The organism is Micromonospora parva (assembly GCF_000718515.1).
GTDB lineage: Bacteria > Actinomycetota > Actinomycetes > Mycobacteriales > Micromonosporaceae > Micromonospora > Micromonospora parva.
In genome coordinates, this window is sequence record NZ_JNZS01000003.1 from 1 (window position 1) to 57,301 (window position 57,301).

Here is a 57,301-nt window from a genome sequence, read left to right on the forward strand (position 1 = left end):
TCCGACGACGTCCGGTACGAGAACGCCGGCCCACCCCACTGATACGCCAACACCCAGATGTTGCGCGGCGCGAAGTAGAACAACGACGGCGCCACCGTCGCCGAATTCATCGCGTTCTGACTCGCCGAACCCATCTGCGAGTAATTCGAGAAAAGGCCGAAGTTCATCGAACCCCACCGGGTCCCGGTGTCGTGGGTGGTGGCGTACACGAGCTGCTGGCCGTTGTAGGGGGCGACGGTGAAGTCCTTCAACGACACCCAACCCGACCTCGGCTGCGCCAACGCACCCGTGGACGACCACCGGTACGTCGAGGGCAGGTCACACGTCTGGGTCGGCGGTGGAGTCGTCGGCGGCGGGTCGGTGGGTGGCGGGGTGGTCGGCGGCGGGGTGGTCGGCGGGGTCGTCGTGCCACCGGTGCAGGTGACGCCGTTGAGAGCGAAGCTCGTCGGGTTGGGGTTGCTGCTCGTCCAGGACCCGTTGAACCCGAACGACACAGTGCCGTTGGTCGGGACCGACCCGTTGTAGCTCACGTTCCTCGCCGTCACCGCTGACCCGCTCTGCGTCAGCGATGTGTTCCAGGCCTGCGTCACCGTCTGCCCGGCACCGTAGGACCAGGTCAACGTCCAGCTGCTCAACGGATCACCCAGGTTGGTGATCGCCACGTTGGCGCCGAAGCCGCCCTGCCACTGCGACGACACGGCGTAGCTCACCGAACAACCCTCGGCCGCAGCGCCGGCCGGCAGCGCGGCGACGACTGTCGACGACACCAGTAAACCGACGCCGGCCACAACCAGACCGGCATTGGTGGCTCTGGATCTGGTCATATTGCACCCTCCTCGCGGGACGGCGGCCTACCCGGTGGTGATGGTCGCTGCTCAGTAACTGAATGTGAGCGTTAACAGGCCGCGTCGGGTATGTTACGGGAGCGCTCCCATACCATCAACAACATCTATGCCTGCTTCTCGTTCACCGCCGACTTTCCCGTTGCGCGGACCCGGAGCGGCGCTCCTCAGCCGACAGTGAGGGTGAGCACCCCGAACTGACCGCTGCGCTGCACGTAGTGCGGCAGATAGAACTTCCACGTCACCGTCAGCTCGCGCCCGGCCCGCATCGAGGCCGGCACCTCGGCGACCATCTCGAACACCGCCGTGCCGCCGGCCGGGATCTGCGTGAGCGGGCGGCAGTTCAGCCGGTACAGCTGGGCCGAGTTCACCGCGTCGTTCGTCGCGTCGCCGAGCGAGAACCGTTCCATCAGGTAGGCCGGGCAGGGGTCCAACGCGAGGGGACCGTCGGTCGGGTTGCCGAGGGTCACCCGGAAGGAGACCCGCGAACCGGCGGCGGCGGTTGGCGGCCCCTGAACAGCGACGGTGAGCTGGTCGAGCGGCGAGGACGGAGGCTTCGACATCGCCACCGGCTCGGTGAACCCACTGGCGGACAACGTCGCCCGGGCGCGAGGGTTGACCCCCTCCCCCTGCGGACAGCCCGGGCGCTCATCGGCCGTGACCGGCGCGCGCAGGGTGCCCCCGTCGTGCGGCAGCTCGATCGCGAGCTCGAACAGCCCGAGGGGCTGGCAGAACGGCCCGGACCAGTCCAGGCGCAGGCTGGCGTGGCCACCGGCCGGCACGGCAACGACCCGGGAGCGGCCCTCCTCGTTGATGCCGTGGGTGTAGAGCATCGGGACCTCGCGGCCGCCGACGAGCATCCTGGTGGGCACCTCGCCCTGCAGCGTGCACTCCTTCTTCGACGCGTTCCGCACGTCCACTTCGCCGATGAGCTTGCCGATGGCGGCGTCGAAGCCGCGAGGCTTCTCACCGCCGGTGCCCGGCCGGGTCCAGCTGGTGAGCCGGCCGGTCAGCTGCTCCGCACGGCACGGCTCGCTGCCGCGGGCCGGCCTCCTCGGCTCGGCGGGGCGGCCGTTGAGGTCCTCGTCGGTGATCTTCAGGTCGGCCCAGGGGACGCTGCCGTCGGCGAGCAGTTCGGTGGGCACCGGCTCCGCCTCCGTCGGGTCCGGCTGCCCCGGCCGGGCGTTCGGCTCGGCGCAGGCCACCGCCGCGGCGAGGACGATCAGCAGTGGCACAAGTAGTCGACGCATCCCGTCACCCTCACACGAACGACCGCACCGGACCTGAGTAGCCGGGCTCAGTGACGATCACTCCGCGGTGGGCGCGGACGACTCGACGATGGACACGGCAGTGCCGAGCTCGACGGTACGGGAGACGGTGCACAACCGGTCGTGCGACTGCTGCAGCGACCGGGGCAGCGCCGCACGGGCCTGGTCGCCGTCCGCGCCCTCCGGAAACGTCACGGTGAACTCGACCCGCAGGTTCTGCATCCGGTTGCCGCCCGCCTCGTCGCGGATCTTGTCACCGGTGACGGCGACGGTGAAACCGGTCGGCTCCGCACGGCGGCTGGTGATGTGGTCCACGTCCACAGCGGTGCAGCCGCCGATGGCGGCCAACAGCAGCTCCACCGGCGTGAAACTGCCGTCCTTACCCGTGCCCAGCGACACCGACCCGCCACGGACGTTCCGCACGACGTAGTTGCCCAGGCTGGAGCGCTCGATCGCCACCGAGCGGAAGGTGTCCTCAGTCATGGCTGAAACCTACCGGCATCCGTGATCAGGAGTACATGAGATGCAGCGTCATCCCGGCATCGGCGTGCGCCAGGTTGTGGCAGTGGTTGGCCCACATCCCGGGGTTGTCGGCCCGGAACGCCACCTTCCACACCTCGCCCGGACGGACGTCGAACGAGTCCAGCCACAGCGGGCTGCCGACCGCCGGCTCGCCGTCGCGGGCCAGCACCAGGACGTGGTGGCCGTGCAGGTGCCACGGGTGCACCACCTGCGACCGGTTGACGATGGTGAACAGCACGACGTCGCCCCGGCGTACGACCTGCGGTGGGATGTCCGGGTCGGCCGCGCCGTTGACGGTGTGGGCGTAGCGCGGCAGCAATCCGCGCAGGTCGAGGCCGCGGTCGAGAACGAGGGTGAACGTCCGGTCGAACCGGGGCCAGGGCACCGCCGCGGTAGCGCCGTAGCCGAGCGGATCGAGCACCGGCCAGGCGCCGGTCGCCGTCGACACCGGGCCGGTCGAGTAGACCGCCCGTCCGTCGACGAACAGCGACACCGGGGTCGCCGGCGCGGTGAAGACCAGGTCGTAGCGGCCCCCGGCGGGGATCAGCACGGCGGTGTCCACCAGCGGTGTCGGGCCCCGCAGGTCGACGCCGTCGATCGCGGCCACCAGGAACGCGGTCCCCGCCAGGGCGTACCGGTGCGTGGTGCTGTCGGTGTTGATCAGCCGCAACCGCACCGGCACGCCGGCCTCCACCCGCTGCACTGTCGGCGCGGGCAGCGGACGCCCCGCCAGGGTGTGCACCGGCACCGTGACGTCGAGGCCGCTGACCGACCCCGGTCGCACCACCAGCACACCGTAGAGACCCATCCGGACGCCGACATCGGAGGCCGAGTGCGTGTGGTACCAGTACGTTCCGGCCTGGTCGGCGCGGAACCGGTAGACGAACTCCTGCCCGGGTCGCACCGCCGCCTGGGTCACCCCGGGCACCCCGTCCTGGTCGTTCGGCACGTCGTACCCGTGCCAGTGCAGCGTGACGCCGCGCCCGATGTCCCGGTTGCGCAGCGTCACCTCCAGGATGTCGCCGACGGTGGCGGTCAACTCCGGTCCGGGTACCTGCGCGTTGAACGCCCACGCCGCCACGTCCCGGCCGCCCGCGTTCACAGTGGCGGTCCCGGCCGTCAGGGTGAACCGTCTGGTGGGTTCGGCGGAGATCCGGGTCGCCGCCGGAAAGCCATGATCGTGCGGTACGGCGGGGGCGGTCTCCGGGGCGACGGTCAGCCCGGTTCCGGTGACCAGCGCCGCGACCGCCACCGCGACCGCCACCCGGGACACCGGCCGCGACGGGCGCGCGCCGAGGGCACGCCCCGAGATCACCGTCGCCGCGACGACCCCGGCGACCGCGAGCAGCCCCGCCCCCGCCGACGCCGGATAACCGTGCAGGACCGTCACGAGCAGGGCGCTGCCCGTGGCGTACCCGGCGAAGAGCAGCGCAAGCGCGACGGCCCGGACGTCACCCCGGGCCCGCAACAGCCGCGGACCGGCGACGGCCACCGCCGCGAGCGACAGGGGGGCGGCGATGAGAACCTTCTCCGCGGCGAACCACCAGCCGGCGCGGGCCAGGGCGGTGATCGTGATCGCGCGGGCGAGCGTCGCGACCAGCGCGACCGCCGCCAGTCCCAGTGCGAGCGGGCGGCGTCGCGCGACGGACGCGGCACCACCACCCAACCAGGCGCCGGCCGCGAGGACCGCGATCACGAGGTCGACCGCGAGCAGCGACCCGGTGCTCACGCCGGCTCCACTTCCCGGGCGGGAACCCCGGCCTCGGCCGGCACCAGGCCGGCCAGCTTCCGGGCCGCCCGGTGGACGCCGACCACGACGTGCACCGCGATGATTCCGTTGAGCGCGTGCAGCCCGCCGATGGTGAGGCCGAGCGGAGTGCTGACGCCCGACGCGTCGGCGAACCCGTTGGCGAGCATGGCGATGAGCGGTTGGAGGACGACGAGGCCGACCGGCAGCACCGCCAGCCCGATGAGCCGGCCCGGCGCCTTCGCCAGCGCGGCGAACAGGACGGTGAGCAGTGTGAGAACCGGGATGACCGCCATGCCGTTGACGCTGTGCAACGCGTACGCGCCGTCGCCGGCCGGCTTCGTGAACCCGCCCACCGCGGCGAAGATGAACTGGAGGGCGAACGCGACGAGCGTCAGCGCGCTGATGACGACGAGAGCCTTGCGCATGGAATACCTCCTAGAGGTGCGCCGAGGCGAGAGCCCGGGCGACATGATCGGTGGCCGTGATCGCCCCGTACGCGACCAGCCGCACGAGGTCGGCGTCGGCCGGGTGGGAGAGCCGCCACAGCGCGACGTCGCCCGGGCTGATCGCGCTGGGAGCGAACGCCGCCAGCAACGCGATCCGCGTCCCGATGCGGTCCGTGCCCGGCACGTCCCGCACCAGGTCGACGGCCCAGTCCGCAGGCCGGGCCGGGAACCGCCCGTCCTCCCAGCGCACGGTCGCCGTGACGGTCTCGCGCGCCACCTCGCCCAGCAGCTCCCCACCGCGGTTGGCGGCATCGCGCAACGACGCGTAGGCGACACCCACCGGGCTGTCCCCCGCCCAGGCCGGCGCCGCCGTCGCGTCGGCGTCGAGCAGCGGGAGGCTCCGGCCGGGTTCCTTCGGCTCCCGGGCCGCCCTGGCGTAGAGCCGGCCTCCGACCGAGCGCACCAGTGGGGAGCGTTGCAGGCCGCCGGGGAGCAGATCGGGGTCGAGCAACGCCGAGACGACCCGGTTGATGAAGTGGAACACCAGCAGGGTGCCGGTGATCTCCACCCGGTACGGGCTGGTCCAGTCGGCGGCTCTGGGACTGCGGCTGGCCTGTGCCCACTCGACGAGCCGGGCGTGTTCCGGCTCGGGTGGCGTCTCACCCCGGGCAACGGCCTCGGCGAGCTTCGACGCGCCCAGCGCGTGCAGCAGCAGCACGTGGGCGTCGACGCAGAACTGACAGCGGTTGGCCCGGGACACGACGGTCGCGACGAGTTCCCGCTCGACCCGGGAAGCGTCGCCGGCGAGCAGCGCCTCCCGCATCAACGCCCAGGTCGCGGCCAGCACCTCCGGCACCGCCGACAGCGCCTGGAAGGTCGGCAACGGCCCGAGGAAGTCGTCGCGCAGCTGTTGGTAGACCGCCGCGGTGAGGCCGGTGGCCGCCCTCGTCGGTGTGGGGGTGAAGAAGCGGTATGTCATGGGCTCGATGCTTGTTGCGGCGGGCCGGGAAAGCGTCGTTCCGGTGCAGACACTTGCCGGGTCGCCGATACCGCGCCCGTGGTACGCGGCAGGTACCACGCGCGCGGGATGCTGCACCGGCGGCGGCCGTTCTACAGTGCGACAATGCGCCGCGACCTCCCGTACGCCCTCGGCGGTCTCGCCCTCGGCGTCCTCCTGCTCGGCAACGCCGCGCTCACCCCGGACGCCGCGACGGTCGAGGTGCTCGACGTCGCCCTGGTCCTGGCCATGGTGGTGGCCCTGGCGGTGTGCCGGCGCTACCCGGTGGTGGCGCTGGGCGTGGTCACCGTCGCCATGCTGGCCGTTCACCTCCGGGTGCACCCCGGGGTGTCCGCCGCGTTCCCCGTTCTCGGCGCGGTGTACCTCGCCGCCTGGCAGGGGCACCGATCGGCGGCCGTCGTGGCCAGTGTCGCCTTCCTCGGCGGCTTCCTGGCCCGCGACGTCTCGGTGGCGCCGCCCGGCCAGCCGGGGCAGGTGATCCTCGAGCGGACGGCCCTGCTGTTCGGCTGGTTCGTGGCCGCCAACGTCGCCGGGCTCGTCGGACGGCAGCGTCGGGCGTACCTGGAGCAGGTCGAGCAGCGGGCGGTCGAAGCCGAACGCACCCGCGAGGAGATGGCGTTGCGGCGTGCCGGGGAGGAGCGGCTGCGCATCGCCCGCGACCTGCACGACTCGCTGACCCACAGCATCTCGGTGATCAAGGTGCAGGCCGGGATCGCCGTGCACCTGGCCCGCAAACACGGCGAGGCGCCGTCGGCCGCCCTGCTGGCGATCCAGGAGGCCAGCGGCGCTGCCATGCGGGAACTCCGGACCACCCTCGACGTCCTGCGCGCGCCCACCGACGCCGATCGCGTCGGGCTGGCCCGGGTGGACGAGCTGGCCCAGCGGACCCGGGCGGTCGGCGTACCGGTGCAGGTGACCGTCACCGGTCAGCGCGGGGACCTGCCCGACGAGGTCGACCAGGCCGGATACCGGGTCATCCAGGAGGCACTGACCAACGTGGCCCGCCACGCCGGCCCCGCGACCGCGCACATCCAGGTGGAGTACGCCCCGGCGGGGCTCACCGTCGCGGTCACCGACGACGGTCGGGCGTCACCGGGCCAGCCGCTGACCCCGGGCGTGGGTCTGCGGGGCATGCGGGAGCGGGTCAGCGCACTGGGCGGCACCCTGCGGGCCGCCGCGCACGACGACCACGGGTTCACCGTGCGGGCCACCTTCCCGTTGGACGGCCCGCGGTGACCGGCCGATCGAGCCAGGCCCGAGCGAGCCGGGCCGGAGCGCGCGGCACCCGCCGGCCGCCGGGGCCGCGATGATCAGGGTGCTGCTCGCCGACGACCAGGCGCTGATGCGAGCCGGCTTCCGGGCACTGCTCGACGCCGAGGACCACCTGGAGGTCGTCGGCGAGGCGACCGACGGCAGCTCGGCCGTCCACCTGTCGCGACGCCTGCGCCCGGACGTCGTCCTGATGGACGTGCAGATGCCCGGTCTCGACGGCATCGAGGCCACCCGGCGCATCGCCGCCGATCCCGACCTCGCCGGCATCCGGGTTCTCATCCTGACCAACTACGGGCTCGACTCCTACGTCTTCGCCGCCCTACGGGCGGGCGCCAGCGGCTTCCTCCTCAAGGACGCCGACCCCGCCGACCTGCTGCACGCCGTCGCCGTCGTCGCGCGCGGGGACGCGCTGCTCGCGCCGACCGTCACCCGCACGCTGATCAGTGAGTTCGTGGCCGGCCCACCGCCGGCCGAGCCGACGGCCGGCCGCGACGTGCTGACCGCCCGGGAGCAGGAGATCGTCGAGCTGGTCGCCCGTGGGTTGACCAACGACGAGATCGCCGCGCGCATGGTGATCAGTCCGCTGACCGCCAAGACACACGTCAACCGGGCGATGACGAAGCTGCACTGCCGCGACCGGGCCCAACTGGTCGTGTGGGCGTACGAGTCAGGGCTGATCACGCCCCGTCGCCGGTGAGCGCCGCCCCGGACAGCGGAGTCGATCAACCCCCTTGGCGACACCGGGAAGAGGCGACGCACTAGCATTGCCGCCGTCCGCGACGGCTCTGCTGAATCGAGGCGACATGCGTTGGCTCCGTCGGTTGCTGGGCGGTAGGCGGGTCCAGCTCGACCCGGGACGCCAGCAGGCGCTGCTGCACGACGTCCAGTCCCGGTACGGCTCCCACGCGCGGATCCGGTTCAACGACCAGGTCGAGGCGCTCACCGGTTCGCTGGACAGCGACGACGGCCTGGTGGTGGCGACCCGGATCGTGAGTCAGGTAGCCGACGAGGCCCATGTGGACCTGCAGGCCCAGGCCCAGGAGATCCACCGGCGGACGGGCCGGCGGCTGCTGGTGCACCGCCGCAACTACCGGCCGCTGTGGAAGGAGGCCGGCCCGGCCCTGCGCTGGCCGCTGTTCGCGCTGCCGTGCGGCTTCCACCCGTACGCGCAGGTGGCGGCCGCCGTCACGGTGGTCGGCAGCCGGGCGCCCCGGCTCGACCGGGTGACCGACCCGAACCCGTTGCTGACCCGCGTGTTCGAGGTGCTCGACCTCACCACCTCCGGCTGGGAGTACGGCCGGGTGCGGGTGGACACCGACGCCGCCGCCCTGGCCGATCGACTGATCTCCAGCGCCGGGCGGGTCCTGGTGGCCATGGACGACCCGCCGCGACTGCCACCTGCCGTCCGTGAGCTGATGCGTCGCAACAACACCGTCGCCGTGCACGATCCGGCCGGTCCACGGACGGTCGGCGGGATCAACCTGGGTGCGCGGATGCGCGAGGAGTTCCTGGTCTGACCGCCCGGTGGTGCTACCGCTCGGTGCGTCGACGCGCGAGGTGCACGACGATGTCGGCGCTGAGCTCGACAGTCTCGGGCAGGATCTGCTCGATCTGGCGGAAGAGCCGCCCCTGCGCCTCGCTCGGCAGTTCGAGGTACGCCGAGACCGTCGACAGGTAGCCGACGTAGTCGCGCGCGCTCATCGTCAGACGCCGCTCGATCACGCTCTGCTGGACATCGGTGAACCATTCGGAGCGGCGCAGTTCGGTGCCCGGCCACTGCATGGCCTCTTCCGGGGGCGTGCCGTCGGGAGACGGGATCTCGTCGCTGTCCCGGAACGGTGCCCGGACGGCGCGGACGGCGTCCGCCACGGCCGGGTCGGTCAGCTGGACCGGTCCGCCGAACGAGGCGAACACGCCGCCCGGTTCCAGCAGCGCCGCCATCCGCGACCAGCGACCCGCCGGTCTCGTCCAGTGCAGTGCCGCCGCCACGTAGACCAGGTCGTACCTCGCCGCGCCCGGCCGTAGGTCCTCGAACGCGGCGGGTACGGTCCGAACGTCGGCGGGCACGTGCTGGCGCAGCTCGGCGAGCATGGCCCCGTCCGGCTCGGTCGCGGTGACAGTGACCTCCCGGGCGGTGAACAGCCGGGTCGCCTTGCCGGTGCCGGCACCGATCTCCAGGGCCGTTCGGATCGGCCGACCCGCGTACGTCGACACCAGGTCGACAAGCTCGACGGGGTACCCCGGTCGGTACCGCTCGTACCGTTTCGCCACCATCCCGAAGCTCAGCGCCCGAGCAGACATGCCGACGATCCTGTCACGACCCGTGTCGGCGGTGCCCGGTCTTTCCGAGCCCGACCCTTCCGAGCCCGACCCTTCCGAGCCCGACCGGCGGCTGCCACCGCCGTGACGACAACTGCGCGCAACCGCTTGCCGGCCCGCGCAGCGCCGCTCGACCATGTGCGGATGCAGCCGGAGCGTCGGGTGATCGTCGGAGTCGACGTGGGCACCACCGCCGCGCGGGCGGTCGCGTTCACGTTGGACGGCACCGCCCGACACGTCGCTACCCGGGCGTACCCGGTGGTGGAGCCGGTGCCCGGCTGGCGGGTACAGGAGCCGGACGTGCTCGTGGCGGCCACCCTGGCGGCCACCTCCGCGTGCGTGGCCGGCACCGCCGGGGCGGAGGTGGTCGCCCTCGCGCTGAGTTCCGCCAGGTACGGCCTCATCGGGTTGGACGCGGCGATGACGCCGGTGACACCGCTGCTGACCGGGCGTGACACGCGGTCGGCGGAGGCGGCCCGCGAACTGCTGTCGTCCGGTCAGAGCCGGGAGCTGCACCGGTCGACAGGTACGCCGGTGCACCCGAGAAACCCGCTCTGCAAGCTCCTGTGGTTCGCCCGGCACGAGCCGTACCTCTGCACGGCGACCCGGTGGTGGGTCGGCCTCAAGGACTATGTGGTCCATCGGCTCACCGGGATGTTGGTGACCGAGTTGTCCTCGGCATCCGGCACCGGGATGTTCGACGTGCACCGTCGGGCGTGGAGTTCCGCGGTCCTCGACCTCGCCGGAGTGTCCGAGAGCCAACTGCCTCCGGTGCTGCCCACCACGGCGGTGCTGCGGCTGTCGCCGGCGGCCGGGCGCGCGGTCGGTCTGCCGCCGGGCACACCCGTCGTGGTGGGTGCGGGTGACGGTCCGTTGCGGAGCCTGGGCGCGGCGGCGACCGAGCACACCGTCGGCGGCCTGACGCTCGGGGCCACCGGGGCGCTGCGGACCGTCGTCAGGGCACCCCGCACCGACGCGGCCGAGACCTTCTCCTGTGCGGCGCTGACCGAGGACGCGTGGGTCGTCCGCGGGTCGGTCGGCAACGGCGGCAACGTGGTGCGGTGGGCGGCACGGGTTCTCGGCGACGACAACGCCACCCCCGCGCTGCTGGATCTCGCCGCGCGGATCGCACCGGGCAGCGACGGAGTCGTGATGCTGCCGTACCTGTGGGCCGACCCGGCCGCGCCGGAGGGCTGCGCGCCGCCCGGCGCGTTCCTGGGGCTGCGCGGCGAGCACTCACGCGCTCACCTGGTCCGGGCCGCCGTGGAGGGCGTCTGCCTGCAACTCGGCGGTGTCCGTGACCGGCTGGCCGAGCTGACGCCGATCGGCAGCGTACGGCTGACCGGGGGCGCCTTCCGGTCTCCGCTGTGGCGCGAGGTGATGGCGGCGGTCCTGGACTGCCCCGTCCAGGTGGCGGGCGCGGCCGACCAGGTCACCCTCGGCGCGGCGGCGCTCGGGCTCTTCGCGATCGGCCACACCGCCGACCTCCAGGCGGCGGTCACCCAGCTCGACCCGGGGGCCGGCGGCGACCGCGTCACTGTCGACCCGGCGCTCGCCACGGCCTACCGCGGTCTGCGGACCAGGCTGCCCACGCTCGTCACGGTGGCGGGTCGTCTGGGTGAGATCCTCGACGCCGGCACCGGGCTCAGTGCTCCGGCTCGTCCTTGACCTGCGCCACGAGCTGGGTCGGGTTCACGTAGCGCAGTGCGACGACGAGCAGGACCAGCATCATCGAGGTGTAGATGACCGCCATGGCGTCGACCGACTGCTGGGCCCGGATCCCGGACGCGGACATCGAGTAGTACAGCGCCACCACCAGGGTCTGCGAGTCGGGCCCGGCGGTCAGGAAGGTCAGCTCGAACATCCCCACGGTCCGGACCAGCACGAGGATCGCGGAGGCGAGGATGCCCGGCACCAGCAGCGGAGTGAGGACCCGGAGGAACACCGTGCGCAGGCCGGCGCCGCACATGCGCGCGGCGCTCTCGATCCGCGGGTCGATCTGCTCGATGAACGGGGTCATGGTCAGGATGACGAACGGCACCGACGGTACGAGGTTGGCCAACACCACCCCGGACAGGTGCCCGGCCAGGCCGAACTTGTAGAGGACTGTCGCCAGCGGGATGCCGTACGTGATCGGGGGCATCAGGATGGGCAGCAGGAACACCAGGAAGATCAGCCGCTTGCCCGGGAACGAGCGTCGCGCGAGGGCATAGGCGGCCGGCACGCCGATCAGCAGCGAGAGGCCCACGACGAGAACGGAGACCTCCAGGGTCACGACGATGACCTGGAGCAGCGCGAACTCGTCCCAGGCCCGGACGTACCAGTCGGTGGTGTAGCCGTCCGGGAGCCAGGTGTCGAACCATCGCCTGCCGAACGAGCTGACCAGCACGGACGCCACGACGCCCAGCAGGTTGAGGAAGAAGAAGATGACGACGCCCCACACGATCCAGGCGGCCGGCCGCGCGGCGATGCGCCGCCGCCGGTCGGTGCTGGTGGCGGGGGGCCGCGCCGGTGGGGCCTGGGTGGTCGTTGCCATCAGCCCTTGCCTCCGGTGGAGCCGGTGTAGAAGCGGCTGCGGGCGGCGAGCACCACAGCGATGACGACCAGCTCGACGAAGCCCATGATCATGGCGATCGCCGACGCGTACGGATAGTCGTACTGCTCGTACGCGGCCTGGTAGGCGGCGAGGGAGATGACCCGGGTCTCACCGGCCGGGTTGCCGACCAGAACCGCCGACGGGAACACGCTGAACGCCAGGACGAACGTCAGGCAGAAGGTCGTGGCCAGGCCGGGCATCAGCAGCGGCAGGGTGATCCGGGTGAACCGGTGACGCCAGTCCGCGCCCAGCGTCGCGGCGGCCCGTTCCAGGGTCGGGTCGATGCCGGACAGGTACGAGAGCACCAGCAGGAACGCGAACGGAAAGCCGGTGATCACCAGCGAGAGGAACACACCCCAGTAGTTGTGGGTCAGCCGCACCGGCTCGTCGACGAGGTTGGTGGCCAGCAGGACACGGTTGAACCAGCCGGTCGGGCCGAGGAAGTTCAACAACCCCTGGGCGGTGAGGACGGTGCCGAGCGTGATCGGCACGACCAGCAGGGTGGTGACCAACCGCTTGCCCCGGAACCGGCCGCGCATCCGGTAGGCGATCGGCACCGCGGCGAGCACGTTCAGGAGCGCGGCGGGCAACGCGATCCGCAGTGTGATGCCGATCGTTCCCCGCTCGTAGGAGTCGGAGAAGAACCGGGCGTAGTCGCTGAACGGCCCGCCGGTGGTCGGCTGGAACGAGAGCGTCAGCCCGTAGAAGAACGGGTAGAGGAACAGGGCGATGACGAAGACCAGCGCCGGGACCAGCAACCAGAGCTGACGGTCGACGCCCCGCTCGGCGAGGCGGTGCTGCCAGTGCGTCAGCGGCCGCCCGGACCGGCTCACCGCGTCGCCCCCGAGGCCTGCGGGACGCGGTTGGTCTGCGCCGCCGCCGCGTCGGCGGGATAGACGAGCAGCCGCTGCGGGTCGACCCCGAGCCTGACCTGGTCGCCCGGGGCGATCCGCCGCTCGGTGCGCAGGTGCAGCAGCAGCCCGGTGTCGGTGCGGGCCTCGGCCGCCAACTCGCGGCCCTGATACTCCACCACCTCGACGGTCGCCGACAGGGCGTTGTGGGCCTCGCCGGGCCCGTCGACGCGGATGTCCTCGGGGCGCACCGCGAGCACTGCCTCCGCCTCGGCCTGGACGTCGCCCACCACCTCGCCGAGCAGACGGTGCCCGGACGACTCGACGGTGGCCCGCGCGCCGTCCCGCCGCTCCACCCGCCCCCGCCACAGGTTGCGGTAGCCCATGAAGTCGGCGACGTGCCAGTTCGCCGGTCGGGTGTGCAGCTCGCGCGGCGAGCCGATCTGCTGCACCCGCCCCTCCCGCAGCACCACCAGCCGGTCGGCCAGGGAGAGCGCCTCCTCCTGGTCGTGGGTCACGTAGACGGTGGTGAGCCCCAGCGACTGGTGCAGCCGGCGGATCTCGGTCCGCATCTCCAGGCGCAGCTTCGCGTCGAGGTTGCTCAGCGGCTCGTCCATCAGCACCAGGGACGGCTCGAACACGACGGCGCGGGCGATGGCGACGCGCTGCTGCTGTCCACCCGAGAGCTGACCGGGCAGTTTGTCGACGTGGTCCTCCAGTCGCACCAGCCGCACCGCCTCGTCCGTACGCCGGCGCGTCTCCTCCTTGGGCAGCCGCCGCATACGCAGCCCGAAGGCGATGTTCGCCCGGACGGTCAGGTGCGGGAAGAGGGCGTAGCTCTGGAACACCATGCCGAAGCCGCGCCGCTCCGGCGGCAGTGTGTCGATGCGGCGCTCGTCCTGCCAGATGCTCCCCGCCGTCAACGGCAGCAGCCCGGCCAGGCAGTTCAACGCCGTCGACTTGCCACAGCCGGACGGGCCGAGCAGGGCGATGAACTCCCCCGCCCCGATCGTCAGGTCCAGCTCGGTGAGCGCGGCCTGGCCGCCGAACCGTCGGGACACCCCGTCCAGCCGCAGCTGGGAGAAGGCGCTCATCCCTGCTTGACCTTCCCGCCGCCGATCTCACGGTCCCAGCGGCTGAACGCCGCCACCAGGCTCTTCGCGTCGAGCGGAACCTCGGTCGGGTTTCCGGCGATCAGCGCGTCGTACTCCGGGCGACCGAACTCCCGGATCGCGTCCTGACTCTTCTGCGGGGCCGAGGAGAGCTGGACCTCCTTGATCGCCGGGCCCGGGTAGAAGTAACCCTCGTCGTACGCCTTCGCCTGCTGTTCGGGGGTGAGCATGAACGCCAACAGGGCCAGCACCGCGGCCTGGGTGTCGGTCGACACGCCCTTGGGCATGACGGCGTAGTGCGCGTCGGTGACCCAGTGGAAGCCGTCGATCGGGGTGATCCTGGCCTCCTTGGGCACGGTGCCGAGCACCCGCGGGTTGATGTCCCAACCGGTCGTGCTGACGATGAGGTGCGCGGTGCCGTTGGCGAGGTTCTTCATCGTCTCTGTGGTGCCGGACGGGTAGTAGTCGACGTACTGGCCCAGCTCCTTGAGGAAGGCCCACGTCTTGTCCCATCCCGCGGTGGGGTCCTTGGGGTTCGAGTCGCCCAGGATGTAGGGCAGCCCCATCAGGAAGGTCCGGCCTGGGCCCGAGTTGGCCGGGCGGGCGTACTGGAATTTCCTGGGGTTGGCCTTGGCCCAGGCGAGCAGCGCGTCCGCGCTGGTGGGTGGCGTCGGAAGGCGCGACGGCAGGTATTCGAGCAGCGGGCCGGACGGGTAGTAGGTGACGGTGACCCCCGCGTTGCCGGCGAGCTGCTGCATCGCGGCGGCCGGTGCCAGGTAGTCGCGCATGCCGCCGAGGCGGTCCTGGAAGGTCGGCAACACGTCGATCCAGAGCCCCTGCTCGATCCCGGCGGCCAGGCCGTCGACGCCGGTCAGCACGAGACCGATGTCCACCCGGTCCGCCCCCTGCTGGGCCTTGATCTTTCCGGCCAGCTCGGGTGCCGGTGCCTTCGAATACGTCACCCGGGAGATCACGTCGGGGTTCTTCGAGACGAACTCGTCGATCATCCCCTGGGTCAACTGGAGGTTGCCCGCCACGTCCAGGACGTTGAGGGTGACGGCCTTGCCGGGCCGCTGTGGCACCTCGCCAGTGGTGTCGCCGGTGGTGTCACCGGGAGCCTCGGGTGCTCCACACCCGACCGCGCCCACCAGCAGCGACGATGCCGTGACCAGGAGAGCGCCGCGCCGCGTCATACCCATGAGCCGTTCCCTCCGCCAGGTGTCATCGGTGCTGATTGATTCAGCCGGCGCGCCACGGCGGCAACGGGTTGCCATGTATTGCCTCGTGCGAATGCGATCGGGCGGCCGGATTGTTGCGGGGGCATTGCCGAGTATTCACGGCCGCCATACCATGATCACTGCGCGTAGCCGGGAGGAGCATGCAGATGCCCGACCACACCAGGCCGCCGGAAAAGAGAGTCACGATCTACGACGTCGCTGCCGAGGCGGACGTCTCACCCTCGACGGTGTCCCGCGCGTTCTCGCGACCGAGTCGCGTCAACTCCGAGACCGCCGATCGGATCCGACGGGTCGCCGAGCGGTTGGGCTACCGGACCAACCCCCTCGCCCGCGCCCTCACCACGTCCCGCACGCGGATGATCGCGCTGGTCATCGCCGACATCACCAACCCGGTGTACGCGGAGATCGTGCGCGGCGCGCAGGAGGCGGCGACCGACGGCGAGTACACCACAGTGCTGATCGACGCCCAGGAGTCCGACCGGTTGGAACGGGCGGCTGTCGAACGCACCATGTCGACTGTCGACGGCATCGTGCTGGCCAGCAGCCGGATGTCCGACTCGGCCATCCGGATGGTCGCCAAACAGCGGCCGGTGGTGGTCCTCAACCGCGCTCTCGCCGACGTGCCGTGCGTCGTCACCGACGACCCCCGTGGGGTGCGGCGGGCCGCCGAGCACCTCGGCGAGCTGGGGCACGATCACATCACCTACGTCGCGGGGCCGCAGGCGTCCTGGCCCAACGGCATCCGCTGGCGTTCGCTGCTCGAGGCGGGCATGGAGCTGGAGATCAAGGTCCGTCAGATCGGGCCGTTCAGCCCCACCATGGCCGGCGGTGAGCGGGCCGCGCGGGAGCTGTGCGCCCGCCCGGCGACGGCGGTCCTCGCCTTCAACGACCAGATGGCCATCGGGATCATCCGTGGCCTCAGCCGGATGGGCGTCAACGTTCCGGGTGACGTCAGCGTCGTGGGTTTCGACAACATCCTCGCCGCCGACATCGTCACGCCCGGGCTCACCACCGTCGCGGCGCCGCTCTACGCGGAGGGCTCGGCCGCGACCCGGCACCTGCTCACGATGATCGCGGGGGCACCCGGGCATACCGGCCGGCCGATGGTCCTGCCGGTACGCCTCGTGGTCCGCGACTCGACGGCCACGCGTAACCCGGGCCCGGGTCGCGCCCGCCGGCAGTGGGCGCGGAACCGGTCCGCACCGGACCCGGCGGCCCACCGGCCGTGAGGCCGCCCGGCCCACGACAAGAAACGACAACTCGTTGCCGAGGCGCGGCGGCGGCGACCAGGATCGACGCGCATCCATCCGTCAACGTCGGGCGCTCGCGGGACGGGCGCGACGGCGCCCCCAGCGGACGAACGAGGAGATGGCGATGATCCGAGGCTCGACGCCCAGGTTACGACGGACCTTCATCGTGCTGGGCACGGTGCTCGCCACCGTCGCGGCCACCCTCACTGTCACCTCGACACCGGTCGCCGCGACACCGGTCACCGCGGTCGCGTCGCCCGACGACTACAACGGCTCTGACCTGTGGCTGCGGTACGTGCCGGTCGACGACGCGAAGTTGCTGCGCGACTACCGCCGCGCGGCCACGGCGATCGTGGTCGAGAACGCCGACGCCACGAAGGTGCACCGGCACACCACGGACCTGGCCATGGCACCCGGTTCCGCCGAGAAGCTCGTCGAGACCACGCTGGGCGCCGCCCGGGACGAGCTGGTACGCGGCCTGAACGGGCTGCTCGTCCAGTCGACACCGACGCTGCCGGCCGACGGCGTCTCGGACGGCGCGGTGGTGGTGGGCACACCGGCGAGCTCACCGCTGGTGGGCCGCACCATCGCGACCCGCGACCTGGCCACTGTGGGCGACGAGGGCTACCTCGTCCGCACGGTGTCGAAGGGCGGGGCACGGTTCACCGTCATCGCCGGCAACACCGACCTCGGCGCGCTGTACGGCACCTTCGCCTTCCTCCGGCTCCTTCAGACCCGGAAACCGATCGACCATCTCCGGGTCGCGGAGTCACCGAAGATCAAGCACCGGTTGCTGAACAACTGGGAGACCGAGCGTCTCTACGCGGGCAACAACGCCTCCGGGCTGGGCGGGCTGAACGGGGAGAGCGGGGCGATCTTCAACTTCGCGGCGACCGGTGCCAGCGCCGGCCGGAACCTGCCCGTCATCCTCGACCGCTACCTCGTCATGGCGCGCGCGCTGGCGTCACTGGGCATCAACGGCATCACCATCAACAACGTCAACGCCGACAACGCGTACCTGACGAGCGCGCGCATCGCGCAGGAGGCGGCCCTCGCCGACGCGCTGCGGCCGTACGGCATCAGGCTGGGCCTGTCGATCCGGTACACAGCGCCCACCGACAGCAGGTTCGCGCCGGACACGCTGACCAACAGCCAGCTCGACCCGTACGGCGCGGATTTCCGGGGCTGGTGGCACCGCCGGGCCCAGCAGATCCAGGCCGCGATCCCGGACTTCATGGGACTCACCGTCAAGGCCAACTCCGAGGGCCAGCCGGGGCCACAGGACTTCGGGTACGACCACGGTGACGGCGCCAACGCCATCGCCGCCGCGGTGGCGCCGCTCGGGATGACTGTGCACTGGCGAACGTTCGTCTACAACGCCGACGTCGACAACGACCGGCTCAAGCGGGCCTACCTGGAGTTCGGGCCGATCGACGACGAGGTCCAGCCGGACGGCAGCCGGGGACGCTTCGCCGACAACGTGTTCCTGCAGACCAAGAACGGGCCACTGGACTTCCAGGCCCGCGAGCCCATCCACCCGATGTTCGGCCGGATGGAGAACACCAACCAGGCCCTGGAACTCCAGATCACGCAGGAGTACACCGGCCAGAACTGGATGCTGGCCTACCTCGGTCCGATGTACGAGGAGATCCTCAAGACCGACACGTACGCGACCGACGCGAACGGGAAGCTGCTCAAGGAGCGGCTGGTCGGCGACATCGTCGACGGGACCGCGCAGCACCACTCGGACACCGCCATCGTGGGTGTCGCGAACCTCGGCAACGCCGACAACCTGACCGGGCACCACTTCGCCCAGGCGAACCTCTTCGCCTTCGGACGTCAGGCGTGGGACTGGACCCTCGACTCGGCGGACATCGCGACCGACTGGACGCGGATGACCTGGAGCAACGACCGGCGTGTCGTCGACACCATCCGGAAGATGATGATGGGCTCGTGGGAGTCGCTGGTCAGCTACCAGACGCCGCTGGGCATCGGTCACCAGTTCGCCGAGGGCGCCCACTACCGTCCCGACCCCGCCGACTGGGCGGGCCGCGACGATTGGAGCCCGGTCTACTACAACAAGGCCGACAGCGTCGGTCTGGGCTTCGACCGCTCCCCCACCGGCAGCAACCTGGCCGCCCAGTACTTCCCCCGCTTGGAGCAGCGCTACGGCACCATCGACTCGATCCCGGAGAACCTGCTGATGTGGTTCCACCACGTGCCGTGGGGCCATCGGATGGACAGCGGGCGGACGTTCTGGGAAGAGCTGGTCTACCGCTACCAGATGGGCGTGCAGTACGTGACCTGGATGCGGGAGACCTGGGACGCGCTCCAGCCCGACATCGACGCGCGCCGGTTCGCCGAGGTGCGTGCCAAGCTGGCGGTCCACGAGGCGGACGCCGCCGACTGGCGGGACACCTCGGTGAACTACTGGAAGGAGTTCAGCGGGCGGGACATCCCGGTCGACGACGCGCCACTGTCGGCGACGATCGTCGTGAACGGGAAGACGTTCGGCGGCTTCAACCTCTCGGACGCCTCGTACACCATCCCGCTGCCGGCCGGGGCGTCGCCGACCATCACGAAGGTGCGGACCGCCGACCGCAAGGCCCGTTACGAGATCATCTCCCAGGCGGCCGGCGTACCCGGGCAGGCGGTCGTCAAGGTCACGACCGAGAGTTTCTTCGGGCCTCTCGTAAAGAACTACGTCTTCAACCTGGTGCCCGACACCACGCTGACGGCGCTGCGCGTCGACGGCAGGCGCCTGACGTCCTTCGCGCCGACGGTGCTGCGCTACAACGCCCTCACGCCGGCCGGCGCCACGACAGTGCCGACGGTCACCGCCAGCGCCGCCGACCCCGCCGCCTCGGTCGCGGTGGAGCAGGCGGCCAACGCCACCGGGCAGGCCCGGGTCACCGTCACGAACGGCGCGGCGTCGTCGGTCTACACGGTGGACCTGAACACCACCCTCACCGGCAGCGACGAGTTCGAGTCGACCCCGCTCGGCCCGCAGTGGCAGTGGGTCCGGCCGGACGAGAGCAGGCAACGACTGGCCGACGGGTCCCTGGTCGTCACCGCCCAGCAGGGCGACCTCCAGGGCAACGTCAACACCGCGAGGAACCTGGCCCTGCAGGACGTCGACGGCGACTGGACGGCCGAGTCCCGGGTGGTCTTCTCCCGTCCCCTCGCCGGCAACAACGAGCAGGGCGGTGTTCTCGGGTACGCGGACGACAACAACTACGTGAAGCTCGCCTGGGAGATGGGCAACGCGACTGCGGCCATCAACAAGACCCGGATCGTCTTCCTGCGTGAACAGAACGGCACGGCGTCGACGCTGGAGATCACCGGTGCGGACGCCCAGCGCATCGTCGGGGCCGACGGGGCCATCTGGCTGCGCCTGACCAAGGTCGGGGACCGCTACCGCGCCTACTACTCCAGCGACGGGAGCGTCTACCGCTACATCGGCTCGCAGACGCTGAACGTCGAGCCGACGAAGGCCGGGCTGCTGGCCTTCAACCGGGCCGGCACCTCCACCGACCTCGACGTCGCCTTCGACTACTTCCGCATCGAGAGCCACGGGGAACGCGTCCGCTGACCGTGCGCTCCGGCTGGCCCGGCATGTCGATGTGCTGATGAGCGGCATACCGCATCCACCCCGACAGCGCCCCCGAAATCCGTGACCGGGCCCGTCCCAGCTGGGACGGGCCCGGTCACGCTCCCCCGAGGCTGCGGCCCCTGCCGTCAGCCTCCGATCGCGATGGCGAAGATGTGCATGGTCGGCACGTTCGTCGCCGGTCGGGCGCTGATGTTGGGCAACACGACCGAGGCCACCGCCTTGTTCTGCAACCCGACACCGACGTAGTAGATGCACGCGGCGGTGTTCTGGCGGACGTTGTTGGGCCGGTTCTGGTACGCGGACACGATGGCCGCCGTTCCCCCGGAGTGCGGCCCGCCGTACCAGTCGGGCGAGCTGAGCGTGAACGTCTGGCGGGTGCCGTCGGCGTAGACCACGGTGCCGGTGCCGGACACCGCGCCGTAGGTGCCGGTGAGGAGGAAGCCCAGCGTGCTGCCGGTGCCGCTGATGCCGATGGTCTGGCCCGAGGCGATGGCGTTGTCGGAGGCCCCGGAACTGACGTTGGGCCAGCGGAAGGTGACCCCGTTGCGGCTGATCGTGCCTCCCGGGCTGGCACCGGCCTGCGCCAGCGCCTGCGCGGAGAGCGACGCCCCGCCGCCGTCGAAGTTGCCGACGTTGGTGTTGCTGTCGCTGGTGATGCCGACGTTGCTGAAGCTCTGCTCCAACGTCGGTGTGGTGGCCCCGGAGCTGGTGACCCGGTAGGTGCGCCCGGCCTGCACGGTGACCTCGATCAGGTCGGACTCGATCCGGGTGGTGCGGGCCGCCGTACCGTCGGCGGTGTCGACGACAGTGACGGTGCCGGTCAGGATCCGGGAGCGCAGGCGGACGGTGCCGGCCCGGTCCGGTCGGACGAGGATCTCGGTGGCCTGACCGCTCGCCCAGGTGATGCCGACCGTGTGCCCGCCCCGACCGCGCAGGCCGGTCACCCGCCCGCTCGGCCAGGCCGGCGGCAGCGCGGGCAGGATGTGCAGCTCGCCGATGTGGCTCTGCAGCAGCATCTCGGCGATGCCCGCGGTGGCCCCGAAGTTGCCGTCGATCTGGAAGGGCGGGTGCAGGTCGAACATGTTGGGCGCGAGTCGCGCGGTGGTGGCGAGGTAGCGGATCAGGTCGTGGGCCCGCTTGCCCTCCTCCATCCGAGCCCAGAAGTTGATTTTCCAGGCCAGCGACCAGCCCGTGCCGTCGTCGCCGCGCAGGGCGAGGGTCCGCCGGGCCGCCTCGAACAGCTGCGGGGTGCCGCGCTTGGTGATCTGGTTGCTCGGGGCCAGCCCGTACAGGTGCGAGATGTGCCGGTGGTTGGGCTCGGTCTCCACCCAGTCGTAGAGCCACTCCATGATGTTGCCCCGCGACCCGACCTTCATCGGCGGGAGCCGGTCCCGGGTGGCACGAACCTGGGCGCGGAACGTGCTGTCCACGTTGAGGATCTCGCTCGCCCGGGCGCAGGCGTCGAACAGGTCCCGCAGGATCTGGTTGTCCATGGTGGGGCCGGCGCAGACGCTGGCGTTCGAGTGGTGGCTCAGCTCCGGCGAGTTCGACGGGTTGGTCACCAGGTAGCCGAGGGTCGGCTCGGTGACCAGGGTGTTGAGGAAGAACTGTGCCGCGCCCTTCATGGCCGGGTAGTTCGTCCGCAGGAACTCGATGTCGCCGTTGAACAGGTAGTGGTCCCAGATCAACGTGGACAGCCAGGCCCCACCGGTCTGCCACATGCCCCAGAACGCGCCGTCCACCACGGCGGTGGCCCGCCAGGCGTCGGTGTTGTGGTGGGTGACCCAGCCACTGGCGGCGCCGTACTGCACCTGGGCGGTCCGCGCTCCGGCGACCGCAAGGTCTCTGACCATGTCGAAGACCGGGTTGTGACACTCGGCCAGGTTGGTGGTGTTGGCCGGCCAGTAGTTCATCGGCAGGTTGGCGTTGATCGTGTATTTCGAGTCCCACGCCGGGGCCAGTGAGTCGTTCCAGATGCCCTGGAGGTTCGCCGGCTGGGTGCCGGGCCGCGACGACGAGATCAGCAGGTACCGGCCGTACTGGAACAGCAGCGTGGAGAACTGCGGGTCGTTGACGCTGTTGTGCTGGGCGATCCGGACATCCGTCGTCTGGTCGGCAGCGGACGTGCGACCCAGATCCAGGGTGACCCGGCCGAACAGCGCCTGATAGTCGGCGACGTGCCGGCTGCGCAACTGGTCGTAGCTGCTGGCCCGCGCGGCGGTGAGGCGCTGCCGGGCGATGCCCTGGTAGTCGCCGCCGACATTGCGGTAGTTGACGTAGCTGGAGCCGATGGAGATCAGCAGGACCACGCTGTTGGCGTTGGTCACCCGCAGGGTGCCGCCGGAGCTGGACACGCTGCCGCCGCTGACTGTCGCGTTGGCCAGGGCGAGGAAGCGGACCTGGCCGGTGATGCCCTCCATGTTCCCGGAGATGCCGTCCAGGCCGATCGTGGTGCCGTCCGGGCTGGACACGGTGGTGCGCTGCGGGCTGTCGAAGGTGGCGGTGAAGCTGATCGAGCCGCTGCGGTCGGCGGTCAGTCGCATCGCGATGACCTGATCCGGCGCGCTGGCGAACACCTCCCGCTGGTGACGAACGCCGTTGAGCACGTACGTCGTCGTGACGGTGGCGGTGGTGAGGTCGAGCGTCCGGTCGTACTGGGACGCTCCGCTGGCGGATCCGAAGGCCAGCCGGAGGTTACCGACGGTCTGGTAGGCCAGCTGACCGCCGGGGTTGCCCATCATGGTCTGGTTGATCAGATCCTGGGCCTGGGTCCACTGGTTGGCGTTGACCAGCCGCCGGATCTCCGGCAACGCCGCCGCGCCCCGGGTGTTGCTGGGGTCGTGCGGGCCGCCGGCCCAGACGGTGTCCTCGTTGAGCTGAAGGCGCTCGGTGTCGACGTTGCCGAAGACCATGGCGCCGAGTCGGCCGTTGCCGATCGGCAACGCCCGCAGCCAGTCGGTGCCGGCCCCCTCGTCGTACCAGAGTGCGAGGTCACCGGCGGCCAGCACCTGGGGCGGCGCCACCGAGTCCGCGCGTGCCACGGCGGTCCAGGGCACCGGCAGGAGAGCGCCACCCGCGCCGGCCGCGCCGATCTTGAGGGCTTGCCGTCGGGTCAGGTCTGACATCGATCCTCCAAACGGTGACCAGTCCGGCCACCCCGAAGCGGGACAACTGTGGGACTCGACATGGGGATCCGCTTGGTGGGGCCAACCGGGACCCTGCCTGAGCAGGCCGACGCCCGGCAGTGACGCGCCAGACATCTGATGTGTTTCGGGAAGGTTACTCCGGGGCCACAGAATAGGCAACGGTCGATCAATGGGTGGACACTGCTCCCCTGTGCCCGGTCAGCAAGATGCACGGGAGGGTGAGCAGCGAGGGAGCGAGGCGGTAGCGCCGGGCGATGGGCCACGATGCCGCCGCCGACGACCCACCCGGAAGGACATACATCAGATGTACGGCGATCCGGCTGCGCCCCCCGCCAAGCACCGGCACCGCCCAGCGTTCTCGCCTCCACAATCGGGTTGTTCTCCGCCGGATCACGGGTGACCATGGGCGGCATGGCGGGAGGACGGCGGTGAGATCGCCCCTCCAAGGCGGACTACCGCCGGGCGGCGCGGTGGTGGTCGGGGCCGTCGTGCGGATCGCCTGCGACGAGTCGGGATTCTCGGGTACGAACCTGCTGCACTCGACCGCCCCGGTGATCACGCACGCGAGCGTCGACCTGGCCGCCGACGAGGCGGTCGCGATCATCACCGCCCTACGGTCCGGGTTCCGGTTCGCGCCGCACGAGCTCAAGTCCGGCCGGTTCCTGCGCGGCTCCGGCGCGCAGGAGGCACTGGAGTGGTTCCTGGCGACGCTGGCCGGCCGCGCGCACGTCCACCTCATCGACAAGGAGTTCTTCCTCGTCACCCGGATCGTGGACTTCCTGCTGACCGAGCCGTCGTACGCGGCCGGCACCCGCCTGGCTCGCGAGCACCATCCGGCCGCTCTCGCCCTGTACGCGGCCGGGCGCTCGACCGGAAGCGACTGGACTGCCTTCCTGTCGGCGTTCGTCGATCTGGTCCGGATGAAGCGGCGGCTTCCGGTCGACCAGACGGTGCGGCGGTTCTTCCAGGCCCGGGACGCGCTGCGGCGACACGGCCTCGGCACGGTGGCCGACGCCGTCCTCGGCGGGCTCCGCCCGAACCAGGTGCGGGCCGTGGTGGCCAGACTCGACGCCGACGACCGCACGGTCCCTCCCCCGCTGGAACCGCTGCTGCCGGCGCTGGCCGAAACGGTCCTGTCCTGGAGCGGCGGCCAGCGGCAGGTGCTGGTGACCCACGACGAGCAGAGTGCCCTGACGGCCGACCGGCTGACCCGGCTTCAGCGGGTGTTGGCCGCCAACGGCGACGCGTCGGCGGCCGGCGGCAACCGGGCTGCCGCGTTGCCGACCGGGGTGTCACCCCTGGCGGGGCTGGTGATGGTCGACTCCCGCGACGACCCGCGCGTCCAGGTCGCGGACCTCCTCGCGGGAGTGGCCCGGCGGATGCCCGGCATCATCGACGACGCGCTCCGCCAGCCGCCGCCGATTTCCCCTGGCCGGCCGTAGTCTCATCGGATGCAGGACATCCAGACACACACCCTGGACATTCCCGGCGTCGACCTGGTCTACGACGTCCGCGGCCCGCTACCTCCCACCGGCGCCCATCGTGCGCTGCTCCTGATCGGCCAGCCGATGACCGCGGAGGGCTTCACCGCCCTCGCCCCGCACTTCACGGACCGCACGGTCCTCACCTACGACCCGCGTGGCCTGGGCCGCAGCGTCCGCACTGACGGTCGGTCCGACCACACGCCGCAGCAGCAGGCGGCCGACCTGCACGCGCTCGTCGAGGCGCTCGACGTCGGTCCGGTCGACCTCTTCGCCAGCAGCGGCGGCGCGGTGACCGCCCTCGAACTGGTCGCCACCCATCCCGGCGACGTCGCCACCCTGGTGGCGCACGAACCGCCGATCAACGCCGTGCTCCCCGACGCCACGGCCGCCGAGCGCGCCCGGGCCGGCTTCTACGAGGCGTACCAGGCGAAGGGCTCGGGCGCGGGGATGGCCGCGTTCATCGCGATGACCTCCTGGCAGGGCGAGTTCACCGACGCCTACTTCGCCCAGCCCACCCCTGACCCTGCGATGTTCGGCTTGACCGCCGACGACGACGGCAGCCGCGACGATCCGCTGCTGTCGCAGAACTCGTGGGCGATCACCGACTACCGCCCCGACGCGGAGGTGCTCACCGCCGCGCCCACCCGGATCGTGGTCGCGGTCGGCGAAGAGTCGGCCGGGACGTACACCGCCCGCACCGCACTGGGCCTCGCGGCGCTGCTCGGCCAGGAGGCCGTGGTGTTCCCGAGCCACCACGGCGGGTTCCTCGGCGGCGAGTTCGGCTACGCGGGCAAACCCGAGGAGTTCGCCGCGCGGCTGCGGGAGGTGCTGGACGCCGGCTGACACCGCCCAGACCCGGCACGGACGCGCCTGATGTTCTGACCTCGTGCCGGTGGCCGGGGCAGCCGTATGGTGGACGCAGAGACGACGATCCGCCGTCTTCGATGAGACACCACCTGCGGCGGTCGAGGAGAGCATCATGATCGGTGTGGTGAGCGTCGGGGCCGTCGTGGGCGTCCTGCTCGTCGGTCTCGTGGTCCTGCTCCGCAGGCCGGCCGACACCCGGTCGGTGCTCCGCTGGTCGGCCCTGGCGATCACCGTGCTGGTGGCCGCCGCGTTGGCTCCGTTCACAGTGGATGACTCGGGCGCCGCGGCCGGTTATCTGCTCGGCGTCCCCGTCGTCGCGGCGGTGCTGCCCGTCCTCGCGCAGCGGTTCGGTCGGCTGACAGTGGCCGCCGACCTGGTGGCCGCGCTCGTCATCACCGGCTGGGGGCTGCTGCTCGGGCTGGGCATCGGTGGCGCGTTCCTCCCAGCGGTGGCGCTTCTGCTCGCCAGCGCCGTGGTCACCAGGGCACCGCGACCGTCCACCATCGCCTGAGCCGGTGAGCCTCAGCCGTCCGGGGTGAACAGTCCCTGGACGCCGACGACGATCGCGATGAGGCCGAAGATCGCGAGCAACAGCCGGACTCCGGTGGCGCCGTCCGACTGCCCGTCGCGCGGCGTCGGCCGACCGGTCAGCCGGCTCCACAGCAGGGCGAGCCCCACCCCGATGCCCACCACCTCGAAGTGGAACACCCGGGGCCCGGAGACCAGGTGGACGATGAGGTAGTAGCCGCCGGTCACCAACGCCACGACGCCGACCACCCACGCGATCGGGGCGGCCCGACCGGCGAGGCGGCCCAGGTCGTCGCCGACCCGCGGCAGCAGCCGCAGCAGCGCCACGGCGAGCAGGAAGCCACCGACGATGTTGGCGAGGTCGAGCAGCAGCGCCATAATCACGAGGAGTCTCCGTCGATCGGGTGATCAGCCGGGTGGGAGCGTACCCACGGGCCCGGTCGGTTGAAACGACCCGGAGGCACGCTCCCCGGCAGTCCCCCACCGCGACGGTGAACGGGGCCGCTCAAACCGTCAACGTCCGCAGCGCCACACCAGCGGCCGGTACGCCTGGTTCTCGTAGACGGCCCCGACCACCGTCAGACCGTCGTCGCTGATCCCCTCCGCCGTGTACGTGCCCGGCTCGGTCGCGCGGACCTCGGGTCGGCCCGGCAGCCGGCGGGAGGTGCCGTCCGGGGCGACGATCAGCGGCGCGCCGTCGCCGATGAGCACCTCACCCTCGGCGGAGATGCCGCTCGCCCCGGGGAAGGGCAACAGGCTCACCGCCGCGGTGGTGAGGTTCCACCGCACCGGCAGCATCTGCACGGCGCCGCCGTTGCTGCCGCCCGGAACCATCCCGATCGCCCACTCACCCCGCGCCGATTCGACCGACGCCCGGGGGTAGCCCTCGGGCACCGCCAGCGCCGCACCGACACCCTGCGGCGTCCACCGGTAGGGCTGCTGGTCCAGCTCGCCGACGATCGTGCCGTCGTCGGTGATCCCGGTCGCGGTCGACCCCCGCTGGCCGATCAGCCGGTACGTCTGGGGCTGCGCCGTCGACCACCGCACAGCCTGGTGCGAGTCGTCCGACCTGCGGGCCGTCCCGACGATGTCACCCCGGGCGTTGACCGCGTGCACGAGCACCGCGTCAAAGCCGGGCGGGGTGGCCAGGGGACGCAGCTTCCCGTCCCGGTACACCCAGCCGGTGCCGTCGCCGTCGGTGCCCACCACATGGCCGCTGGCGTTGACCGCTGCCGCGTGCCGTGCGGTCTTCGGCAGGACGACCGGCCTGCCGTCGGTCCACAGCACAACCCGCCCGTCCTCCTGCCCGGTGCCGATGTCGCCGACGACGTACCGCCCGGTGGGGTCGACTCCGACGGCCACCGCGACCGGACCGTCGATCGGCTGCGACAACCACGACGCCTGGCAGGTGACTGGCGGGCGGGGGGCGGCCGACCCGGTAGCGGCTGGCGACACCGCGAGTGCCGGCGTGGTCGGCGCCGGCGAGTTGGCGGTCCCGCCGACCTGAACGGCACCCACGACGCCGACCCCGGCCAGCACCGTCAGGGCGGCGACTCCGGCGACGCGGCGCCGCTGGCGGCGGCGCCGGCCGTCGCGGACGGCCCGGCTCACGTCGACCCGCGGCTCGGGAACCGACACCGACCGCAGCAGCGCCGCGATCCGCTGATCGTCCACGGTGGTCATCTCGGACTCCTCGCTGACATCTCGGCGACGTCGAGCACCTGGCGAACAGCCGCCAGAGCCCGGGCCGTCTGCGCCTTCACGTTGCCTTCGGAGCAGCCCATCGCGGCGGCCGTGTCGGCCAGCGACAGGTCGCACAGGAACCGCAGGACCAGCACTGTGCGCTGGCCGCGCGGCAGACGGGCGAGCGCCGCGAGCAGGCTGTCCCGCTCGGCCAGGTCGTCATGCGGGGTCGCCGGTGAGCGCTCCGGCACCGGCGCAGACCCCAACAACCGGACCTTCGCCCAGCTCAGGCGCTTCTCATCGACGAGCTTGTGCACCAGCATCCGATGGACGTACGCGTCGACGTTGTCGGCCCGGCTGACCCGGCGCCAGTTCACGTAGAGCGACGTGATCGTCTGCTGCACCACGTCGTCAGCCAGATGGGCGTCACCGCACATCAGGAACGCGGTCCGATGCAGGCGCGGCAGTCGCGCGGAGACGTACTCCACGAACTCACCCTCGGCATCCACCATCAAGGCTCCCTCCTCCGCAAGCTCGACGGGGCCGGACGACCATCAGGTTGCGTCCCCCGCGAAGTACGGTCGGAAGGCGGACCACTCGGCCGGGCCGGGGGTGTCCCGGCCCGGCGGAACGCGGATCAGTGGGTCGGCCGGCCAGTGCGGTGGTGAGCCTGCGGGCCCCGCTGGCCCGTAGAGCGACCTACCGACATCCGTGCCGGTCTCAGCCGACGACGCCGGCCATCCGGCGTACCGCCTCGGTGATGAGCTCCGGCGCGGTGGCCAGGTTCAGTCGGACGTGCCCATCACCGCCGGTGCCGAACGCCAACCCGGAGTTGAGCGCCACCCGGGCACTGTCGAGGAACACGGTGGCCGGGTCGTCGCCGAGGCCCAGCGCCCGGCAGTCGAGCCAGGCCAGGTAGGTGCCCTGACCGGGTTGGTAGCGGACGGCCGGCAGGTGCTCGGCGAGCAGGTCGGCAAGCAGCCGACGGTTGTCGTCCAGGCCGGTCAGCAGGGAATCGAGCCATTCGCCGCCGTCGCGGAAGGCTGCGGTGTGGGCGATCACGCCGAGGTGGCTGGTGCTGACGCTGACCCCGAACGGGACGCGAGCGAGGTCCCCGGCCGCGGCCGGGCCGGCGACGAGGAGCCCGCCGCGCAGGCCGGACAGGTTCCATCCCTTGGAGGCGGACATCAGCGACAGGCCGTTCTCCGCGCCGGGCACCGAGAGGTACGGCACGAACCGCGCTCCGCCGGCCACCACCGGCGCGTGGATCTCGTCGGCGACCACCCGCACCCCGTGCCGCTCGGCGAGGTCGGCGACGGCGGTCAGCTCGGCCGCGGTGTGCACGACGCCGGTCGGGTTGTGCGGGCTGCACAGCAGGTACGCCGCCGGCCGTCCACCGGCGCGGGCCCGCCGGAACGCTTCCTCCAGCGTGCCGAGGTCGATCCGCAGGTCCTCGCCGAGCGGCGCCTCCACGATCCGGCGGTCGGCGTGCGCCACGGACTCGTAGAACGGCGGGTAGACCGGGCAGTTGACGACCACCGCGTCCCCCGGTTCGGTGACCAGGCGCAGCGCCTCGACGACGCCGTGCATCACGTCGGGCACCAGTGCGGTGCGCTCCACGACCAGCCCGTCCCAGCCCCACCGCCGCCGCGCGAACTCCGCCAACGCCTGCGGGTACGCCGTGCCGGCGGTGTAGCCGGTGTCGCCGCGCGCGACGGCGTCGGTGATCGCCAGTGCGACCGGCTCGGCCAGGGGCACGTCCATCTCCGCCACCCAGAGCGGCAGCACGTCGTCGGGGTGTTCCCGCCACTTGAGGCTGGTCCGCTGCCGGAGCTGGTCGATCGTGAGCTGACGGAGCGGATTGGCTGCGGTTCGGGCACCACTGAGCAGGCCGGTCATGGCCCAACCCTATTGCGCCACGTCCCGGCCCGGTGTCCCGGACCACCGCCGGACACTCCACTGTGGTCCGCTCGGAACTATTCCACGGGCCCCTTTTCGCATTGACCAGCGCCTTTGTCTACAAACCGGATCCGCTTCGAAATATCTGCCGGCAAAACCGCTGCGGACCACTGCTTCATGATTTAGGCTCCCGAATATTCACGTCGACGGCCCCGTCCTCACGCCGTGCCAGCCCCCGACCTTGCACGCCGGCCATCGCCACCCTCGACGCCGATTGGAGTGTTCGATGACCTGGCGTCCCACCCTTGCCGCGCTGGCTGGCCTGTGCCTCGCGGTCACCACCACCACAGTGCCCGCCGGTGCTGCCGTCCACGCCGCGCAGGCCAGCGCGCACGCCGCACTCGCCGGTCCGCCCGGCGCACCGCCCGGGGCCTGCCCAACCGGCGTCAGTTACGGTCCGCCGCTGCCGGCGAGCACCGTGACGGCTCCGCGGATCCGGGGCGGGTTCACCTTCCTCGAAGGGCCGGTCTGGGTCGCTGACGGTGGCTACCTGCTGATGTCCGACATGACCGCCGGCACCGGGCCGTACAACGTCCAGCCGTCGACGATCCGCCGGTTCACCCCGCCGGCGACCTTCGACACGTTCATCGCCAACGCCGGCAGCAACGGGCTCGCGCTCACCGCCGACGCCCAGGAGCTCGTCGCGGCCACCCACGACCAGCGCAGCGTCTCCGCGTACCGGCTGAGCGACCGGACCCGCAGCACCGTCGCGGCCAACTACCAGGGCCGGGCGTTCAACTCGCCGAACGACGTCGCGGTCCGATCGGACGGCGTCGTCTACTTCACCGACCCGAACTTCCAGCGCGGCAACCGGCCCGACCAGATGAGCGGGCGCACCAGCGTCTTCCGCGTCTCCGGCGGGCAGGTGTCGCTGGTGGACGACACGTTGCGCCAACCCAACGGGATCTCGCTGTCGCCGGACGGGAGCGCACTGTACGTGGGCGCCTACGCCGAGAACAAGATCTACAAGTACGTCGTCCAGCCCGACGGCAGCGTCGGCGCCCGCAGCGTCTTCGTGAACTACATCGGCGGTCCGGACGGCGGCACCATCGACTGCGCCGGCAACGTCTACTGGACCTCGGGTCGGGACTCGCTGGTGCACGTCTACTCCCCGGCCGGCACCCCGCTCGGCACGATCCGGCCCGGTAACACCGGCACGACAAACGTCGCGTTCGGCGGTCCCGACCGGCAGACCCTCTTCATCACGTCGGGCCCGTGGGGCGACTCCGGGCTGTACAGCGTGCGACTCAACATTCCCGGATATCCGTACTGAGCGTCGCTGGCGGGTTCACCGTCGAGTGCCGGGCGGTCGGACACCGCCGCCGACGCCGGCCGCCCGTACACTCGACTGATGGCGAACCGCCGGTGGCACAGTGGTCGGTAGTGCGACAGGGGCGTCGACCGCCGGCACGGTGATCGTGGACTTTGACGGTGTGCTGCTGCGCGGCGACGCATTCGGCCTGTTCCTGCGCCGCACTGCTTTCGCCAGCGCCCGGCTGCCGCTCGCCGTCGCGCTACTGGTCCTCCTCGCGCCCGTCGCCGCCGTTCCCGCGGCGCGTCCGTGGGCGGCGCGGTGGGTGAGCCGGATCGGCTTGTCGGGCCGCAACGCCGACGAGTTGACCGCAGAGCTCGCACGCTTCGGCGCGGACCTCGGCGAAGAGCCGGGGCGGATCATCGGGCCCGGCCTGCGCACTGTCCGGTCCCACCTCGACGCGGGCGACCGGGTCATCGTGGTGACCGCCTGCGAGCACACCCTGGCGCGCGCGGTGCTCGACGTGATCGGCCTCGCCGAGGTCGAGCTCGTGGCCTCGCGCATTCGCGGGCCGAAGCTGATCGTGCACAACCACGGGTCGGCCAAGGTAACGCAGCTCGCCGCCCACGGGGTGACGCCACCGTGGCGGGTGGCCTACAGCGACTCGCTGTCGGATCTCCCCATCCTCAGCGCCGCGCAGCAGCCGGTGCTGGTCAACGCGAACGCCCGGCAGACCGCCCGGGCACGGCGGCTACTCGGCGCCCGGCTGGCCACCGTCACCTGGACGGGTGCTCACCTCCCGGAGGAGGAACCGGCACCGGGAGGGGCCCCGAACCGCCGGTCACCAGGGCCGACCATGGGAGACGCCCACCGATGAGAGGCCGCTACGACAACCTGACTCGTACCCGCGCTCTCGATCCGGAGCGCGACTACCTGGACATCTACCAGACGATGCTGCGCCACGAGTTCCCGTGGGACATGAAGCTCGGGCTCAACCTCGCCTTCAACCGGTCCTTCTCCGTCCCCGCCATCGCCACTGTGCACGCCGCCACCGGTGAGCTGACCGAACGCACCCAGAAGCGGATCGACGACACCGGCCTGCTGATGTACGAGATGGTGCTCAACGGCTTCGAGCAGCCCCGGGGCCGTGACGCGTTGCGGCGCGTCAACCAGATCCACCGCCCGTACGACATCAGCAACGACGACTTCCGCTACGTCCTCGGCTGCCTGGTCGTGATCCCCACACGGTGGTTGCAGGCGTACGGTTGGCGCCCACCCTGCTGCCACGAACGGCACGCCACGTACCTGTTCTACCGGGAACTCGGCCGACGGATGGGCATCACCGACATCCCCGCGTCGTACGACGAGTTCGAGACCTGGTTCGACGCGCACGACGCGGCTCACCTGCAACCCAACGACGACGCGGCGGCCATCGAACGGGCCACCCGCATGCTGATGCTCGCCCGGCTCCCCCGGATGCTCGCGCCGCTGGGAGACGCACTGGTCAGTGCCCTGTACGACGCGCCGCTGCGGCGCGCGACGCGGGTGGACACGCCGGCCTGGCCGGTCCGGGCGGGGTTGCACCTGGCCCTGAAGACGCGCTCACTGTCGCAGCGGTGGTTCGGCGCGCCACGGGCGACGGCCTTGTTCGCCGACGGCATCCGGGCCAGGAGCTACCCCGACGGGTACGAGATCAGCCAGCTCGGCCCGCGGCACGACCGCCGCGACGGCGGGGTCGCCGGCACCGGCGTGACCGAACCGGCCGGGCGAGATCGGCGAAGCCGCGAGCCGGCACCCGAGTGACCGCGGTCCGCCGGCCGACCTGGAGGGACGGCCGGCGGACCGGTCTCAGCGGATGGTGGTGACGGTCCAGCGTGGGGAGGCGTTGGTGACCGGGACGGTGTCACCGACCAGTGTGGTCACCGCCTGGGTGTCGCGCTGCACGCTGGTGCCGACCCAGAGCTCGACCTCGCCGGGCTCCACGACCCGGGTGTACGTGCGGTCGGAGAAGGCCAGACGGGTGGTGGGGACGGTCAGCTCGACAGTGACGGACTGACCCGGCTCCAGGTGGACCCGCTGGTAGCCGAGCAGCTGCGCCAACGGCCTGGTCACCGAGGCGACCACGTCGCGACCGTAGAGCTGGACCACGTCGTCGCCGGCGACAGCGCCGGTGTTCGTCACCCGCACGCTCACCCCGATCGCCCCGTCGGTCGGCACCGTGCCGGACACGGTGAGATCGGTGTGCGCGAACGTCGTGTAGGACAGCCCGTGGCCGAACGGCGCCACGGGTATCGCCGGCAGGCTGGTCACCTCGTTGCCCTGACCGAGGGTGGGGTGCAGGTACGAGTAGGGCTGCGCCCCGGCCGGCCCGGGCATGGTGATCGGCAGCTTGCCCGACGGGTTGACCCGCCCGGAGAGCACTCCCGCGATCGCCCCGGCGCCCTCCTCGCCCGGGAAGAACGCCTGCACCACCGCCGCACAGCGCGTCAGCGCCCAACCGATCGTGTACGGCCGCCCGGTGAGCAGCACCAGGACCACCGGCGTGCCGGTGGCCAGCACCGCCTCGACCAGTTCGCGCTGGACGCCGGGCAGTTCCAGGTCGTCCCGGTCGCACCCTTCGCCGACCGTGCCGCGTCCGAAGAGGCCGGCGTGGTCGCCGACGACCAGGACGGCGACGTCCGCGGCGGACGCCGTGGCGACCGCCTCGTCGAAGCCGGACCGGTCGTCACTGTCCACGTCGCAGCCCCGGGCCCAGGTGACGAGGTCGTCGCCGAACTCGACCCGCACGGCGTCGAGCACTGTCGGCACCTCGATGCCGGTCTCCACGCCGGGATGCTGGACGAGGACGTGGTTGAGGAACGAGTAGCACCCGAAGAGCGCACTCTGCCGATCGGCGTTGGGGCCGATGACGGCCATCCGCCGACCCGCCGGCAGTGGCAGCGCGTCCCGGTTGGCGACCAGCACGATCGATTCCTCGGCGAGCCGGCGGGCGATCGACCGGTGCTCGGGTGAGTCGAGGTCGATAGCCTGCGGCGGCTCGTCGCTGAAGGTCGCGTCGAGCAGGCCCAGGTCCAGCTTCTGGCGCAGCACCCGCAGCACCGCGCGATCGATGATCGCCTCGTCGATCCTGCCGGTCCGTACCGACTCCCGCAGGGTCAGATAGGCGTCGCCGGTCGGCAGCTCGACGTCGAGACCGGCCGTCAACGCCTGCCCGGCCGCCTCCGCGTGGTCGCTCGCCACGTGATGCAGCAGGTTCAGGAACGCGACCCCGTAGTAGTCGGCGACCACGGTGCCGTCGAAGCCCCACTGGTCGCGCAGGATGCCGGTCAGCATCGTCGGGTCGGCGGCGACGGGCACCCCGTCGATGTCGGTGTAGGAGTGCATGACGCTCCGCGCGTCGCCGTCGATGATCGCCATCTCGAACGGCAGCATCAGCACGTCGGCCAGTTCCCGTCGGCCGGCGTGCACCGGGGCGAAGTTGCGCCCGGCGCGCGAGGCGGAGTAGCCGACGAAGTGCTTGAGGGTGGCGTGCACCCCCTGCGACTGCAGGCCGCGCACGTACGACGTGCCGATGGTGCCGACCAGGTACGGGTCTTCAGCGATGCACTCGTCCACCCGACCCCAGCGGGGGTCGCGGATCACGTCGAGCACCGGGGAGAGCCCCTGGTGGACGCCGAGAGTCCGCATCGAGGCGCCGATCGCCGCGGCCATCTCGGTGACCAGTTCGGGGTTGAACGCGGCACCCCAGGCCAGCGGGGTGGGGAAGGTGGCGGCCTTCCACACCGACAGCCCGGTGAGACACTCCTCGTGGACGATTGCCGGGATGCCCAGCCGGGTCCCGGTGACCAGGTCCCGCTGGAACTTCCACAGCCAGGACGCGCGTTGCGCCGGATCCTGGGGACGGGTGCCGTAGGCGCGGGTGAGATGACCGAGCCCGTGCCGGGAGAAGTCCTCAAGCTTGGAGTTGTCGCCGAACTCCCCCTGCAGTGGTGCGACCGCCTCGCCGTCCTCCTTCTCCCAGAAGCCGACGAGCTGGGCGATCTTCTCCTCGATCGTCATCCGGCCGAGGAGGTCGTGGAGGCGATCCCCTCCGTCGCGCCCGCCCTGTCGGCTGTGGTTCGGATCTGCCTGAGCCGGCGCCGGCCCGCCCACCACCTCGTGGACCTCAGTCATGCTGTGCCTCTCTGGTTGTGCTCGTACCGCTGCCGCTCAGCCCTTGACCGCACCTTGCAGGCCACCGACGATCTGCTTCTCCGCGAGCGTGAAGAACAGCAGTGCCGGCAGCATCGCCAGCGAGGTGAAGGCGAGGACGCCTGCCGTGTCGGTGGTGTACTGGCTGGAGAAGTTCTGCACGCCCAGCGGCAGGGTGTGCAGGTCGACGTCGCTGAGGACGAGCAGCGGCAGCAGGAACGAGTTCCAGCTCGCCACGAACGCCAGCACGCCAACGGTGACGAGCGCGGGCCGCGACAGCGGCATCGCGACACGCCAGAGGAAACCGAGCCGACTCGCACCGTCGATGGCGGCGGCGTCCTCCAGCTCTCTCGGGATGGCCGAGAGGAAGGGACGCAGGATCACGATCGTCAGTGGTAGCGAGAAGGCGACCTGCGGAAGGATCACCGCGTAGTAGGAGTTGATCAGGTTCAGGTCCCGCAGCATGAGGTAGAGCGGCAGGATCGCCGCCCCGGCCGGAAACAGCAGACCGAGGGTGAAGAAGGTGTAGAGCCCTTCCCGCCCGCGGAAGCGGTAGCGGGCGAGCACGAACGCGGCGGCCAGGCCGAACACGACCACGGCCAGCGTGGTGCCGAGGGCGATGACTGCACTGTTGAACGCCTGCCGCCAGAAGTTGCTCTGGGTCAGCACCCGGGCGTAGTTGTCCCAGACGAACGGGTCGGGCAGGCCGGCCGGGTCCGCGACGATCTGCGGGGTGGTGCGGAAACCGCCGATGACCACGTAGATGACCGGGGCGATCGACACCGCAGCGATCGCGAGGGCTATCGCGTAGGTGAGCGGCGTGCCCCAGGAAATCTGACGACGCCCGTTGGACTGGGGGAGAACGCTGTTCACGGCCATCGTCACTTCGCCCTTCCGGTGATGGCGCCCTCGATGTCGCGGCGGAGCAGGAACCGCTGGAACAGCAGCGCCGCCACGAAGGAGATGACGAATAGGATTACCGCCACGGCGTTGCCGTAGCCCCACAGCCGGGCGAAGAAGCCGTTGTCGACCATGTAGGTCGCCATGGTGGCCGATGCGCCGAGGGACCGCACCGCGGGCACCGAGGTCACCCAGATCATGTCGAAGATCTGCAGTGAACCGATCATGGACAGGAACATCCAGATCCGGATCGTCGGGCCGAGCAGCGGGATCGTGACGTGCCGTTGGATCTGCCACCAGCTCGCGCCGTCGATGGACGCCGCCTCGGTCAGCTCGTCGGGCACATTGGACAGACCGGCGAGGAGCAGGATGATGGCGAAGCCGACGTACTTCCAGGTGAGGACGGCCAGCAGGGTCCAGATGACCACGTCCAGGTCCGCGAGCCAGGCCTGCACCAGCCCGCCCATGCCCAGGGACCGCAGCAGCGCGTCAACGGTGCCGTCGCCGGTCAGGAGCAGTTTCCACATGATGCCGACGGTGACTTCGGCGAGCACGTACGGCACGAACACCAGCAGGCGGAACACGGCGCGCCCACGGAAGCGACGGTTGAGCAGCAGGGCGACGCCCAGGGCGATCGGGCCCTGGATCAGCAGCGACCCGAACACGATGATGGCGTTGTTGCGCAACGCGTCGAGGAAGATCGGATCCTGGAAGGCGAGGGTGTAGTTCCTCAGGCCGACGAACTCGGTGGGCGGCCCGACCCCGCGCCAGCGGAACAGGCTGTAGTAGACCGCGAAGCCCATCGGCACCAGCACGAACATCACGTAGATGAGGATCGCTGGCGTGGTGAGGCCGATGATCTCGTACCACTTGCGGCGGTTGTCGGCGCGGCGGGCGGACGCGCGCCCAGCCTGGCGGGGGCCCGCCGGCGACGCGGAAGCGCCGCCGGCGGGCATACGGATCTGGTTGGCGGAGGTCACTTGCTTGCGGCCGCCTTCATCGCCGAGACGACCTTCTCAGGCGTCCCGTTGCCGGCGAAGATGGCGACGACCGCGTCGTTCATCGCGGTCCCGACGGTGCTGCCGTAGGCCGTGTCCAACCAGAGCTGGACGTAACTCGATCCGGAGGTGGCCTGCAGGATGGACGTCAGCGCGGGATCCTTCACGGCGCCCTCTGCGCCCTTGGCCACCGGCAGGCCGGTGCCGGTCTCGGCATAGCCCTTCTGCACCTCGGGGCTCACGATGTACTTGAGGAACTCGACGCACTCGGCGGGCGCGTTCTTGGAGCAGGAGAACCCGTCGCCACCACCGAGGGCCGCCTTCGGGTCACCCGGCGAACCGGAGATCGCCGGCACCGGGAACCAGCCGAGGAACGAGGCGAGCTTGGTCTTGTCCGTGGCGACGGTGTCCAGCGTGCCGCGGTTCCAGTCACCCATCAGCTCCATCGCGGCCTTGCCGTTGGCGAGCATGCCGTTGGCGCTGGTCGGGTCGTTCTGGCCCGGCGTGGCGATGAAGTTGGGCTGGAACGGCTTGGTGTCGATGAACGCCTTCAGGTCCTGGCCGGCCTTCACGAAGCACGGATCGTCGAAGGTCTTCTCCGCGGCCGCCTTCTTGAGGGTGTCGACCGAGCAGGCGCGCAGCGCCATGTTGTACCACCAGTGCGCGGCCGGCCACTTGTCACCGGCACCCACGGCGATCGGAACGACGTTGATCGCCTTGAGCTTGGTGACAGCTGCGTTGAGCTCCTCGAACGTGGTCGGCGGAGCCGAGATGCCCGCCTGCGCGAACATGTCCTTGTTGTACCAGATGCCCTCGATGCCCATCCGGAACGGCAGGCCGTACTGCTTGCCCTTCACCTGCCAGATCTCTGCGGCGCTGCCGATGTTGGCGACCTCGGCCTTGACCTGGTCGGTGACCTCCTTGAGGTAGTCGGCCTCCACCTGCTCGGTCATCTCACCGCCGCCCCAGGTCATGAAGATGTCCGGCGGGTCGCTGCTCAGCAGCGCGGCGGGGATCCTGGTGCGCTGCAGCTGGTTGGTCTCGATCGCCTCAATCTCGATCTTGACCGTGGGGTGGAGTGCGGAGAAGTCCTTGGCGACCTTCTCCCAGTAGGTCTTGCCGGGCCCGTCCTGCGAGGCGTTGTGCCACCAGGTCAGGGTCACCGGGTCCTTGTAGAGCTCCCCCTGAGGGGCTGCCTCTTCGCCGCCGCCGCTGCACCCGGCGGCAACGAGAACACCTGTCATCAACAGTGCCAGGACGGCACTTCTACGTCGCTTAGTTGCCATCGATGTCTCCTCGACTACTCAGTCGCGGTACTCGGCCTGCGGCGAAGTTTTACAGTCATGTAACTTGATGTCAATCGGTATCGATAACGTTTTCGAATCGGCGGCGACACCTCGTCGACTGCGGCCCTATCATCATCGACGTGGTGTTTCAGCAGCGCGTCAAGATGTCCGATGTCGCACGCACTGCCGGCGTCTCGGTCGCGACCGTATCGAAGGTCGTCAATGGCAGATACGGCGTGGCCCGAGCGACGGTGGAGCGCGTCCAGCAGGTCATCCACGACCTCGGCTACGAGGCGAGCCTGGGGGCGCAGAGCCTGCGCAGCCACCGGACCAACGTGCTCGGCATCCTGTTGGCCGAGTTCGAGCCGTTCTCGACCGAGCTTCTCAAGGGCGCGTCCCAGGAGGTCGCGGGCAGTGGGTACCAGCTACTGGCCTACTCCAGCGGGGACGGCGAGGGCGCGGCAGTCGGATGGGAGCGGCGCTCGCTCGCCCGGCTCTCCGGCACTCTCATCGACGGCGCCGTGATCGTCACGCCGACAGTGGTCGAGACCGAGAACAACTTCCACGTCGTGGCCGTCGACCCGCACACCGGTCCGTCCCACCTACCCACCGTCGACTCGGACAACTTCGCCGGTGCGGTGCTGGCGACCAACTACCTGCTCTCCCTCGGCCACACCCGGATCGGGCACATCAGCGGACGCACCGACCTGATGTCGGCGCAGCTGCGCGAGGCCGGCTTTCGCAGTGCGATGGCCGAAGCCGGCGTGCCGGTGGACGAGCGGCTCGTCCGCCCCGGTGGGTTCCGGATCGAGACCGCGGCCGGCCCGGCCGCGGAGCTTCTCGGCCTCGCGGACCGGCCGACCGCGATCTTCGCGGGTAACGACCTCTCGGCGATATCCACGATGGCCGTGGCCCGCGACATGGGCCTGTGCGTGCCCGACGACCTCTCGGTGATCGGCTTCGACAACGTGCCGGAGTCGGCGCTCGTCAACCCGCCGCTGACGACCATCATGCAGCCGCTGCAGCGGATGGGCGCCGAGGCGTTGCGCCTGCTCGTCGACCTGATCGCCGGCGTCGAGCGCGACACCCACATCCGGCTCCCGACGGAGCTGGTCATCCGCTCCTCCTGCCGCCCGCACCGCTGACGCCCAGTCGGCCAGACGGCCGGCGCTTCGTCCTGCGCCACGCGGGGGGCGAGCCGGCGCGGGGCGCGCGGACCCGTCGCCAGGCAGTGGTCAGGCGACGAGCAGAAGAACGCTGACCGCCAGCATCACCACGGCCGTGGCCCCGTGGACGCCGAAGACGATCGCCTTGGGGCCGTTGCTGCGCCACACGATCAGGGCGTCGCCGACAGGTATGCCGGCGGCGGCCAGCATGAACCAGCCCAGCAGCTCGGGTGTCGCTCCCGCCACCAGGATGAAGACGAAGAGCCCGGACGCTATGTCACGCACGGCCTTGACGGTCAGCCATGCCTGGAAGCTGCGGTCCTCGGTGGGCGTGCCGGGGATGCCGAAGCCGACTGCGGCCTGTGGCGCCCAGAAGGCGCGCACCCCGATGACGATGATGCCCGCGCCGATCAGGCCGGCGAGCACGGTGGCGATGGTGGTGAGCATGAGCATCTCCTCCTGGACGGATATCTAGCGTCGCTAGATTCGATAGCGAAGATAGTTTGCCTTCGGCAGGATGTCTAGCGTTGCTAGAATTCGCTCATGTCCGCCATCAGCGAGCGCCGTGAACGTGAACGCGCGCACCGCCACCAGCTGATCATCACGGCCGCGCGGGAGCTCGCCGAGACCGAAGGCTGGGAGGCGGTGACGACACGACGGCTGGCGGACCGGGTCGAGTACAGCCAGCCGGTGCTGTACAGCCACTTCAACGGCAAGGACGCCATCGTCAGCGCCGTCGCCCTGGACGGGTTCGGCGAACTCGCCACCCACCTGCGCCGCGCACGGCAGGCCGCCCCCGGGCCCGCGCACGCCCTGCGCGCCGTCTGCCGCGCCTACCTTGACTTCGCGACCGAACGCCCCGCCCTCTACCAGGCCATGTTCATCCTGCCCACCGAACTGACGTTCGCGAGCGCCGAGACACCGGCCCCGCTGCGAGCCTGCTTCGACGAGTTCGTCAGCTGCTTTCCCCCGGCCAACGAGCGCCGCGAGCTGTTCGCCGAAGTCCTCTGGGGCGCCCTGCACGGCATCGCCGTCCTGTCGGAGAGCGGTCGCATCCCCCCAGCCGGCCAGGAGGAACGAATCGACCTCCTCGTCACCAGGTTCGCCGACTCCCCGGCGAGCCCGGGCACTCCGTAAGAGCCTGCGCTCCGATGATCGTCACGGGCCGCCCGGACGGCCGGCGCACGCCGGCGCACGCGACAGGGTGGCAGAACGTGAATCTCACCTAAGTCGACAATCTTTTCCCTAGGTTCGATGCGCAGGACGCCGCCGAACCGGGGAGAGACGTGGACAGCTATCCGGCGATCGAGGATCACGGGCTCATCGGCGATCTGCAGACCGCCGCGCTGGTGACGTGTGACGGAACTGTCGACTGGTTCTGCGCGCCGCGATTCGACTCGCCGAGCATCTTCGCCGCGCTGCTGGACAAGGAGAAGGGCGGCTACTTCCAGATCGCGCCGCACGACGTGCGGTACGTGACCAAGCAGCTCTACCTCCCCGGCACGCCCATCCTGATCACCCGGTTCATCAGCGCCGACGGTGTGGCCGAGGTGATGGACTTCATGCCGGTCACCGGCGAGCGGGTCACCGACGCGCACCGCCTGGTCCGCCTCGTCACCATGGTCCGGGGCAGCATGCGCTTCCGGGTGGAGTGCCGACCGCGGTTCAACTACGCCCGCGACGAGCATCAACTGGAGCGCCACCACGACGGCTACGTCTTCCGCAGCCGGTCGGCGACGTTGACGTTCAACCCGGTCGACCCCGTGCGGCGGTTGATCTCCGAGCAGGGTGACATCCACCTTGAGGGCGGCGACCTGGTCGCGTACGGCACGCTGAACGAAGGTGACACGGGAGGGGTGGTCCTGGAGACGGGCGGCAGCGAACCGCGCATTTTCCCGCCCGAAGAGATCCAGGGGATGTTCGAGTGGACCCAGGACTACTGGCGGCGCTGGCTCGAGCGTTCCCGCTACACCGGCCGCTGGCGGGAGATGGTCGAGCGCTCGGCCATCACGCTGAAACTCATGACGTACGCGCCGACCGGCGCGATGATCGCCGCGCCCACCGCCGCGCTGCCCGAGCTGGTCGGCGGAACCCGTAACTGGGACTACCGCTACACCTGGGTACGCGACACGTCCTTCTCCGTGCACGCGCTGCTCGGCCTCGGCTTCACCGAGGAGGTCAGCCGGTACATGAACTGGCTGGACGAGCGGATCCGCGAGGCCGGCGACCACCAGGATCCACTGAAGATCATGTATCGGGTGGACGGATCCTCGGACCTGCACGAGGAGGTGCTGGACCATCTGGAGGGCTACCGCGGATCACGCCCGGTGCGGATCGGCAACGGCGCCGCCGACCAGCTCCAGCTCGACATCCACGGCGAGGCGCTCTACGCCATGCACCTCGCCGACGAGCAGGGCATCCGTGTCTCGCACCAGGTGTGGAAGAGCACCGTCCGGCTGGTCGACTGGCTCTGCCGCAACTGGGACCAGCCCGACGCCGGCATCTGGGAGAGCCGGCACCACCCCCGCAACTACACCTTCGGCCGGGTGATGTCCTGGGTGGCACTGGACCGGGCGATCCGACTGGCCACCCGCACCGGCCGCCCCGGGGACATGGCCTGCTGGACCGAACAACGCAACCGCATCTACGACCAGGTCATGGCCCGCGGATACCACCGGGGCCGGGGCACGTTCGTGCAGGCGTACGACGAAAGCGTGCTGGACGCGGCGCTGCTCGCCATGCCGGCGGTCGGTTTCGTGACGCCGAGCGACCCCCTGTGGCAGTCCACCCTGCTGGCGATCGAACGCGAGCTGGTCTCCGACAGCCTGGTCCACCGGTACGACCCGGTCCACTCCCCCGACGGCCTCCCCGGCCACGAGGGCACCTTCAACATGTGCACCTTCTGGTACGTCGAGGCGCTGGCCCGTTCCGGCCGCCTCGACGACGCCCGACTCACCTTCGAGAAGATGTTCACCTTCAGCAACCACCTCGGCCTCTATGCCGAGGAGATCGCCGCCACCGGGGAGCAGATCGGCAACTATCCGCAGGCGTTCAGCCACCTCTCCCTGATCAACTCCGCGCTGACCCTCAACGACCTGCTCGACACCGAGGCTGACGCCCGCCGCCGCCGGTAGCGCCGGTCGCCCGTCACCCCGCGTGCGAGCCCACCTCGGGAAGGGCTTGACGCGCCCACGTCCATCGCGCATCGTCGATACATATCGACCATCTCGAATGTATTGACGCGGGGAGACCTGATGAAAGCCTTCGTCACCACCGCAGTGGCCGCGGCCCTGCTCCTGACCACGGGCAGCGCATCCCACGGCCAGCCGGTCGCCGACCCGCCCTGCGCCGGGCAGATCCACCCGAACCCGGGGTTCGAGCGCGGCGCGACAGGCTGGACCGCCGGCCCCCGCATCGTCGTCTTCGGCGACGCGACCCGGCCCGCACACACCGGGCGCGGGTACGCCACCTTCGCGGGGCTGGACGTGACGCGCAGCGACCTGCTGCGTACCACCGTCACCGTGCCGGCCAACTGCGACCTGACGGTCAGCTTCTGGGTGCGGACCACCACCACGGAGATCAGCCGGGGCGACTACCTGAACGTCGGAATGGCGGTCACCGGAATACCGCCGAAGACGAGGTTCTCGCTGGCCTTCGACGGCGGGGCGCTGTGGCGGCAGTACACCATGTCGAGTGGGACGGCGACGACCGAGCGCACCGCGACGGTCAGCTTCCTCGGCAGCGAGACGGCCGGCAACGGCGTCACCGCCTTCGACGTCGACGACGTGACCTTCACGTTGGGCTGACCACAGCGGATAAAGGCCACCTGAGCCCCGGGACCTGCAAGGGATTGAGATTACCGTCTCTGCGGGCGGACTTCCTGGGCGGTGATGGCAACCGACTCTATGCTTGCCGCCGAATGCACGGCGGCCCGTCCGGGCCGAGGGGGAACCGATACGGGGATTCGCGAATGCGCCACAGTTCTGCTCCGAGCAACAGCACCGCCGGCGTCAGTGCCGAAACGTCGGACGGCCACCTGACCGCCACCGCGGAGGGTGCCGCGCTGCGATCCGCGGTCGCCGAGGAACAGGCGTTTCTGGATGTGGCCACGGCCCGGCGGGACAGGCTGGCCGAACACCTGCGGGTCGAGCTTTCGACAGCGGCAGTGGACCCGATGGAGCAGGCCCGGCAGCGCATGCTCCGCCGGCAGTACGACGAGCTACGGCGAGCAGAGGACGGGCTGGTCTTCGGTCGCCTCGACAGCCTTGACGGCACGGTGCGGCACGTCGGCCGGATCGGTCTCCGCGACGAGGGCGAGGGCGGTGAGCCACTGCTGGTGGACTGGCGCGCCCCGGCGGCTCGGCCGTTCTACACCGCGACGGCCGGCGACCCACAGGGTCAGGCACGGCGCCGGCACATCCGCACCACGGGATCAACAGTCGTCGGCGTGGACGACGAGCCGCTGGACGGGAGCATGACCGGCGAACTCGTCGGCGAAGGCGCCCTCCTGGCCGCTCTCGACCAGCGGCGCACGGGCCGTATGTCGACGGCGATCTCCACACTGCAACGGGAACAGGACGACATCATCCGGGCTGAGGCGACCGGCCCGCTGATCGTTCAGGGTGGCCCCGGCACGGGCAAGACGGTGGTTGCCCTGCACCGCGTCGCGTACCTGCTGTTCACGTACCGGAAGATGGCCGAACAGGCGGTCCTGGTCCTGGGCCCCTCGCCGCGGTTCCTCCAGTACATCGCCCAGGTGCTGCCCGCGCTCGGTGAGACCGCCGTCGTCTCGGCGACCTGCGACACCCTGCTGGCCGACGTCCAGGTGGGTCGCGACGAGAGCCGGCTTCTCGCCGAGATCAAGGGCCGCGCGCTCTGGCAGGCCACGCTCGAAAGCTACGTCGCGTCACTACTCCCCCGGCCCCGCGAGCTGACGTTGCGCTGGGATGGCGAGTTCTACGTCATCGCGGCCGCGACGGTGGCACAGGCGCTCGCCTCGGCGACACAGGGACGCCCGTACCACCGCGCCCGCGCGGCGTTCGCCGAGCAGGTGCATCACCTCCTCGCCGATGTCGTCGCCGAGCAGCGCGAGGCGCTGATGGACGAGATGGAGGAGGGCTTCGAGGACATCCTCGCCCGCGTCGACAAGAGCATGGAGCATGAGCACCACGCCCCCCGGACGTCCACCGGCAGCGACGTCGACGGGCTGCTCTCCGAGGAGGAGGTCGAGCATCTGCGGTCCCGCATCGCCGAGAACGCCGCTGTCGCCCGGTTCATCGAGGCATGGTGGCCCACCCTCGATGCCGAGACCCTGCTGGCTGGTCTGCTGACCGATCCCGCCCTGCTGGCCCGGTTCGCCCCACAGCTGTCCCCCGAGGAGATCGCCGCCGTCTCGGCCGAGCCGGCCGGATGGGCACCAAGCGACATCCCTCTGCTCGACGCCCTCGCTGAACTGCTCGGCGAGGTCGACACCCCGCAACCGCAGGGCGAGTTCGTCGCCGACCGCGCCCGGCGACAGCGTGGCTGGGTGTACGGCCACGTCGTCGTCGACGAGGCGCAGGAGCTGTCCGAGATGCAGTGGCAGATGGTTCTGCGGCGGTGCCCCAGCCGCTCCATCACCGCCGTGGGCGACATCGACCAGGCCGAGGCAGCGCACCGGCACACCAGTTGGGCACAAGCGGTGCGGGCCGTCTTCGGAGACCGCTGGACCGCTGCCGAACTCACCATCTGCTACCGGACCCCGCGCGAGGTCATGGACCTCACCGGACCGGTCCTGGCGAAGGCTGGCAGCCACGGCACGCCACCCCGAGCGGTCCGCTCCTCCGGCATCGCCCCCTGGGAACTCACGATCACACCTGCCGAGCTCTCCGGTGCCGTCGTCGAGGCAGTGCGGCGGTTACGGCAACGGTGGCAGGGCGGCACTGTCGGCGTCATCGCCCCAGCGGACCGCGTCGCCGAACTCCTCGCCGTGGTCAGCGATGTGCCGGTGCTCACCGCAACCCAGTCCAAGGGATTGGAATGGGACGCGACTCTACTGGTCGACCCGCAGGGCATCGCCGCTGAACCGCGCGGCTGGAACGGCCTGTACGTCGCGCTCACCCGGTGCACCCAGGAACTCGGCCAACTGGTCCTCACGCCGTAGTCGCCCGCGCCGCCGATCTGCGGCTGAACACCGGCCGGGTCGACGTCTTCACGCCGCACGTTCGATCGTCGGCGCCGGACTCTGGCCCAGGAACAATCCGGCCCAGGACGTCACCGTCCTGGGCCGGATTGTGTTGCGGTTGCCGATCTCGCCGATCAGGTGATGTTGATGTCGCTGCACCACATGTAGGCCTGGTCCAGGTGCGACGCCTGCCAGATCACGAACAGCACGTGGCTTCCGGAGCGCCCGGAGGCCGAAACGTTGAACGAGATGTTCTGCGCTGGCGCGTAGCGCCCGGTCGTCGCGATCAGGTCGAGGTTGCCCCACCCGACCTTCTGGGTGCTCGGGTTGAACCCCTGCTTGGTGATGTAGACCCGGAAGAAGTCAGCACCGTGGCTGGCCTGGTCGTACAGCTGGACCGTGAAGTTGGAGCTGACGTTGGTCGCCTTCCACGCTCCGGGCTGGTTCACCGAGTCGTTCCGGGAGAGGCCGTTGCTGCACAGTTGCCCGTCCGGGGTACGGGCCTGGTACTGGCCGCCGAGGCCGTCCCGCAGCTGGCTCATCCAGTTCCACATGGTGTCGGGGTTGGCCTGGAACGCCCGCCAGCACATCGGGTCCTGCTGCTGCATGGCTGGGTTCATGTGCTGGTTGCCCCAGGTCTTCCAGCACTGATAGGCCCGGCTGGCCGGGTTGATGATGGTGCCGTGGGCCTGGGCCGCGCCGGCCCAGGGCAGTGTGCCGACCACCATGGCGAACAGCAGGACGACCGCCCGGATGGACTGACGGACGGGTGACCGAGATCGCCCACCGGATTGATCGGGCTTGTGTGAACGCACTGTTCATCCTCCGCTCTTCGGTACGAGAGATCACAATGGGAACGCTCCCAAACCAACTGTTACATCTATGACCGTAAATATCAATACGGATCCATAAATGGTCGAATGTGGATCAAGCTGGCGGGGCCCACCGGTCGGGCACGCTGAAGGACAAGCCGCCCCACCAGGGCCCGATCACCGCCACCCGCCGTGCACTGTGGCACTGACCGCTGACCCGACGACGCGCCAACGACGGTCCGGCACCCCGAGATCCGCAGCACCGTCGAACGGATCGCGCGCGACGGCGCCCCCTCGGCTCGCCGCTACCGCAGGACCCGCGAAGGAGACATCCAGCCGCAGGTTCGGAACCGGCGGCCCCGCGGGTACGACCACCCCGCCCGACAGTCCGGCATGGTCACAGCCCGGCCGCGGCGTCGTACCGGCGGCGCTGCTCGGCCATCTCCGATTCGGTGAGCGCCTCCTTGAGCGCCACCTCCTCGTACTTGTCCGGGAACATCTCCCGCAGCCGGTCGACGAACATGACGTCGGCGGTCGCCTCGACCACCTGGATCCCGGGAGGCTGGGTGGACATGTCCATGATCACGGGCCCGGCCAGCTTGACCGCCACGTCCCAGGGCCGCTTCTGCTCGGCGACGCCGCAGAGGTGGAAGCCGTACACCGTGCGCACGTCGGCGAGCGCCGTGACGTCGGACGGCTCGTAGCCGTAGACGCGGACCCCGCAGATCACCGGCGGCTTCTCCGTGGTGGCCGCCTGCTGGGCACCGTGCCCCGCGTGGTTGTGCTGCCCCGGGTCCGCCTGTTCGAGCGTGGTACGCATCCGGGCCGTGATCTGCCCCTGCAGATCCACCGGCTCCGTCGTCGACTCGGCCCGGTTGACCAGTACGACCGCGCCGACCGACACCGCCAGCACGATCACCGCCACCCACACGAAGCGGTTCCGGTACCAACCCGCGAAACTCTCTCGGGAAATCATGATTGCTTCTCACCTCGTCGCCGCTTCTGGTGCGCTGGCAGACCACATCGGACGCCCCTGGCAGGTCAGACGTCGAGCACGTCAACCGCCGGGGACAGGGACCGGAGATGGGCACGGGCGGGCGAGGAGTGCCTGCCCGGCACGTGCCCGTCGACAGGGAGATGGCCCGGCGATGCGCCATGCGAGCGCCCGCCACAAGCGACGCCCTGCTGGCACTGCGATGCTCCCGTGCTGGCCGTTCCCAGCGCGGTTGCCCCCGCGCTGCGGCGATATGAGCCATTCCAACACGTCTGATCCGCTCGTGCAACATCGACGGTATTCAACGTGGACTCGTCCGGCCACCCAGCCTGCTGCGGCGCGAGCACGGGCTTGAGATTGGTGCGAATCGATGTATCGTGGGAACGCTCCCAGATTGCGTCCCGTACCTCCACCCTGCTTGAGGAGCTGAAACATGTCGCGACGGCGTCGTCGCCCGGCCACCATGCTGGCCGGGCTGCTCATTCTGGCCCTGTGTGCGTTGTTGTTACCGCCGGCGCCGGTAGCCGGCGCCGCCGGCCCGTCCCGCACCCGCGCGGTACCCCTCGCCGAGTTGACCGTGGTCTCCGAACAGGTGGCCTTCGGTCTGCAACGGCCAATCGCGATCACCGGGCTGCCGGACGGCCGGATGCTGATCGCGGAGAAGAACGGCACCGTCCGCGCCTATCACCCCGACACGGGCCTGGCGGCCGAGCCGGTGCTCGACCTGACCTCCCGGATCGACACCTCGGACAACGAGCGCGGCCTGCTCGGCATCACGCCGGCACCGAACTTCGCGCGGACCGGGATCCTCTACGTGGCCTACACGAGCCTGCCGGCCGGGGCGTTGACCCTGGCGCGAGTGCCCATCGGGGCCCCTGACCGGGTGCAGGTGCTGCTCACCCAGGAGCACGCCGAATACGGCAACCACAACGGCGGACAGGTGGCGTTCGACCGCGACGGCTACCTCTACTGGTCACTCGGCGACGGCGGTCACGCGAACGACCCGTTCAAGTCCGGTCAGAACCTCGGCACCCTGCTCGGCAAGATCGTGCGGATCGACGTCAACCGCGCCTGCGGCGGGAAGCCGTACTGCGTGCCCTCCGACAACCCGTTCGTCCGCACGCCAGGTGCACGGCCGGAGATCTGGGTCTTCGGGCTGCGCAACCCGTGGCGGTTCTCCATCGACCCGGTCGACAACTCGCTGTGGATCGGTGATGTCGGCCAGGGCCTGGTCGAGGAGATCAACCACATCCGGCCGTGGCAGCGTGGGGCGAACCTCGGCTGGTCCTGCCGAGAGGGCACTCCGGTCTTCGACCAGACGCAGTGCCGGCCGGGCACGCGGTACACCGACCCGGTCTTCGAGTACGAGCACTACCTCACGGAGAACTGTTCGGTGACCGGCGGCGTGGTGTACCGAGGGTCCGCCACCCCGGAGGCGCGGGGTGTCTACGTGGCGAGCGACTACTGCTCGACCCTCGCGTTCGCCGTGCGTCCCAAGCCCACCGGCGGGTACGAGTCCGCGACGATCGGCAACTTCCCCATTCAACCCACCGCGATCGGCACCGACGTGAACGGCGAACTGTACGTGCTCAGTGACCTTCCCGGCTGGCTGAGCCGGGTGCGGTTCGAGCGGGTCCAGCCAGCCGCCCGCTGACGGCAGGGCGTGGTCGGCGGTCCCTGAGTGGCACGGGCGCGGACGGCGTCGGTATCCGGCAACTGGCTACCGACGCCGTCCACCCCTAACTCATGGTGGCGCGGGCGGCGCTGTCGATGAGGTCGGCGACCGCGCCGGGTCGGGAGACCGCCACAGCGTGGGAGGCGGCGATCTCCACTGTCGTGGACCCCGCCCGATCGGCGAGAAAACGCTGCAGGTCCGGCGGGATGCCCTGATCCTCGGTGGTGACCATGGTCCACGAGGGGATGGTCTTCCAGGCGGCCCTGGTGACGCTCTCCTCCTGGGCGCTCGCCGAGGCCGGTCGCTGCGTCGCCGCCATGATCTCGGCGGTGCCACGGTCGACGTCGGCGGCGAACACCTCCGGGAACTTGTCCTGCAGGATGTACTGGTCCATCGTCGTGCCGCCCCCGTCGGCGGGGATCTCGACCATCGCGATGCTCGTTGCGAGCTGACTTCCGGGGTACTTGCCGAGCAACCCGATCACACTCTCGCCCACCTCAGGGCTCACGCTGGCGACGTACACCAGAGCCTTGACGTTGGCGGCACCGTCCGCGGCCTCGGTCATGACCAGCCCGCCGTAGGAGTGGGCGGCCATCACGACCGGACCGGGCAAGCTGTCCAGGAGAGCCCGAACGTACGCGGCGTCCTTCTGCACACCGCGCAGCGGGTTGGCGACGGCGATGACCGGATAGCCCCGACGCTTGAGGTCGGCGATCACCCCGTTCCAACTCGACGAGCCGGCGAATGCCCCGTGGACCAGCACCACTGTCGGCATCCCCGCACCCTGGGCAGACATGTCAGGAGCAATGCTCATCTGGGATTCCTTTCGAGGTGCCTCGCCGTTCGCCAGGGCTGGCGCGAAGAGCCGAATCGACCGGGCCGCGCGCATCAGCCGCGCATCCCGGATCCGGCGGATTGCCGCATTCAGAATCCAGCATTGTCCGGCGACTGTCGCCGAGATCGAGGAATTGAGCGACGTCGGTCTACACGTCACGCGGCGCGACCGAACGTTCTATTCGCTAAGATGGGTGGATGACGCGCGAAGAACCCGAGGCCCGGCCCTCTGAGGCACGACTCAGGCTGCTCCGCACGGCGACCAGGATCTTCTACACGGAGGGCATCCACTCCGTCGGCGTCGACCGGATCATCGCCGAGGCGAAGGTGACCAGGGCCACCTTCTATCGGCATTTTCCCAGCAAGGACGACCTCATTCTGGCCTACCTGCGTGAGGTGCAGCAGATGGAGCGCGGCATGGTGGACGAGGCTCTCGCCGCCAACCGGTCGCCGGTCGATCCGCTGCTGGCCATCGCCGGTTCCATCGCGCAGAACATCCAGTCCCCCGGGTTCCGGGGGTGCGCGTTCCTGAACGCCGCGGCGGAATATCCCGACGCGAACCATCCCGTGCACCAGGAACTCATGGCCCACCGGCAGTGGTTCCTGGACACCATCACCATGCTCATGGCGCAGGTCGACAAAGAAACGGCGGATCCCGCGGCGCGTCACTTCGTCATGCTCCGCGACGGCGCCATGGCGGCCGGATGCCTCTCCGACCCGACGATGGTGTCCGAGACGTTCCTGAGTGGCATCCAAGGGCTCCTCAGGATCAACGCGCAGCGTCAGGCGGCACGGTAGCCGCCAAGAGTCCGCCGCGGTCGTGCGCGGCCGGTGACGGCGCGCACGACCGCGACGGCTCAGCTCAGCGGCCGTACGCCTCCAGCAGGCGCAGCCAGACCTCGCTGACGGTCGGGTACGCGGGCACGGCGTGCCACAGCCGGTCCAGTGGGACCTCGCCGACGATGGCGATCGTCGCGGCATGCAGCAGTTCCGCGACGTCCGGGCCGACGAGGGTGAAGCCGACGATCACCCGCCGCTCCTCGTCCACGACCATGCGGGCGTGCCCCTGGTAGCCCTCGGCATGCAGCGTGGACCCGGCGACGGCGGCCAGGTCGTAGTCGACGACCCGGATCCGCAGCCCGGCCGCCTTGGCGGCGGCCGCGGTCAGCCCCACCGACGCGACCTCCGGGTCGGTGAAGACGACCTGCGGCACGGCGCGCGCGTCGGCCGTGGCGACGTGCCGACCCCACGGGCGGTCGTCCACCGCCTCGCCGGTGGCCCGCGCCACGATGACGTCACCCACCGCGCGAGCCTGGTACTTGCCCTGGTGGGTCAGCAGCACCCGCCGGTTGACGTCGCCGGCCGCGTACAGCCACCCGTCGCCGATCAACGCCCCGGCGTCGTCGAGCACCCGCAGGGTGTCGTCGACAGTGAGCCAGGCACCCGGCTTCAGGCCGATCCGGTCGAGGCCGACGTCCTGGGTGTTCGGCGTACGGCCGATCGCGACGAGGACCTCGTCGGCGTCGACCTGTTCGCCGTCGGTGAGCGTGATGTGCACGGTGCCGTCGCCGTCGCGGCTCACCGACGCGGCCTCGGCAGCCAGACGCACCGACACGCCGGCTTCCCGCAGGGACTGCGTGACCCGCTCGCCGACGAACGGCTCCGCCCGCGTGAGCAGTCCGTCCCGGGCGAGCACCGTCACCGCCGAGCCGAGGCCCGCGTACGCGGTCGCCATCTCCGTGGCCACCACGCCACCACCGATGATGGCGAGCCGCCCGGGCACCTGGCTCGCGGCGGCTGCCTCCCGGCTGGTCCACGGTGCCGCCTCGCCCAGACCGGAGACGTCCGGCAGCAGGGCGCTACTGCCGGTCGCGATGACCACAGCGTGTCGGGCGGTGAGCAAGGTCGGGGCGGTGTCCGCGCCGGTCACCTCGACGGTCCGGTCGGAGCTGATCCGTCCCTGGCCGCGATACAGCGTGATCCCCGCCGAGTTCAGCCAGGACACCTGCCCGTCGTCCGTCCAGTGCGACACGATGGAGTCCCGGCGGCGCAGCACGGCCGCCGCGTCCAGTTCGCCGGTCACCGCCTCGCGCGCACCCGGCAGCTGGCGGGCCGCCCGCAGCGCGGTCTGGCTGCGCAGCAACGCCTTGGTCGGCATGCAGGCCCAGTAGGAGCATTCGCCACCCACCAGTTCCCGCTCGACGATCGCGGCGGTCAGGCCGCCCTGCACGACGCGGTCGGCGACGTTCTCCCCCACCGGTCCCGCGCCGATGACAACGACGTCGTAGGTGGCGCTCTCCATGTCAGTTGCCCTTCGCGGTGCGGCCGAGGCGGATGGCTGCGATGAGGAAGAAGATGGCGCCGGGGATGGCGTAGCCGATCGCGTTGGTCAGGGCCGGGTTGTCCGCCGAGGCCGCCGCGATGAACGATCCACCGGCGAGTACGGAGAGACCACCGCTGATGATCATCGGCCACTGGCCGCCCATCTTACGGCGGGTGACGCCGACGATCAGCTGCACCAGCCCGGCCACGACCGCCCAGGCACCCCAGACCCGCAGGACCGCCGGGACGCCGGACGTACCGGCGATGCCCAGGCCGACCGCGGCGAGCAGGCTGATCGCGACGTTCACGTACAGCAGGGTGGGCGATCCGGTGGCCCGCGACGCGCGGACGTCGACGATGGCGGCAGCCACGTCGAACAGCGGGTAGAGCACGAGCAGCGTGGCGGTGAGGGGGTTGAGGTGCTTCGCGAGGGGGAAGGTCACGGCAGCCCAGACGATGGCGAAGGCGAAGCGGCCGAAGTACAGCCGCCGCAGGGCGGCGGCCGTCGTCGAGATGCCGGGAACGGCAACGGTGGTCATGTCATCCTCTCGAGGATTCCGGAGCGAACTGACGTTCAGCGGGGTGCGGGGCCCCTGGAGGGGCGGGGCTATTCGACGTCCGAGAACAGCCCCGTGATCTCCACCTGAGCGCCCTGGAGCCCACCGAAGACGGCGCCGGCGGCGGGCGTCGCGACCGCGGCGGAGGCGTCCTCGTAGCTGGCGAAGTAGAGGTCGAGCGTCCGGTACGCGGGGGTGGGCGTGCCGTCCTCCTTCGGCCACACCTTGGCCGACTCGACCCGCTGAAGCTTCGGGAACGTCTCCGCGGCCCGGCGTACGTCGGCGTAGACCTTCTCGAACTCGTCCGGGTTGGCGGGATTCCCGATGATCAGAGTGATCTTGGTGGGCATGGCGCTCTCCTTCGGTCACCGCCGCACAGTCAACTGCCGATAGGCGGAACGAACGTTCTGTCTCTGGGAACGGTAGCGAACGGCGCCCCGATCGTCAAGACCGATCGTTCTGTTCACCCAGAGCCGACCCGCGTCCGGGCCGGCACGTCGCGGGCCTGGGCCGGCTGCTGTCCGCGTACTCGAAGGGTTTATCGGGTCTTCGTGGCGAAGGGCCCGCCGTCGCCGAACGCGAGCCGCGCGAAGTTCTCCGCGATGCGGCGATGTCCGGCACCGTCGGGGTGGACCTCGTCGGGGAGGGGAAATTCGGCGTAGTCGGCCTCGCCGTAGAGGTCACGTCCGTCGAGGTAGTGCAGGTTCGGGTCGTCGGCGGCCCGCTGTTGAACGATCTTGGCGAGTTCGTCCCGGATGATGGTGAGGGTCAGCCGCCCGGCGCTGCGTTCGGCCGGATCTCCGGTGGCCGTGAACCGCAGCCTCCCGCCGTCGAGGTCCGGTGCGAGAGGGCCGGGCGTGTCTTCCTGGACCGGGCACAGGATGGCGGACACGACCAGCAGTGGCGTGCTCGGGTGCCCCTCCCGGATGGTGTCGAGGAAACCGTGGACCGCGGGGGTGAAGGCGCGCAGCCGCATCGCGTCGCTGTTGACGATGTTGATGCCGATCTTGACGCTGATCAGGTCCGCGGGGATGTCCCGCATGGCGCGGGCGGTGAACGGGTCGAGCAGCGCGCTCCCCCCGAACCCCAGGTTGACCAGCTCCACGCCGCCCGCTGCGGCGGCCAGCGCCGGCCAGATGGCGCTGGGATGACCGGCGTTCGAGCCGTGGCTGATGGAACTGCCGTGGTGCAGCCACGTCCTGCGGCGGCTGGGCGGGCTCTGCTCGACGGGCGCGTCGGTGCGCAGCGCGATCAACTCGGTGATCTCCGTGTGCGGGAGCCAGATCTCGACGTCCTTCTCACCTGCGGGCAGATCGGCGAAGCGAGCGGTGCCGGCCGGTCCTTCGGCGAGCACCGACGTCTGGGTGAACATGTCGGTGACGGTCCGGACGTTGCCGCCGGACACCGAGGCCTGCGCGGCCAGACGGCCGTCGATCAGCAGGTCGTAGACGCCGTCCGCGGGCGGCGGGAAGCCCTGGTAGACCCGTTTGGTGGGCAGCGTGTCCAGTTCGATGGTGGTGGCCCGGGTCCGGAAGACCAGTCGCACACCGGAGGGCTGGGCCTCGGCCATGGCCAACTGGTCGTCGGGGATCTGCCGGCGCGCCCGCGCGGTCAGCCGATGCGGCAGCAGACCGCGCGTGGTGGTCTCCAGGTCGACGGCGCCGCGCAGCAGGTCCGCAGTGATCGGGGTGGTCCATCGATGATCGGTGGTCATTGCCTCAAGCCTTTCGAGGGATGTCGGTGTTCGTCGGCGCGCCGCGCCGCGAACCACGCGCGGACGGGCGGCCCTTCACCCCGTCAGGAACCGCTGCGGCTGCGCAGCAGCGCGTCGAGTGAATCCACGATCCAGTCCCAGGATTCCCGCTCGTCGGGGGCGCTGTGCGCGAAACCGCCGGCCAGTTCCAAGCTGACGAAGCCGTGGAAGACGCTGCCCAGCAGGCGGACCGCGTGCGTCGCGTCCGGCTCGTTCAACCCGTAGCCCCGCAGGATCGCCCGGGCCATCTGCGCGTGCCGGACGCCGGCGCTCGCGGCTGCCGTCTTCGGATCGAGCCGGAGCCGAGCGGCGGCATAACGGCCCGGGTGTTCCCTGGCGTAGTCGCGGTAGGCCTCGGCGAACGCGGCCAGGGCATCCCGGCCGGCACGACCGGCGACGGCATCGGCCACCCGGTCGGCGAGTTCGTCCAGCGCGAACAGCGCGATGCGGACCCTGAGGTCATGTGAGTTCTTCAGGTGCGAGTACAGGCTGGGGAGCTTGACGCCGCACCGCCGGGCGAGCGCCGAGACGGTGACCTCGTCGAAGCCGACCTCGTCGGCCAGCTCCGCCCCCGCTCGGGTCAGACGCTCCGGCGTGAGCCCTCGCTTCTCCATGACCCCTCCCCCAGCTGCCTAGCACTATCAGGTTGCTGCCTAATAGTACTAGGACAGCTGCCGGGGCCCGGCGGGGGCCCGCTGCCGCGTCACGCCTCGGAATCGCCGACGTCGGGCTTCTCCCCTCCGGTCGGTGACCCGGGAGCCTCCATCGGTCGCCCCCGCCGCCACCACGCGTCGACAAGCGCGACCAGGGCCAGCACCCCGGCCACCACGCTCAGCCCGACCATCGGCGCCCAGTGGGCCAGCGCCGGCGTGCACAGCAGCAGAGCGACCAGTCCGATCGGCTGGGACCGGGACACCCTCCCGAAGATCTCGTACTCCAACCGGACACGGGAGACGAGGAAGAGCATCGGACCGCCGACCACGAACGGCAGCCAATTCGGCCTCGGCCGCCCGAACGGATCATCGATCACCAACTCGTAGCCGACCGCCGTGACGAGCACGCTGAGCACGAGCAACAGGTGCGTCCGTTCCAACGCCGTGCCCAGCCGAGCGGGCATGGCCACCCGGTCCAACGCATCGGTCAGGAGCAGACCCGCGCAGTGGAAATAGATTCGCCAGAGCAGCGCGCTGGTCGCGAACGCGACAGCGAAGGCGGCTGCCCGGTCCGCCGCATAGTCCGTGCCACTGAAAACCACGCCGATGACCAGAATCGACTCACCGAGTGCGATGAGGAACATCTGCTGATACCGGTCAGCGAGGTGCGTCCCGGCGATCCGCCACCGGGCCACCTTCGAGGCCCCGAGCCAGGGCAGCGGCCAACCCAGGGCCCACGCGACGTAGTCGACAGCGACAGCGGCAACCCACAGCGGCAGGCGGAGGTCGTCCGGACCCAGCGCGCCGGCCAACCACAGTGGCGCGCTCGCCGATGCCCACACGGCAAGCCGGAACGGCACCAGCCGTCGCGGATGGCCACGCAGCGCGGCGGCGATCACCAACGGCCGTACCACCATCACCATCAGGTACGCGGCAGCGAACGGCAGCGCCCGCTCCTCCATCGCCCTCGGCAACGTCACTGCCATGATCAGACCGGCGAACATGGTGCCGACCACGACGGCCTGAATGACCGGTTGCTCCGGTTCGTAACGGCTGGTGATCCAGGCGGTGTGCGACCAGATCAGCCAGAGCGCCAGAAAGAGCAGGAGCGTCCGCCCGAACCCCAGCACCAGCGTCCAGCCGGTGTCCTCGCCGAGTCCGGCGAACCGTTGCGAGACTCGGGTGAGGGCCACCACGAACGCCAGATCGAAGAACAGCTCCAGGAACGTCGCACGGCCCGAACTCGTCGGCGGACGCAGCAGCCCGGCACCCCGCCCCGCCGCCATCGACCGCCTCCATCCGCCCCTGGTCGCACCAACGACGCGGCAGCGGAAGGAGTTGCGTCAGCGGACGCGCACCGGATTGGCCTCACCCCCGACAATCGAACGAGCCGTCGCCGCGAGGCCGGTTCATTCATCACCTCGTGAGGAGAGAAGTCCCCGGATCCGGGGTAAGGGCCAGGCAGCGCGGCGACGAGGGAACATGCGCCGTTCACCTCGCGCAGCCACAGCAGGAGGGACAGCCGCATGACCGACCGCAACCGGGCCACCCCGACCATCCCGGACGACGATCCGAACCGAACGCTGACGGTGGCCGACCCCGACGACCCCGCGACCACCTACCTCTCCCTCGCCGGAGGCACCTACGCCATGCTGGTCACCGGCGAGCAGACCCACGGGCAGTACTGCCTCATCGACATGCGGATCCCCGACGGCGGAGGACCGCCACCGCACCGGCACGACTTCGAGGAGATGTTCACCATCCTCGAAGGCGAGATCGAGTTCACCTTCCGCGGGGAGAGGCACCTCGTCCGCGCCGGTTCCACAGTGAACATCCCGGCCAACGCGCCGCACAACTTCCGCAACAGCTCCGGCGCGCCCGCCCGCATGTTGTGCGTCTGCACCCCTGCGGGACAGGACGAATACTTCCTCCGCGTCGGCGACGTGGTTGCCGGTAAAGACGCACCGCCGCCGCAGCTCAC

The 57,301-nt window shown here is 70.6% G+C and carries 50 protein-coding genes (1 of these 50 cut by a window edge); 20 read left to right on the forward strand and 30 right to left on the reverse strand.

Annotated elements, in window-relative coordinates:
• The 6 genes from IF22_RS0103250 to IF22_RS0103275 all read right to left on the reverse strand — a co-directional run.
• A partial coding sequence (locus IF22_RS0103250; protein WP_030328218.1) for a non-reducing end alpha-L-arabinofuranosidase family hydrolase occupies positions 1-824 on the reverse strand: 824 nt, incomplete at its 3' end.
• 185 nt (positions 825-1,009) lie between these two features.
• A complete protein-coding gene (locus tag IF22_RS0103255) occupies positions 1,010-2,092 on the reverse strand; it encodes a hypothetical protein (RefSeq protein ID WP_156057257.1) in 1,083 nt (360 codons plus the stop codon).
• A 57-nt stretch (positions 2,093-2,149) separates the two neighbouring features.
• The gene (locus IF22_RS0103260; protein WP_030328221.1) at positions 2,150-2,593 is read right to left on the reverse strand and encodes an OsmC family protein; all 444 of its coding nucleotides are present in this window, start codon (positions 2,591-2,593) and stop codon (positions 2,150-2,152) included.
• Between the two features lie 25 nt (positions 2,594-2,618).
• Positions 2,619-4,361 (reverse strand): multicopper oxidase family protein, encoded by a 1,743-nt coding sequence (locus IF22_RS0103265; protein ID WP_030328223.1) that lies wholly within the window; start codon positions 4,359-4,361, stop codon positions 2,619-2,621.
• A complete protein-coding gene (locus tag IF22_RS0103270) occupies positions 4,358-4,807 on the reverse strand; it encodes a DUF6220 domain-containing protein (protein ID WP_030328225.1) in 450 nt (149 codons plus the stop codon). The genes IF22_RS0103265 and IF22_RS0103270 overlap by 4 nt, the downstream gene beginning before the upstream one ends.
• A 10-nt stretch (positions 4,808-4,817) precedes the next feature.
• Positions 4,818-5,807, reverse strand: a complete 990-nt coding sequence (locus tag IF22_RS0103275; protein WP_030328227.1) for a carboxymuconolactone decarboxylase family protein — start codon at positions 5,805-5,807, stop codon at positions 4,818-4,820.
• Between the two features lie 144 nt (positions 5,808-5,951).
• Between IF22_RS0103275 and IF22_RS0103280 the strand changes: the two genes are divergently transcribed.
• From IF22_RS0103280 to IF22_RS0103290, 3 genes are all read left to right on the forward strand, one after another.
• Positions 5,952-7,082: a sensor histidine kinase gene (locus IF22_RS0103280; RefSeq protein WP_051708176.1), complete on the forward strand. Its 1,131-nt coding sequence runs from the start codon at positions 5,952-5,954 to the stop codon at positions 7,080-7,082.
• A gap of 70 nt (positions 7,083-7,152) precedes the next feature.
• Complete coding sequence (locus tag IF22_RS0103285) at positions 7,153-7,815, forward strand: response regulator (RefSeq protein ID WP_030328231.1); 663 nt, start codon at positions 7,153-7,155, stop codon at positions 7,813-7,815.
• A gap of 106 nt (positions 7,816-7,921) precedes the next feature.
• A complete protein-coding gene (locus IF22_RS0103290) occupies positions 7,922-8,635 on the forward strand; it encodes a hypothetical protein (protein ID WP_030328233.1) in 714 nt (237 codons plus the stop codon).
• Between the two features lie 13 nt (positions 8,636-8,648).
• Here the strand turns inward: IF22_RS0103290 and IF22_RS0103295 are convergent, their stop codons facing one another.
• Positions 8,649-9,419, reverse strand: a complete 771-nt coding sequence (locus IF22_RS0103295) for a class I SAM-dependent methyltransferase (protein ID WP_030328235.1) — start codon at positions 9,417-9,419, stop codon at positions 8,649-8,651.
• A 162-nt stretch (positions 9,420-9,581) separates the two neighbouring features.
• On the opposite strand from IF22_RS0103295, the gene IF22_RS0103300 reads away from it, so the two are divergent.
• The gene (locus IF22_RS0103300; protein ID WP_051708140.1) at positions 9,582-11,105 is read left to right on the forward strand and encodes a gluconokinase; all 1,524 of its coding nucleotides are present in this window, start codon (positions 9,582-9,584) and stop codon (positions 11,103-11,105) included.
• On the opposite strand, the gene IF22_RS0103305 is transcribed toward IF22_RS0103300, so the two are convergent.
• The 4 genes from IF22_RS0103305 to IF22_RS0103320 are packed head-to-tail and all read right to left on the reverse strand — an operon-like array spanning position 11,083 to position 15,195.
• Positions 11,083-11,973 (reverse strand): ABC transporter permease, encoded by an 891-nt coding sequence (locus IF22_RS0103305; protein ID WP_156057259.1) that lies wholly within the window; start codon positions 11,971-11,973, stop codon positions 11,083-11,085. The two genes, IF22_RS0103300 and IF22_RS0103305, sit on opposite strands and share 23 nt — an antisense overlap.
• Positions 11,973-12,866: an ABC transporter permease gene (locus tag IF22_RS0103310; protein WP_030328241.1), complete on the reverse strand. Its 894-nt coding sequence runs from the start codon at positions 12,864-12,866 to the stop codon at positions 11,973-11,975. Before IF22_RS0103310 ends, IF22_RS0103305 begins: the two co-directional genes overlap by 1 nt.
• Positions 12,863-13,978: an ABC transporter ATP-binding protein gene (locus tag IF22_RS0103315; protein WP_030328244.1), complete on the reverse strand. Its 1,116-nt coding sequence runs from the start codon at positions 13,976-13,978 to the stop codon at positions 12,863-12,865. Before IF22_RS0103315 ends, IF22_RS0103310 begins: the two co-directional genes overlap by 4 nt.
• Entirely contained in the window at positions 13,975-15,195 is a 1,221-nt protein-coding gene (locus IF22_RS0103320) for an ABC transporter substrate-binding protein (protein WP_030328246.1), read from the reverse strand. The genes IF22_RS0103315 and IF22_RS0103320 overlap by 4 nt, the downstream gene beginning before the upstream one ends.
• 185 nt (positions 15,196-15,380) lie before the next feature.
• Between IF22_RS0103320 and IF22_RS0103325 the strand changes: the two genes are divergently transcribed.
• Together IF22_RS0103325 and IF22_RS32810 are read left to right on the forward strand one after the other, a co-directional pair.
• Positions 15,381-16,463, forward strand: coding sequence for a LacI family DNA-binding transcriptional regulator (locus tag IF22_RS0103325; RefSeq protein WP_036410772.1), 1,083 nt, complete (start codon positions 15,381-15,383; stop codon positions 16,461-16,463).
• 145 nt (positions 16,464-16,608) lie between these two features.
• A complete protein-coding gene (locus IF22_RS32810) occupies positions 16,609-20,076 on the forward strand; it encodes an alpha-glucuronidase family glycosyl hydrolase (protein WP_156057261.1) in 3,468 nt (1,155 codons plus the stop codon).
• Between the two features lie 146 nt (positions 20,077-20,222).
• On the opposite strand, the gene IF22_RS0103335 is transcribed toward IF22_RS32810, so the two are convergent.
• Complete coding sequence (locus tag IF22_RS0103335) at positions 20,223-23,222, reverse strand: glycoside hydrolase family 95 protein (protein ID WP_030328251.1); 3,000 nt, start codon at positions 23,220-23,222, stop codon at positions 20,223-20,225.
• 449 nt (positions 23,223-23,671) lie between these two features.
• Here IF22_RS0103335 and IF22_RS0103340 point away from each other — a divergent pair, with 449 nt between their 5' ends.
• The 3 genes from IF22_RS0103340 to IF22_RS0103350 all read left to right on the forward strand — a co-directional run bounded on the left by IF22_RS0103340 (position 23,672) and on the right by IF22_RS0103350 (position 26,105).
• Positions 23,672-24,685 carry a hypothetical protein gene (locus tag IF22_RS0103340; protein WP_209444472.1) on the forward strand — a complete coding sequence of 338 codons (1,014 nt, stop codon included), beginning with the start codon at positions 23,672-23,674 and terminating at the stop codon, positions 24,683-24,685.
• Positions 24,686-24,694: 9 nt separating this feature from the next.
• Positions 24,695-25,570 (forward strand): alpha/beta fold hydrolase, encoded by an 876-nt coding sequence (locus IF22_RS0103345; RefSeq protein WP_209444473.1) that lies wholly within the window; start codon positions 24,695-24,697, stop codon positions 25,568-25,570.
• Between the two features lie 136 nt (positions 25,571-25,706).
• The gene (locus IF22_RS0103350; protein WP_036410719.1) at positions 25,707-26,105 is read left to right on the forward strand and encodes a hypothetical protein; all 399 of its coding nucleotides are present in this window, start codon (positions 25,707-25,709) and stop codon (positions 26,103-26,105) included.
• Positions 26,106-26,116: 11 nt separating this feature from the next.
• On the opposite strand, the gene IF22_RS0103355 is transcribed toward IF22_RS0103350, so the two are convergent.
• The 4 genes from IF22_RS0103355 to IF22_RS0103370 form a co-directional block, all read right to left on the reverse strand.
• Positions 26,117-26,500: a hypothetical protein gene (locus IF22_RS0103355; protein ID WP_245233524.1), complete on the reverse strand. Its 384-nt coding sequence runs from the start codon at positions 26,498-26,500 to the stop codon at positions 26,117-26,119.
• A 135-nt stretch (positions 26,501-26,635) separates the two neighbouring features.
• The gene (locus tag IF22_RS0103360; protein WP_030328259.1) at positions 26,636-27,805 is read right to left on the reverse strand and encodes a hypothetical protein; all 1,170 of its coding nucleotides are present in this window, start codon (positions 27,803-27,805) and stop codon (positions 26,636-26,638) included.
• Positions 27,802-28,317, reverse strand: coding sequence for a SigE family RNA polymerase sigma factor (locus tag IF22_RS0103365; protein WP_030328261.1), 516 nt, complete (start codon positions 28,315-28,317; stop codon positions 27,802-27,804). Before IF22_RS0103365 ends, IF22_RS0103360 begins: the two co-directional genes overlap by 4 nt.
• Before the next feature lie 208 nt (positions 28,318-28,525).
• Complete coding sequence (locus IF22_RS0103370; RefSeq protein ID WP_051708141.1) at positions 28,526-29,704, reverse strand: MalY/PatB family protein; 1,179 nt, start codon at positions 29,702-29,704, stop codon at positions 28,526-28,528.
• Positions 29,705-29,990: 286 nt separating this feature from the next.
• On the opposite strand from IF22_RS0103370, the gene IF22_RS0103375 reads away from it, so the two are divergent.
• The 3 genes from IF22_RS0103375 (at position 29,991) to IF22_RS0103385 (ending at position 32,819) form a co-directional block, all read left to right on the forward strand.
• Entirely contained in the window at positions 29,991-31,037 is a 1,047-nt protein-coding gene (locus IF22_RS0103375) for an SMP-30/gluconolactonase/LRE family protein (protein ID WP_030328265.1), read from the forward strand.
• Positions 31,038-31,182: 145 nt separating this feature from the next.
• Entirely contained in the window at positions 31,183-31,893 is a 711-nt protein-coding gene (locus IF22_RS0103380) for a haloacid dehalogenase-like hydrolase (protein WP_167337267.1), read from the forward strand.
• Entirely contained in the window at positions 31,890-32,819 is a 930-nt protein-coding gene (locus IF22_RS0103385; RefSeq protein ID WP_245233505.1) for an oxygenase MpaB family protein, read from the forward strand. Before IF22_RS0103380 ends, IF22_RS0103385 begins: the two co-directional genes overlap by 4 nt.
• 45 nt (positions 32,820-32,864) lie before the next feature.
• Here the strand turns inward: IF22_RS0103385 and IF22_RS0103390 are convergent, their stop codons facing one another.
• Genes IF22_RS0103390 through IF22_RS0103405 form a run of 4 tightly spaced genes read right to left on the reverse strand, consistent with a single transcriptional unit; the run spans position 32,865 to position 38,268 of the window.
• Positions 32,865-35,189 carry a beta-xylosidase/alpha-l-arabinosidase gene (locus tag IF22_RS0103390; protein ID WP_030328271.1) on the reverse strand — a complete coding sequence of 775 codons (2,325 nt, stop codon included), beginning with the start codon at positions 35,187-35,189 and terminating at the stop codon, positions 32,865-32,867.
• Positions 35,190-35,225: 36 nt separating this feature from the next.
• Positions 35,226-36,092 carry a carbohydrate ABC transporter permease gene (locus IF22_RS0103395; RefSeq protein WP_036410721.1) on the reverse strand — a complete coding sequence of 289 codons (867 nt, stop codon included), beginning with the start codon at positions 36,090-36,092 and terminating at the stop codon, positions 35,226-35,228.
• On the reverse strand, positions 36,089-37,087 hold the full coding sequence (locus IF22_RS0103400; RefSeq protein ID WP_030328275.1) for a carbohydrate ABC transporter permease: 999 nt from the start codon (positions 37,085-37,087) through the stop codon (positions 36,089-36,091). Before IF22_RS0103400 ends, IF22_RS0103395 begins: the two co-directional genes overlap by 4 nt.
• On the reverse strand, positions 37,084-38,268 hold the full coding sequence (locus tag IF22_RS0103405; RefSeq protein WP_245233506.1) for an extracellular solute-binding protein: 1,185 nt from the start codon (positions 38,266-38,268) through the stop codon (positions 37,084-37,086). The genes IF22_RS0103400 and IF22_RS0103405 overlap by 4 nt, the downstream gene beginning before the upstream one ends.
• Positions 38,269-38,555: 287 nt before the next feature.
• Here IF22_RS0103405 and IF22_RS0103410 point away from each other — a divergent pair, with 287 nt between their 5' ends.
• Positions 38,556-39,536, forward strand: coding sequence for a LacI family DNA-binding transcriptional regulator (locus IF22_RS0103410; protein WP_030328278.1), 981 nt, complete (start codon positions 38,556-38,558; stop codon positions 39,534-39,536).
• 90 nt (positions 39,537-39,626) lie between these two features.
• Here IF22_RS0103410 and IF22_RS0103415 read toward each other — a convergent pair whose 3' ends face one another.
• Complete coding sequence (locus IF22_RS0103415; protein ID WP_030328280.1) at positions 39,627-40,004, reverse strand: DUF4267 domain-containing protein; 378 nt, start codon at positions 40,002-40,004, stop codon at positions 39,627-39,629.
• 96 nt (positions 40,005-40,100) lie between these two features.
• Here IF22_RS0103415 and IF22_RS0103420 point away from each other — a divergent pair, with 96 nt between their 5' ends.
• From IF22_RS0103420 to IF22_RS0103435, 4 genes are all read left to right on the forward strand, one after another.
• Positions 40,101-40,694 (forward strand): TetR/AcrR family transcriptional regulator, encoded by a 594-nt coding sequence (locus IF22_RS0103420; RefSeq protein ID WP_036410724.1) that lies wholly within the window; start codon positions 40,101-40,103, stop codon positions 40,692-40,694.
• A gap of 149 nt (positions 40,695-40,843) precedes the next feature.
• Positions 40,844-42,691: a glycoside hydrolase family 15 protein gene (locus IF22_RS0103425; protein ID WP_030328284.1), complete on the forward strand. Its 1,848-nt coding sequence runs from the start codon at positions 40,844-40,846 to the stop codon at positions 42,689-42,691.
• 120 nt (positions 42,692-42,811) lie between these two features.
• Positions 42,812-43,363: a hypothetical protein gene (locus IF22_RS0103430; RefSeq protein ID WP_030328286.1), complete on the forward strand. Its 552-nt coding sequence runs from the start codon at positions 42,812-42,814 to the stop codon at positions 43,361-43,363.
• Positions 43,364-43,527: 164 nt separating this feature from the next.
• Positions 43,528-45,699 (forward strand): HelD family protein, encoded by a 2,172-nt coding sequence (locus IF22_RS0103435; RefSeq protein ID WP_081883673.1) that lies wholly within the window; start codon positions 43,528-43,530, stop codon positions 45,697-45,699.
• A 155-nt stretch (positions 45,700-45,854) separates the two neighbouring features.
• On the opposite strand, the gene IF22_RS0103440 is transcribed toward IF22_RS0103435, so the two are convergent.
• Together IF22_RS0103440 and IF22_RS0103445 are read right to left on the reverse strand one after the other, a co-directional pair.
• Positions 45,855-46,535: a lytic polysaccharide monooxygenase auxiliary activity family 9 protein gene (locus IF22_RS0103440; RefSeq protein WP_030328289.1), complete on the reverse strand. Its 681-nt coding sequence runs from the start codon at positions 46,533-46,535 to the stop codon at positions 45,855-45,857.
• 394 nt (positions 46,536-46,929) lie between these two features.
• Entirely contained in the window at positions 46,930-47,508 is a 579-nt protein-coding gene (locus tag IF22_RS0103445) for a hypothetical protein (protein ID WP_030328291.1), read from the reverse strand.
• 451 nt (positions 47,509-47,959) lie between these two features.
• On the opposite strand from IF22_RS0103445, the gene IF22_RS0103450 reads away from it, so the two are divergent.
• Positions 47,960-49,180, forward strand: coding sequence for a PQQ-dependent sugar dehydrogenase (locus tag IF22_RS0103450; protein WP_030328292.1), 1,221 nt, complete (start codon positions 47,960-47,962; stop codon positions 49,178-49,180).
• Positions 49,181-49,265: 85 nt separating this feature from the next.
• Here IF22_RS0103450 and IF22_RS0103455 read toward each other — a convergent pair whose 3' ends face one another.
• On the reverse strand, positions 49,266-50,015 hold the full coding sequence (locus IF22_RS0103455; protein WP_245233507.1) for an alpha/beta fold hydrolase: 750 nt from the start codon (positions 50,013-50,015) through the stop codon (positions 49,266-49,268).
• 218 nt (positions 50,016-50,233) lie between these two features.
• Between IF22_RS0103455 and IF22_RS0103460 the strand changes: the two genes are divergently transcribed.
• Complete coding sequence (locus IF22_RS0103460; protein ID WP_030328295.1) at positions 50,234-50,833, forward strand: TetR/AcrR family transcriptional regulator; 600 nt, start codon at positions 50,234-50,236, stop codon at positions 50,831-50,833.
• Between the two features lie 64 nt (positions 50,834-50,897).
• On the opposite strand, the gene IF22_RS0103465 is transcribed toward IF22_RS0103460, so the two are convergent.
• The 6 genes from IF22_RS0103465 to IF22_RS0103490 all read right to left on the reverse strand — a co-directional run bounded on the left by IF22_RS0103465 (position 50,898) and on the right by IF22_RS0103490 (position 56,606).
• Positions 50,898-52,337: a dihydrolipoyl dehydrogenase family protein gene (locus tag IF22_RS0103465; protein WP_030328297.1), complete on the reverse strand. Its 1,440-nt coding sequence runs from the start codon at positions 52,335-52,337 to the stop codon at positions 50,898-50,900.
• A gap of 1 nt (position 52,338) precedes the next feature.
• The gene (locus IF22_RS0103470; protein WP_030328299.1) at positions 52,339-52,896 is read right to left on the reverse strand and encodes a hypothetical protein; all 558 of its coding nucleotides are present in this window, start codon (positions 52,894-52,896) and stop codon (positions 52,339-52,341) included.
• A 68-nt stretch (positions 52,897-52,964) separates the two neighbouring features.
• Complete coding sequence (locus IF22_RS0103475) at positions 52,965-53,264, reverse strand: hypothetical protein (protein ID WP_030328301.1); 300 nt, start codon at positions 53,262-53,264, stop codon at positions 52,965-52,967.
• A 188-nt stretch (positions 53,265-53,452) separates the two neighbouring features.
• Positions 53,453-54,628 carry a GDSL-type esterase/lipase family protein gene (locus IF22_RS0103480; protein ID WP_030328302.1) on the reverse strand — a complete coding sequence of 392 codons (1,176 nt, stop codon included), beginning with the start codon at positions 54,626-54,628 and terminating at the stop codon, positions 53,453-53,455.
• 83 nt (positions 54,629-54,711) lie between these two features.
• Positions 54,712-55,281, reverse strand: coding sequence for a TetR/AcrR family transcriptional regulator (locus tag IF22_RS0103485; RefSeq protein ID WP_030328304.1), 570 nt, complete (start codon positions 55,279-55,281; stop codon positions 54,712-54,714).
• Between the two features lie 89 nt (positions 55,282-55,370).
• Positions 55,371-56,606 carry a low temperature requirement protein A gene (locus IF22_RS0103490; RefSeq protein ID WP_030328306.1) on the reverse strand — a complete coding sequence of 412 codons (1,236 nt, stop codon included), beginning with the start codon at positions 56,604-56,606 and terminating at the stop codon, positions 55,371-55,373.
• Between the two features lie 240 nt (positions 56,607-56,846).
• Here IF22_RS0103490 and IF22_RS0103495 point away from each other — a divergent pair, with 240 nt between their 5' ends.
• Positions 56,847-57,301, forward strand: the 5' portion of a protein-coding gene (locus IF22_RS0103495; protein ID WP_030328307.1) for a cupin domain-containing protein. Its footprint extends 73 nt past the window's final position; 455 of the gene's 528 nt are visible here — the first part of the coding sequence; it begins with the start codon at positions 56,847-56,849; the stop codon falls past the right edge of the window.

Excerpts from the sequence above, each read along its gene's own strand:
- IF22_RS0103450 (WP_030328292.1), top strand. The coding sequence starts at position 47,960 with ATGTCGCGACGGCGTCGTCGCCCGGCCACCATGCTGGCCGGGCTGCTC.
- IF22_RS0103480 (WP_030328302.1), bottom strand. The coding sequence starts at position 54,628 with ATGACCACCGATCATCGATGGACCACCCCGATCACTGCGGACCTGCTG.
- IF22_RS0103275 (WP_030328227.1), bottom strand. The coding sequence starts at position 5,807 with ATGACATACCGCTTCTTCACCCCCACACCGACGAGGGCGGCCACCGGC.
- IF22_RS0103445 (WP_030328291.1), bottom strand. The coding sequence starts at position 47,508 with ATGATTTCCCGAGAGAGTTTCGCGGGTTGGTACCGGAACCGCTTCGTG.
- IF22_RS0103385 (WP_245233505.1), top strand. The coding sequence starts at position 31,890 with ATGAGAGGCCGCTACGACAACCTGACTCGTACCCGCGCTCTCGATCCG.
- IF22_RS0103390 (WP_030328271.1), bottom strand. The coding sequence starts at position 35,189 with ATGACTGAGGTCCACGAGGTGGTGGGCGGGCCGGCGCCGGCTCAGGCA.
- IF22_RS0103290 (WP_030328233.1), top strand. The coding sequence starts at position 7,922 with ATGCGTTGGCTCCGTCGGTTGCTGGGCGGTAGGCGGGTCCAGCTCGAC.
- IF22_RS0103295 (WP_030328235.1), bottom strand. The coding sequence starts at position 9,419 with ATGTCTGCTCGGGCGCTGAGCTTCGGGATGGTGGCGAAACGGTACGAG.
- IF22_RS0103460 (WP_030328295.1), top strand. The coding sequence starts at position 50,234 with ATGACGCGCGAAGAACCCGAGGCCCGGCCCTCTGAGGCACGACTCAGG.
- IF22_RS0103430 (WP_030328286.1), top strand. The coding sequence starts at position 42,812 with ATGAAAGCCTTCGTCACCACCGCAGTGGCCGCGGCCCTGCTCCTGACC.
- IF22_RS0103320 (WP_030328246.1), bottom strand. The coding sequence starts at position 15,195 with ATGGGTATGACGCGGCGCGGCGCTCTCCTGGTCACGGCATCGTCGCTG.
- IF22_RS0103420 (WP_036410724.1), top strand. The coding sequence starts at position 40,101 with ATGTCCGCCATCAGCGAGCGCCGTGAACGTGAACGCGCGCACCGCCAC.
- IF22_RS0103485 (WP_030328304.1), bottom strand. The coding sequence starts at position 55,281 with ATGGAGAAGCGAGGGCTCACGCCGGAGCGTCTGACCCGAGCGGGGGCG.
- IF22_RS0103375 (WP_030328265.1), top strand. The coding sequence starts at position 29,991 with ATGACCTGGCGTCCCACCCTTGCCGCGCTGGCTGGCCTGTGCCTCGCG.
- IF22_RS0103490 (WP_030328306.1), bottom strand. The coding sequence starts at position 56,606 with ATGGCGGCGGGGCGGGGTGCCGGGCTGCTGCGTCCGCCGACGAGTTCG.
- IF22_RS0103325 (WP_036410772.1), top strand. The coding sequence starts at position 15,381 with ATGCCCGACCACACCAGGCCGCCGGAAAAGAGAGTCACGATCTACGAC.
- IF22_RS0103260 (WP_030328221.1), bottom strand. The coding sequence starts at position 2,593 with ATGACTGAGGACACCTTCCGCTCGGTGGCGATCGAGCGCTCCAGCCTG.
- IF22_RS0103360 (WP_030328259.1), bottom strand. The coding sequence starts at position 27,805 with ATGACCACCGTGGACGATCAGCGGATCGCGGCGCTGCTGCGGTCGGTG.
- IF22_RS0103315 (WP_030328244.1), bottom strand. The coding sequence starts at position 13,978 with ATGAGCGCCTTCTCCCAGCTGCGGCTGGACGGGGTGTCCCGACGGTTC.
- IF22_RS0103305 (WP_156057259.1), bottom strand. The coding sequence starts at position 11,973 with ATGGCAACGACCACCCAGGCCCCACCGGCGCGGCCCCCCGCCACCAGC.
- IF22_RS0103335 (WP_030328251.1), bottom strand. The coding sequence starts at position 23,222 with ATGTCAGACCTGACCCGACGGCAAGCCCTCAAGATCGGCGCGGCCGGC.
- IF22_RS32810 (WP_156057261.1), top strand. The coding sequence starts at position 16,609 with ATGATCCGAGGCTCGACGCCCAGGTTACGACGGACCTTCATCGTGCTG.
- IF22_RS0103465 (WP_030328297.1), bottom strand. The coding sequence starts at position 52,337 with ATGGAGAGCGCCACCTACGACGTCGTTGTCATCGGCGCGGGACCGGTG.
- IF22_RS0103435 (WP_081883673.1), top strand. The coding sequence starts at position 43,528 with ATGCGCCACAGTTCTGCTCCGAGCAACAGCACCGCCGGCGTCAGTGCC.
- IF22_RS0103475 (WP_030328301.1), bottom strand. The coding sequence starts at position 53,264 with ATGCCCACCAAGATCACTCTGATCATCGGGAATCCCGCCAACCCGGAC.
- IF22_RS0103370 (WP_051708141.1), bottom strand. The coding sequence starts at position 29,704 with ATGACCGGCCTGCTCAGTGGTGCCCGAACCGCAGCCAATCCGCTCCGT.
- IF22_RS0103455 (WP_245233507.1), bottom strand. The coding sequence starts at position 50,015 with ATGAGCATTGCTCCTGACATGTCTGCCCAGGGTGCGGGGATGCCGACA.
- IF22_RS0103300 (WP_051708140.1), top strand. The coding sequence starts at position 9,582 with ATGCAGCCGGAGCGTCGGGTGATCGTCGGAGTCGACGTGGGCACCACC.
- IF22_RS0103355 (WP_245233524.1), bottom strand. The coding sequence starts at position 26,500 with ATGGCGCTGCTGCTCGACCTCGCCAACATCGTCGGTGGCTTCCTGCTC.
- IF22_RS0103280 (WP_051708176.1), top strand. The coding sequence starts at position 5,952 with ATGCGCCGCGACCTCCCGTACGCCCTCGGCGGTCTCGCCCTCGGCGTC.
- IF22_RS0103470 (WP_030328299.1), bottom strand. The coding sequence starts at position 52,896 with ATGACCACCGTTGCCGTTCCCGGCATCTCGACGACGGCCGCCGCCCTG.
- IF22_RS0103270 (WP_030328225.1), bottom strand. The coding sequence starts at position 4,807 with ATGCGCAAGGCTCTCGTCGTCATCAGCGCGCTGACGCTCGTCGCGTTC.
- IF22_RS0103365 (WP_030328261.1), bottom strand. The coding sequence starts at position 28,317 with ATGGTGGATGCCGAGGGTGAGTTCGTGGAGTACGTCTCCGCGCGACTG.
- IF22_RS0103285 (WP_030328231.1), top strand. The coding sequence starts at position 7,153 with ATGATCAGGGTGCTGCTCGCCGACGACCAGGCGCTGATGCGAGCCGGC.
- IF22_RS0103410 (WP_030328278.1), top strand. The coding sequence starts at position 38,556 with ATGTCCGATGTCGCACGCACTGCCGGCGTCTCGGTCGCGACCGTATCG.
- IF22_RS0103415 (WP_030328280.1), bottom strand. The coding sequence starts at position 40,004 with ATGCTCACCACCATCGCCACCGTGCTCGCCGGCCTGATCGGCGCGGGC.
- IF22_RS0103255 (WP_156057257.1), bottom strand. The coding sequence starts at position 2,092 with ATGCGTCGACTACTTGTGCCACTGCTGATCGTCCTCGCCGCGGCGGTG.
- IF22_RS0103350 (WP_036410719.1), top strand. The coding sequence starts at position 25,707 with ATGATCGGTGTGGTGAGCGTCGGGGCCGTCGTGGGCGTCCTGCTCGTC.
- IF22_RS0103345 (WP_209444473.1), top strand. The coding sequence starts at position 24,695 with ATGCAGGACATCCAGACACACACCCTGGACATTCCCGGCGTCGACCTG.